Source organism: Klebsiella sp. M041 (assembly GCF_059759695.1).
Genome location: NZ_JCAXWU010000012.1, coordinates 1 through 56,021 on the forward strand (window position 1 = coordinate 1; position 56,021 = coordinate 56,021).

At 55.7% G+C, this 56,021-nt stretch carries 57 protein-coding genes, 1 tRNA gene and 2 pseudogenes; 19 read left to right on the forward strand and 41 right to left on the reverse strand.

Going from position 1 to position 56,021, the window contains the following annotated elements:
* Positions 1-114: 114 nt before the first annotated feature.
* Together AC6CWS_RS16525 and AC6CWS_RS16530 are read left to right on the forward strand one after the other, a co-directional pair.
* Positions 115-1,467 (forward strand): annotated as a pseudogene (locus AC6CWS_RS16525) (FUSC family protein); the annotation flags it as partial.
* Positions 1,464-2,912: an MdtP family multidrug efflux transporter outer membrane subunit gene (locus tag AC6CWS_RS16530; protein WP_065883794.1), complete on the forward strand. Its 1,449-nt coding sequence runs from the start codon at positions 1,464-1,466 to the stop codon at positions 2,910-2,912. The pseudogene AC6CWS_RS16525 and the gene AC6CWS_RS16530, both read left to right, overlap by 4 nt.
* 437 nt (positions 2,913-3,349) lie before the next feature.
* Here AC6CWS_RS16530 and AC6CWS_RS16535 read toward each other — a convergent pair whose 3' ends face one another.
* The 5 genes from AC6CWS_RS16535 to AC6CWS_RS16555 form a co-directional block, all read right to left on the reverse strand.
* Positions 3,350-3,649: a DUF1889 family protein gene (locus tag AC6CWS_RS16535; protein WP_004205347.1), complete on the reverse strand. Its 300-nt coding sequence runs from the start codon at positions 3,647-3,649 to the stop codon at positions 3,350-3,352.
* 184 nt (positions 3,650-3,833) lie between these two features.
* On the reverse strand, positions 3,834-5,387 hold the full coding sequence (locus tag AC6CWS_RS16540) for a peptide MFS transporter (protein WP_065883796.1): 1,554 nt from the start codon (positions 5,385-5,387) through the stop codon (positions 3,834-3,836).
* A gap of 473 nt (positions 5,388-5,860) precedes the next feature.
* The gene (gene arsC, locus AC6CWS_RS16545) at positions 5,861-6,283 is read right to left on the reverse strand and encodes a glutaredoxin-dependent arsenate reductase (protein WP_032454017.1); all 423 of its coding nucleotides are present in this window, start codon (positions 6,281-6,283) and stop codon (positions 5,861-5,863) included.
* Positions 6,284-6,292: 9 nt separating this feature from the next.
* Complete coding sequence (locus tag AC6CWS_RS16550; protein ID WP_065883798.1) at positions 6,293-7,585, reverse strand: arsenic transporter; 1,293 nt, start codon at positions 7,583-7,585, stop codon at positions 6,293-6,295.
* 51 nt (positions 7,586-7,636) lie between these two features.
* Positions 7,637-7,966: a metalloregulator ArsR/SmtB family transcription factor gene (locus AC6CWS_RS16555; protein WP_065883800.1), complete on the reverse strand. Its 330-nt coding sequence runs from the start codon at positions 7,964-7,966 to the stop codon at positions 7,637-7,639.
* A gap of 216 nt (positions 7,967-8,182) precedes the next feature.
* Here AC6CWS_RS16555 and AC6CWS_RS16560 point away from each other — a divergent pair, with 216 nt between their 5' ends.
* Both AC6CWS_RS16560 and AC6CWS_RS16565 read left to right on the forward strand, forming a co-directional pair.
* The gene (locus tag AC6CWS_RS16560) at positions 8,183-8,476 is read left to right on the forward strand and encodes a YciI family protein (protein WP_065883802.1); all 294 of its coding nucleotides are present in this window, start codon (positions 8,183-8,185) and stop codon (positions 8,474-8,476) included.
* Positions 8,477-8,494: 18 nt separating this feature from the next.
* On the forward strand, positions 8,495-9,067 hold the full coding sequence (locus AC6CWS_RS16565; protein WP_065883804.1) for a DUF1349 domain-containing protein: 573 nt from the start codon (positions 8,495-8,497) through the stop codon (positions 9,065-9,067).
* Positions 9,068-9,070: 3 nt separating this feature from the next.
* On the opposite strand, the gene AC6CWS_RS16570 is transcribed toward AC6CWS_RS16565, so the two are convergent.
* The gene (locus AC6CWS_RS16570; RefSeq protein WP_023290955.1) at positions 9,071-9,334 is read right to left on the reverse strand and encodes a hypothetical protein; all 264 of its coding nucleotides are present in this window, start codon (positions 9,332-9,334) and stop codon (positions 9,071-9,073) included.
* 203 nt (positions 9,335-9,537) lie between these two features.
* On the opposite strand from AC6CWS_RS16570, the pseudogene AC6CWS_RS16575 reads away from it, so the two are divergent.
* A pseudogene (locus tag AC6CWS_RS16575) lies at positions 9,538-10,239 on the forward strand (carboxymuconolactone decarboxylase family protein); the annotation flags it as partial.
* Between the two features lie 360 nt (positions 10,240-10,599).
* Here AC6CWS_RS16575 and AC6CWS_RS16580 read toward each other — a convergent pair.
* Positions 10,600-11,529, reverse strand: a complete 930-nt coding sequence (locus tag AC6CWS_RS16580; RefSeq protein ID WP_065883808.1) for a LysR family transcriptional regulator — start codon at positions 11,527-11,529, stop codon at positions 10,600-10,602.
* A 129-nt stretch (positions 11,530-11,658) separates the two neighbouring features.
* Here AC6CWS_RS16580 and AC6CWS_RS16585 point away from each other — a divergent pair, with 129 nt between their 5' ends.
* Both AC6CWS_RS16585 and AC6CWS_RS16590 read left to right on the forward strand, forming a co-directional pair.
* On the forward strand, positions 11,659-13,047 hold the full coding sequence (locus AC6CWS_RS16585; RefSeq protein ID WP_023290962.1) for an MFS transporter: 1,389 nt from the start codon (positions 11,659-11,661) through the stop codon (positions 13,045-13,047).
* 262 nt (positions 13,048-13,309) lie between these two features.
* Complete coding sequence (locus AC6CWS_RS16590; RefSeq protein ID WP_038991525.1) at positions 13,310-14,506, forward strand: tyrosine-type recombinase/integrase; 1,197 nt, start codon at positions 13,310-13,312, stop codon at positions 14,504-14,506.
* Positions 14,507-14,518: 12 nt separating this feature from the next.
* On the opposite strand, the gene AC6CWS_RS16595 is transcribed toward AC6CWS_RS16590, so the two are convergent.
* The 13 genes from AC6CWS_RS16595 to AC6CWS_RS16655 form a co-directional block, all read right to left on the reverse strand.
* Complete coding sequence (locus AC6CWS_RS16595; RefSeq protein ID WP_498256421.1) at positions 14,519-16,372, reverse strand: hypothetical protein; 1,854 nt, start codon at positions 16,370-16,372, stop codon at positions 14,519-14,521.
* Positions 16,372-16,560, reverse strand: a complete 189-nt coding sequence (locus tag AC6CWS_RS16600) for a hypothetical protein (RefSeq protein WP_498256422.1) — start codon at positions 16,558-16,560, stop codon at positions 16,372-16,374. Before AC6CWS_RS16600 ends, AC6CWS_RS16595 begins: the two co-directional genes overlap by 1 nt.
* A gap of 103 nt (positions 16,561-16,663) precedes the next feature.
* On the reverse strand, positions 16,664-17,701 hold the full coding sequence (locus tag AC6CWS_RS16605; RefSeq protein WP_237186465.1) for a major capsid protein: 1,038 nt from the start codon (positions 17,699-17,701) through the stop codon (positions 16,664-16,666).
* 16 nt (positions 17,702-17,717) lie between these two features.
* Entirely contained in the window at positions 17,718-18,095 is a 378-nt protein-coding gene (locus AC6CWS_RS16610; RefSeq protein WP_023342169.1) for a hypothetical protein, read from the reverse strand.
* A 3-nt stretch (positions 18,096-18,098) separates the two neighbouring features.
* Positions 18,099-18,311 (reverse strand): hypothetical protein, encoded by a 213-nt coding sequence (locus AC6CWS_RS16615; RefSeq protein ID WP_498256429.1) that lies wholly within the window; start codon positions 18,309-18,311, stop codon positions 18,099-18,101.
* A 296-nt stretch (positions 18,312-18,607) separates the two neighbouring features.
* Positions 18,608-19,755, reverse strand: a protein-coding gene (locus AC6CWS_RS16620; protein ID WP_098141133.1) for an IS3 family transposase whose coding sequence is annotated in 2 segments (ribosomal slippage) — positions 18,608-19,506 and positions 19,506-19,755 — 1,149 coding nt in all. Because the reading frame shifts where the segments join, the coding sequence is not laid out codon by codon here.
* A 300-nt stretch (positions 19,756-20,055) separates the two neighbouring features.
* Entirely contained in the window at positions 20,056-20,394 is a 339-nt protein-coding gene (locus AC6CWS_RS16625; protein WP_498256423.1) for a hypothetical protein, read from the reverse strand.
* Positions 20,394-20,618: a hypothetical protein gene (locus AC6CWS_RS16630; RefSeq protein ID WP_498256424.1), complete on the reverse strand. Its 225-nt coding sequence runs from the start codon at positions 20,616-20,618 to the stop codon at positions 20,394-20,396. The genes AC6CWS_RS16625 and AC6CWS_RS16630 overlap by 1 nt, the downstream gene beginning before the upstream one ends.
* On the reverse strand, positions 20,619-21,029 hold the full coding sequence (locus AC6CWS_RS16635) for a hypothetical protein (RefSeq protein ID WP_498256425.1): 411 nt from the start codon (positions 21,027-21,029) through the stop codon (positions 20,619-20,621).
* Between the two features lie 407 nt (positions 21,030-21,436).
* Complete coding sequence (locus AC6CWS_RS16640; RefSeq protein WP_498256426.1) at positions 21,437-22,264, reverse strand: ArsR family transcriptional regulator; 828 nt, start codon at positions 22,262-22,264, stop codon at positions 21,437-21,439.
* A gap of 57 nt (positions 22,265-22,321) precedes the next feature.
* Complete coding sequence (locus AC6CWS_RS16645) at positions 22,322-22,483, reverse strand: hypothetical protein (RefSeq protein WP_165451294.1); 162 nt, start codon at positions 22,481-22,483, stop codon at positions 22,322-22,324.
* Positions 22,484-22,502: 19 nt separating this feature from the next.
* Positions 22,503-22,685, reverse strand: coding sequence for a hypothetical protein (locus tag AC6CWS_RS16650; protein WP_072145365.1), 183 nt, complete (start codon positions 22,683-22,685; stop codon positions 22,503-22,505).
* A gap of 1,077 nt (positions 22,686-23,762) precedes the next feature.
* A complete protein-coding gene (locus AC6CWS_RS16655) occupies positions 23,763-24,452 on the reverse strand; it encodes a DNA N-6-adenine-methyltransferase (protein ID WP_024623145.1) in 690 nt (229 codons plus the stop codon).
* Positions 24,453-25,157: 705 nt separating this feature from the next.
* On the opposite strand from AC6CWS_RS16655, the gene AC6CWS_RS16660 reads away from it, so the two are divergent.
* The 3 genes from AC6CWS_RS16660 (at position 25,158) to AC6CWS_RS16670 (ending at position 26,681) form a co-directional block, all read left to right on the forward strand.
* Positions 25,158-25,718: a tyrosine-type recombinase/integrase gene (locus AC6CWS_RS16660; protein ID WP_024623144.1), complete on the forward strand. Its 561-nt coding sequence runs from the start codon at positions 25,158-25,160 to the stop codon at positions 25,716-25,718.
* 4 nt (positions 25,719-25,722) lie between these two features.
* Positions 25,723-25,932 (forward strand): hypothetical protein, encoded by a 210-nt coding sequence (locus tag AC6CWS_RS16665; protein ID WP_072145364.1) that lies wholly within the window; start codon positions 25,723-25,725, stop codon positions 25,930-25,932.
* Between the two features lie 482 nt (positions 25,933-26,414).
* Positions 26,415-26,681, forward strand: coding sequence for a hypothetical protein (locus AC6CWS_RS16670; RefSeq protein ID WP_072145363.1), 267 nt, complete (start codon positions 26,415-26,417; stop codon positions 26,679-26,681).
* Between the two features lie 106 nt (positions 26,682-26,787).
* Here the strand turns inward: AC6CWS_RS16670 and AC6CWS_RS16675 are convergent, their stop codons facing one another.
* From AC6CWS_RS16675 to actS, 4 genes are all read right to left on the reverse strand, one after another.
* Positions 26,788-27,063, reverse strand: a complete 276-nt coding sequence (locus tag AC6CWS_RS16675; RefSeq protein ID WP_498256427.1) for a hypothetical protein — start codon at positions 27,061-27,063, stop codon at positions 26,788-26,790.
* Positions 27,064-27,072: 9 nt separating this feature from the next.
* Complete coding sequence (locus AC6CWS_RS16680) at positions 27,073-27,399, reverse strand: hypothetical protein (protein ID WP_024623141.1); 327 nt, start codon at positions 27,397-27,399, stop codon at positions 27,073-27,075.
* A 536-nt stretch (positions 27,400-27,935) separates the two neighbouring features.
* Positions 27,936-28,009 (reverse strand) — tRNA-Gly (locus tag AC6CWS_RS16685).
* A gap of 80 nt (positions 28,010-28,089) precedes the next feature.
* Positions 28,090-28,803, reverse strand: coding sequence for an amidase activator ActS (gene actS / locus AC6CWS_RS16690; protein WP_050533763.1), 714 nt, complete (start codon positions 28,801-28,803; stop codon positions 28,090-28,092).
* Between the two features lie 315 nt (positions 28,804-29,118).
* Between actS and idi the strand changes: the two genes are divergently transcribed.
* Positions 29,119-29,673 (forward strand): isopentenyl-diphosphate Delta-isomerase, encoded by a 555-nt coding sequence (gene idi / locus AC6CWS_RS16695; protein WP_065883823.1) that lies wholly within the window; start codon positions 29,119-29,121, stop codon positions 29,671-29,673.
* Between the two features lie 204 nt (positions 29,674-29,877).
* Here idi and lysS read toward each other — a convergent pair whose 3' ends face one another.
* The 5 genes from lysS to xerD all read right to left on the reverse strand — a co-directional run bounded on the left by lysS (position 29,878) and on the right by xerD (position 35,960).
* Positions 29,878-31,395 (reverse strand): lysine--tRNA ligase, encoded by a 1,518-nt coding sequence (lysS, locus tag AC6CWS_RS16700; protein ID WP_008806422.1) that lies wholly within the window; start codon positions 31,393-31,395, stop codon positions 29,878-29,880.
* A gap of 9 nt (positions 31,396-31,404) precedes the next feature.
* A protein-coding gene (gene prfB, locus AC6CWS_RS16705; RefSeq protein WP_101862173.1) for a peptide chain release factor 2 occupies positions 31,405-32,503 on the reverse strand; the annotation gives its coding sequence in 2 pieces (ribosomal slippage) (positions 31,405-32,427 and positions 32,429-32,503; 1,098 coding nt in all).
* Between the two features lie 85 nt (positions 32,504-32,588).
* Positions 32,589-34,322, reverse strand: a complete 1,734-nt coding sequence (gene recJ, locus AC6CWS_RS16710) for a single-stranded-DNA-specific exonuclease RecJ (protein WP_065883824.1) — start codon at positions 34,320-34,322, stop codon at positions 32,589-32,591.
* Positions 34,323-34,327: 5 nt separating this feature from the next.
* On the reverse strand, positions 34,328-35,041 hold the full coding sequence (dsbC, locus tag AC6CWS_RS16715; RefSeq protein ID WP_002916301.1) for a bifunctional protein-disulfide isomerase/oxidoreductase DsbC: 714 nt from the start codon (positions 35,039-35,041) through the stop codon (positions 34,328-34,330).
* Between the two features lie 22 nt (positions 35,042-35,063).
* Positions 35,064-35,960: a site-specific tyrosine recombinase XerD gene (gene xerD, locus AC6CWS_RS16720; protein WP_004144729.1), complete on the reverse strand. Its 897-nt coding sequence runs from the start codon at positions 35,958-35,960 to the stop codon at positions 35,064-35,066.
* Between the two features lie 100 nt (positions 35,961-36,060).
* On the opposite strand from xerD, the gene fldB reads away from it, so the two are divergent.
* Positions 36,061-36,582, forward strand: a complete 522-nt coding sequence (fldB, locus tag AC6CWS_RS16725) for a flavodoxin FldB (protein WP_004205324.1) — start codon at positions 36,061-36,063, stop codon at positions 36,580-36,582.
* A gap of 6 nt (positions 36,583-36,588) precedes the next feature.
* On the opposite strand, the gene AC6CWS_RS16730 is transcribed toward fldB, so the two are convergent.
* The gene (locus tag AC6CWS_RS16730) at positions 36,589-36,999 is read right to left on the reverse strand and encodes a protein YgfX (protein WP_023290968.1); all 411 of its coding nucleotides are present in this window, start codon (positions 36,997-36,999) and stop codon (positions 36,589-36,591) included.
* Positions 36,980-37,246 carry an FAD assembly factor SdhE gene (gene sdhE, locus AC6CWS_RS16735; RefSeq protein WP_002916312.1) on the reverse strand — a complete coding sequence of 89 codons (267 nt, stop codon included), beginning with the start codon at positions 37,244-37,246 and terminating at the stop codon, positions 36,980-36,982. Before sdhE ends, AC6CWS_RS16730 begins: the two co-directional genes overlap by 20 nt.
* 245 nt (positions 37,247-37,491) lie before the next feature.
* Here sdhE and ygfZ point away from each other — a divergent pair, with 245 nt between their 5' ends.
* The gene (gene ygfZ, locus AC6CWS_RS16740; protein WP_065883825.1) at positions 37,492-38,475 is read left to right on the forward strand and encodes a tRNA-modifying protein YgfZ; all 984 of its coding nucleotides are present in this window, start codon (positions 37,492-37,494) and stop codon (positions 38,473-38,475) included.
* Between the two features lie 134 nt (positions 38,476-38,609).
* Here ygfZ and trhA read toward each other — a convergent pair whose 3' ends face one another.
* Entirely contained in the window at positions 38,610-39,272 is a 663-nt protein-coding gene (gene trhA, locus AC6CWS_RS16745) for a PAQR family membrane homeostasis protein TrhA (protein ID WP_065883827.1), read from the reverse strand.
* Positions 39,273-39,435: 163 nt separating this feature from the next.
* Complete coding sequence (gene yqfB / locus AC6CWS_RS16750) at positions 39,436-39,747, reverse strand: N(4)-acetylcytidine aminohydrolase (RefSeq protein WP_065883829.1); 312 nt, start codon at positions 39,745-39,747, stop codon at positions 39,436-39,438.
* Between the two features lie 50 nt (positions 39,748-39,797).
* Here yqfB and AC6CWS_RS16755 point away from each other — a divergent pair, with 50 nt between their 5' ends.
* From AC6CWS_RS16755 to AC6CWS_RS16780, 6 genes are all read left to right on the forward strand, one after another.
* Positions 39,798-40,526, forward strand: coding sequence for a MurR/RpiR family transcriptional regulator (locus tag AC6CWS_RS16755; RefSeq protein ID WP_032454033.1), 729 nt, complete (start codon positions 39,798-39,800; stop codon positions 40,524-40,526).
* Between the two features lie 118 nt (positions 40,527-40,644).
* Entirely contained in the window at positions 40,645-42,078 is a 1,434-nt protein-coding gene (locus AC6CWS_RS16760; protein WP_065883832.1) for a 6-phospho-beta-glucosidase, read from the forward strand.
* Between the two features lie 124 nt (positions 42,079-42,202).
* Positions 42,203-42,562: a hypothetical protein gene (locus tag AC6CWS_RS16765; RefSeq protein WP_023290973.1), complete on the forward strand. Its 360-nt coding sequence runs from the start codon at positions 42,203-42,205 to the stop codon at positions 42,560-42,562.
* Between the two features lie 49 nt (positions 42,563-42,611).
* The gene (locus AC6CWS_RS16770; RefSeq protein WP_065883835.1) at positions 42,612-44,621 is read left to right on the forward strand and encodes a protein-disulfide reductase DsbD family protein; all 2,010 of its coding nucleotides are present in this window, start codon (positions 42,612-42,614) and stop codon (positions 44,619-44,621) included.
* 1 nt (position 44,622) lies between these two features.
* The gene (locus tag AC6CWS_RS16775; RefSeq protein ID WP_023290975.1) at positions 44,623-45,234 is read left to right on the forward strand and encodes a DsbA family protein; all 612 of its coding nucleotides are present in this window, start codon (positions 44,623-44,625) and stop codon (positions 45,232-45,234) included.
* Positions 45,224-45,727 carry a protein disulfide oxidoreductase gene (locus AC6CWS_RS16780; RefSeq protein WP_065883836.1) on the forward strand — a complete coding sequence of 168 codons (504 nt, stop codon included), beginning with the start codon at positions 45,224-45,226 and terminating at the stop codon, positions 45,725-45,727. The genes AC6CWS_RS16775 and AC6CWS_RS16780 overlap by 11 nt, the downstream gene beginning before the upstream one ends.
* Positions 45,728-45,843: 116 nt before the next feature.
* Here AC6CWS_RS16780 and AC6CWS_RS16785 read toward each other — a convergent pair whose 3' ends face one another.
* From AC6CWS_RS16785 to AC6CWS_RS16820, 8 genes are all read right to left on the reverse strand, one after another.
* Entirely contained in the window at positions 45,844-46,587 is a 744-nt protein-coding gene (locus AC6CWS_RS16785) for an SDR family oxidoreductase (protein WP_023290977.1), read from the reverse strand.
* A 61-nt stretch (positions 46,588-46,648) separates the two neighbouring features.
* A complete protein-coding gene (gcvP, locus tag AC6CWS_RS16790; RefSeq protein WP_023290978.1) occupies positions 46,649-49,522 on the reverse strand; it encodes an aminomethyl-transferring glycine dehydrogenase in 2,874 nt (957 codons plus the stop codon).
* Between the two features lie 145 nt (positions 49,523-49,667).
* The gene (gcvH, locus tag AC6CWS_RS16795) at positions 49,668-50,057 is read right to left on the reverse strand and encodes a glycine cleavage system protein GcvH (protein ID WP_023290979.1); all 390 of its coding nucleotides are present in this window, start codon (positions 50,055-50,057) and stop codon (positions 49,668-49,670) included.
* Positions 50,058-50,081: 24 nt separating this feature from the next.
* The gene (gene gcvT, locus AC6CWS_RS16800) at positions 50,082-51,176 is read right to left on the reverse strand and encodes a glycine cleavage system aminomethyltransferase GcvT (protein WP_065883837.1); all 1,095 of its coding nucleotides are present in this window, start codon (positions 51,174-51,176) and stop codon (positions 50,082-50,084) included.
* A 422-nt stretch (positions 51,177-51,598) separates the two neighbouring features.
* Positions 51,599-52,801 carry an FAD-dependent 2-octaprenylphenol hydroxylase gene (ubiI, locus tag AC6CWS_RS16805; protein WP_032454040.1) on the reverse strand — a complete coding sequence of 401 codons (1,203 nt, stop codon included), beginning with the start codon at positions 52,799-52,801 and terminating at the stop codon, positions 51,599-51,601.
* 10 nt (positions 52,802-52,811) lie between these two features.
* Complete coding sequence (gene ubiH / locus AC6CWS_RS16810) at positions 52,812-53,990, reverse strand: 2-octaprenyl-6-methoxyphenyl hydroxylase (RefSeq protein WP_065883838.1); 1,179 nt, start codon at positions 53,988-53,990, stop codon at positions 52,812-52,814.
* Positions 53,987-55,303, reverse strand: a complete 1,317-nt coding sequence (gene pepP / locus AC6CWS_RS16815) for a Xaa-Pro aminopeptidase (protein WP_004205299.1) — start codon at positions 55,301-55,303, stop codon at positions 53,987-53,989. The genes ubiH and pepP overlap by 4 nt, the downstream gene beginning before the upstream one ends.
* A 23-nt stretch (positions 55,304-55,326) precedes the next feature.
* Positions 55,327-55,905: a YecA/YgfB family protein gene (locus AC6CWS_RS16820; protein WP_002916486.1), complete on the reverse strand. Its 579-nt coding sequence runs from the start codon at positions 55,903-55,905 to the stop codon at positions 55,327-55,329.
* Positions 55,906-56,021 lie beyond the last annotated feature (116 nt).

Genomic DNA, 56,021 nt, shown 5'->3' on the forward strand with positions numbered 1-56,021 from the left:
CTGCACCCCCGGCGGGCCACCGCGTGTTGGCCGCACCGGTGACCCGCCAACGAGTATCGGGCGGGGCGGGCGTTTTTGCGGCGGCCGCCCCCCCCCCGGCGGCCGACCCCGGGCGGAGAAACGCCACCGACCTTCGGCGAGACCGCCGCGCAGTTCAACCAGCTGCAGTCGCTGTTCGCCCAGGCCTGCCGGGCGACGCCGGAGATCGCCGCCGATCCGCAGGCCTGGCGCTCGCGGCTGGCCGCCACCCTGCGCTGCTACCAGCTGGCGGCGCTGCTGCAAGCGGACGAGGACGATAGCGACGATCGCCTGCTACTGTCGCAGGCGGTACTGCAGCTGAAGAGCGCCCTTAGCGAGGGGCCGTTTGACGGCGCCATTTCCCCCCAGGCGCTCAGCGGCCGCGGCGCCAATCGCGCCGTTCTGCAGGAGATGGCTGCCCTTCTGCAGCAGCTGGCCCAGGGTGAGCCGGTGGCCCTGCCGCAGGGCGAGGTGGAAAAACCGCCTCTGCTGGCGCCGGACGCCTGGCGCAACCCGGCTTATCTCCATTTTGCGCTCAAGACCCTGCTGGCGACGCTAATCTGCTATGTCTTCTATACCGCTGCCGACTGGCAGGGGCTGCACACCATTATGCTGAGCTGCGTGATCGTTGCCCAGCCCGGGCTGGGCGCCACGATGCAGAAGACGTGGCTGCGCATCGGCGGCGCGCTGCTCGCCACTCTGCTGGCGCTGCTGTTAATCGTCTTTGTCCAGCCCTGGACCGACTCGCTGTCGGGGCTGCTGGCGATGTCCCTGCCGGTGCTGGCGCTGGCGGCCTGGATTGCCGCCGGCTCGGAGCGTATCGCCTACGCCGGGATCCAGATTGGTTTCACTTTTGCGCTGGCCTTCCTCAGCTGGTTTGGTCCGCTGACAAATCTCACCGAGCTGCGGGACCGGGTGCTGGGCATCCTGCTTGGGGTGCTGGTCTCCTCCATTGTCCATTTGTATCTCTGGCCGGACAGCGAAGCGCCGCAGCTGAAATCGCGCCTCGCCGGACTCTATCGCCGGCTGGCGGACTGCCTCGCCGCCCCGCACGATGCGGTGCCGCTGGCCCCTCTGTTTGTCGCCTTCACAGACAGCGAAGCGCTGATCCATCGGGTTCGCGCCGAACCGCTGGGTACGTATGCCCACCCCTGGCCCCAGGCGAAAGACTGGCCGATGCGCGCCACCCTCGCCCGGGCCGAGGAGATCGCCCGCCTCAGCGAAGGGTACCGGCTCAACGCCGCGCCGGGAGACCCGACCCTGACCCGCTGCGCCGAACAGCTGCGGCGCTACGCCGAACGTATCGAACAGGAGGCGACAGCACCTGCCGAGCAGCTGGCCGCCGACCTGACTAACCCCTTTGGCCCGGCGCTGGCCGCCGCGCTGGCCGCCCTGCCCGACTGGGGCCCGACACCGATAGCGACTGAGCAACAGGCTAAAACGTCATGATGATCCTTCCTTTCTCCGCGCGGCTGCGCGGCACTCTCCTTACCCTGACGCTGACGCTGCTCAGCGGCTGCACGCTGATCCAGGACGAGCCAGCCCAGGTCGCCATCGTCAATCCGCAGCAGGCCCAGCTGGCGCAGGTGATCCACCTGGCGAATAGCGACTGGCCGGCAGCCCGCTGGTGGGAGGCCTATGAGGATCCTCAGCTCAATATGCTGATCAACCGGGCGCTGCAGAACTCGCCGACCATGCAGGCCGCCCGTCTGCGCATCTCTCAGTCGCAGTCCACGGTGGAACTCGCCCAGTCGGCGATGGGCCTGCAGGCCACCGCCGTCGCGGCGCAAAACCGCCTGCGGATCACCGACAAATCCTTTAGCTGGCCCTACTCCTACTCCCTGCCGGTGGATAAGAACGGTCCCTGGTATACGCTGAACACCGTTGGCGTCGGGGCGCAGCTGAATATCGATCTCTGGGGAGCCGATCGCGCCCGGGTTGCCGCCGCCATTGGCGAGAAAAACGCCCGGCTGGCTGAGACCGCCGGCATTGAGCTCGACATCGCCAGCAGCGTGGCGCAGCTCTATTTCGCCATGCAGGCGACGTTCCAGAAAATCGCGCTGCTGCAGGACCTGGAAGGCATTGCCCAGTTCTCGGTGGCGGCCCACGAGCACCGGACCCAACGCGGCGTGGAAGACAGCGTGGATGTGGCCAACGCCCAGGCCGAGCAGCTCGCCGCCCGCCAGCAGATCATCAGCGCCGAGGGGACGCTGACCCAGTATCGTGAAACCCTGCGGGCGCTGATCGGCGCCGATGCGCAGAGCATGCCGGCCATCCATCCGGTGGCGCTGCCTGCGCTCCAGGAGACGCTGCCATCGTCGCTCTCTTTCGAGCTGCTGGCCCGCCGCCCGGACCTGCAGGCGCTGCGCGGGTATGTGACCGCCTCCCTGAGCCAGGTCGATGCGGCGAAAGCGGCGTTTTATCCCCATTTTGATATCAAAGCGTTCTGGGGTTATAACGCCCTGAGCGTCGGGGATCTGTTTAAGTCCTCTTTCCAGCAGATCAACTTGCTGCCTGGGCTCTATCTGCCGATCTTCGACGGCGGTCGTCTGAACGCCAATCTGCAGTCGGTGCGCACCGCCAGCAATATTCTGATCAAACAGTACAACCAGGCGGTGCTGGACGCGGTTCGCGATGTCGCCATCAGCTCCAGCCAGCTTAACGACCTGAATCAGCAGCGCGCGCTGCAGCAGCTGAAGGTCACCGCGGCGCAGACCACCACCGACAGCGCTCGCGCCCATTATCAGCGCGGCCTGCTCAGCCGCTACGCCGCCGAAGAGGCCCGGCGGGCGGTCCTTGCCCAGCAGCTGTTGCTGCTGGATATTGAGGCCCGGCGGTTGAGCACCGACATTACCCTGATCAAAGCCCTGGGCGGCGGCTACCGCGGCCAGTAACAAAAATGCCTTCCCCGGTGGGGAAGGCATTAAACCGTCTTCAGGGATTGCCCGGCGGCGCTGCGCTTGCGCGGGCCTACGGCCAACCGCATAGCGGTTTGATATTGTCCTCTTTCGTAGGCCGGGTAAGGCGAAAGCCGCCACCCGGCAGAAATACGGGCACAATAATAAACAGGTTTGTGATCAGCCAGAATGCCTTCCCCGGTGGGGAAGGCATTAAACCGTCTTCAGGGATTGCCCGGCGGCGCTGCGCTTGCGCGGGCCTACGGCCAACCGCATAGCGGGTTGATATTGCCGTCTTTCGTAGGCCGGGTAAGGCGAAGGCCGCCACCCGGCAGTAATGCGGGCACAATAATGAAACAGGTTTGTCATCAGCCAGAATGCCTTCCCCGGTGGGGAAGGCATTAAACAGAAGATGCGGGGTTAATGCGCGGCGATTACACCAGGGCGCGCAGTTCTTCCCGCATGTAGGTGGAAAAGAATTCCGGATGCTTAATCACCAGCCGTTCGCCGGCGGCGACCCGTTCAGCCCACTCCGCCACTTTGTCGGTAAACCCGGCGCTCCAGCCTTGCTGCTGACCGCGCTCAGCGACGTCTGCCGGGCTGGCTGGCACGCCCAGCTCTTTCAAATATTTGAGAATTCCCTTCGCGGTACTTTCATCCATAGACTGTGGTACTGGCTCAGACGTATTCATACCACCAATGAAATCCAATGCTTTATCAATGACTGCTGGCATAGGTGTGTCCTTATATTAACCACATAGTAAACCTGACTACACTATGGACCGGAAAGCGACGTGATTTCAAAGAACACGCTCACGTTATGGGACATCGCGCATTCAGAAAAGGGGATTTTGCACTGCCGGGGCGGGGGTTGGACAAAAAACAAGCCGGTCCCGCGGGACCGGCCTGGGGATCGCGTCAGGCGTTGCTGACGGATTTTTGCGCGCCGCTGGACTGACTGTTCTCCAGCATCCGGCGGACCGGGACAATCAGCACGGCCAGCACGGCGGCGCAGATCAGCAGCGCGATGGAGCAGCGGGCGAAGAGATCCGGCAGCAGCGACAGCTGATCGGCCTTCACGTGACCGCCAATCAGGCCCGCCGCCAGGTTACCCAGCGCGCTGGCGCAGAACCACAGCCCCATCATCTGGCCGCGCATTCTCTCCGGCGCCAGCAGGGTCATGGTCGCCAGGCCAATCGGGCTCAGGCACAGTTCGCCGAGCGTCAGCATCAGGATGCTGCCCACCAGCCACAGCGGCGACACACCGGCCCCGCCGTTGTTCAGGACGTTCTGCGCCGCCAGCATCATCAGGCCAAAGCCCGCCGCCGCGCACAGGATGCCAATGACGAATTTGGTCATGCTGCCCGGACGAACGTTTTTACGCGCCAGCGCTGGCCACGCCCAGCTGAATACCGGGGCGAGGAGAATGATAAATAAGGCGTTAATCGACTGGAACCAGACCGCGGGGATCTCAAAATCGCCGATCATCCGGTTGGTATAGTCGTTAGCAAACAGGTTGAATGAGGTCGGTTTCTGTTCAAATGCCGACCAGAAAAAGGCCGCCGAGACCAGCAAAATAAAGCACACCAGCAGGCGCGCCCGCTCTTTCCGTTTCAGGCCGGCGAAGACGAACAGCCAGATGAAATAGAGCGCTACGGAAGCGGCAATCACATAGACCAGCACGCTGGCCACCGCCACCGGGTTAATCACGATCGTGCCCAGGCTAATGAGCGTGACCAGCACAGCCACTCCCAGCGCCAGCGCCAGCAGCCACGCCCCAACGCCATTCTTTTTCGCCACCGGGCTGTTCCAGGTGGAATCGAGGCCGACCTCTGCGTCATAGCGCTTCATCGACGGCACGGCAAAGACACGGAAAATGATCAGCGCCACCAGCATCCCGATCCCCCCGATGCCGAAGCCCCAGTGCCAGCCATGGGATTTAATCAGCCAGCCGGAGATCAAAGGCGCGATAAACGAGCCGATGTTGATCCCCATGTAGAACAGCGAGAAACCGCCGTCGCGGCGCGCGTCGCCTTTTTTATACAGAGTGCCGACCATCACCGAGATACAGGTTTTAAACAACCCGGAACCGAGGACGATAAACATCAGGCCGATAAAGAACAGGTCGTTGCCCAGCCATGCCGACAGGGCGATCGACAGGTGCCCGAGGGCGATCAGAATCGAGCCGTACCAGACAGCGCGCTGCTGGCCAAGCCAGTTATCCGCCAGCCAGCCGCCCGGCAGCGCGGCCAGATACATACTGCCGGCAAAAATCCCGACGATCGCCGAGGCATTCTCCCGCGCCAGCCCCATTCCGCCGTCATAAACCGTCGCCGCCATAAACAGGATCAGTAAGGGGCGGATGCCGTAAAACGAGAAGCGCTCCCACATTTCGGTGAAGAACAGGGAGCCCAGCGGATAAGGATGGCCGAAAAAGGTACGGCTTTCGTTTTTATTAACAGAGGAATGCATAAATTCTCCAGATAAGGTGCACCGCAGCGCAAGTTAACCGTATAAAGCGGGCTGACGATTTATAATTTGTTTGTCTTAACATCAGGAACGAGCATTTTTAACCATTTGATAACCATACAGTGGTTTTGTCCAGCCCCTTACCTTCCCTTTTTAGATGAAAAGTCGACAAACATCTAGTTTTATAGATTTAATGTTCGCAAAAGCGCAAACGGCGTTGACATTATGCCATTGTAAAGAATACATAATTTTATTTATTAAAAACAGTAAGTTGATTGAGTAACCAAGGACAAAAACCGTCGGTGCAGGCAGGGCATATAACGACAGGAAAAGTAAGGGAAACGGGCCTGAGGAGGCAGAAATAGCGCTAAGGGAGAATATTGTTCAGCCATCCAGGTGCTTCACACCCGGAGAGCCTCCCGCGAGGCAGGATGCACATGGCTTGCCGGCTGCTACAGCCGGCGCCATTTTGCGCGCTATTTCACACGCTGCCCCGTCCGATCAATGACGCGCTCACCGTCTTCCTTCACGAAGGCGCCTTTTTGCGGCGCCGTCAGGATCTCCAGCACCACCTCTGACGGGCGGCAGAGCCGGGTGCCCCGCGGCGTCACCACGATCGGACGGTTGATCAGGATCGGATGCTGGAGCATAAAGTCGATTAACTGGTCATCTGTAAACCGGTCTTCCGCCAGGCCCAGCGCATCGTAGGGTTCGACGTTTTGCCGCAGCAGCGCCCGCACCGGGATCGCCATCGCGGCGATCAGCTGGCGCAGCTCATCGCGCGACGGCGGCGTCTCCAGATAATAAATAATGGTGGGCTCAGCGCCGCTGTTGCGGATCAGCGCCAGGGTATTACGCGAGGTGCCGCATTCAGGGTTATGGTAAATGGTGATGCTCATAGCACGTTCTCATGGCTGATTGAAGGAAAGACGCAGCGCCAGCGCGGCCAGCGTTACCAGCAGCACCGGCAGGGTCATGATGATGCCGCAGCGGAAATAATACCCCCAACCGATGGTAATGTGCTTCTGCGTCAGCACATGCAGCCAGAGCAGCGTGGCCAGGCTACCAATCGGCGTGATTTTGGGCCCCAGATCGCAGCCGATAACGTTGGCATATATCATGGCCTCTTTGATCGTCCCTGTTGCCGCGCTGCCATCAATCGACAAGGCGCCGACCAGCACGCTGGGCATATTATTCATGATCGAAGAGAGGAAGGCCGACAGGATACCGGTGCCCAGCGTTGCGGCCCAGAGCCCGCGCTCCGCCAGCATGTTCAGCACCGTGGTCAGATAATCCGTTAATCCGGCGTTTCGCAGGCCATACACCACCAGATACATCCCCAGCGAGAAGATCACAATCTGCCATGGGGCGCCGCGCAGCACCTTGCCAGTGTTTATCACCCGCCCGCGCTTCGCGACAGCAAACAGGATCCCCGCTCCCGGCGCCGCGATGGCGCTGACCGGGATCCCCAGCGGGTCAAGAACGAAAAAGCCGACCAGCAACAGCAGCAGCACGCCCCAGCCGGTGCGGAACGTCGCCGTATCTTTTATCGCCGTGGCCGGCGCTTTCAGTAACGCCATATCCCAGGCCGGCGGGATATCCTTGCGAAAGAACAGGTGCAGCATCGCCAGGGTGGAGAGGATCGCCGCGAGATCGACCGGCACCATCACCGAAGCGTACTCCCTGAAGCCAATGGCAAAGAAATCTGCCGAAACGATATTCACCAGATTCGACACCACCAGCGGCAGGCTGGCGGTATCGGCAATAAACCCGGCTGCCATGACAAAGGCCAGCATCGTTCCCTTACTGAAACCCAGCGCCCGCAGCATGGCAATTACGATGGGCGTGAGGATCAGCGCCGCGCCGTCGTTGGCAAACAGCGCCGCCACCGCCGCACCGAGCAGGATAATCCAGGTAAACAGCAGACGACCCCGCCCTCTTCCCCAGCGTGAAACGTGTAGCGCGGCCCATTCAAAAAAGCCGGACTCGTCGAGCAGCAGGCTGATAATGATCACGGCGATAAACGTGGCGGTGGCATTCCAGACGATATGCCACACCACCGGGATATCGGCTATCTGTACTCCACCGGTGACCAGCGCCAGCGCCGCGCCAAAGGCCGCGCTCCAGCCGATCCCTAACCCCCGCGGCTGCCAGATCACCAGCACCAGGGTCAGGACAAAAATCACACCTGCCAGCAACATCGTTCCCCCACCAATCACATTCGAAAAATCATATATGTTAAGATAAATTTTTTACCGACAACCCGGCTCGTCAGTCAGTCTGCTGACCATCAGCCGCACATCGTCCTGCTGACTTAGCCAGGCCTGCTCAATCACCTGAGCCGCCCAGGCCGGCATCTGCGGAGAGAGGCGATAATGGACCCACTTACCCTGTTTTCGATCCAGCAGCAGCCCGCTCTCCCGCAGCATTGCCAGATGGCGGGAGATCTTGGGCTGGGACTGGGCGAGCGCCGTACAGAGATCGCACACGCACAGCTCTCCCCGCGCCTTGAGCAACAGCACGATCCCCAGCCGGGTTTCATCGGCGAGGTTTTTGAACAGTTGCAGGGGCAATAAAGACATGGTTTCTCCTCAAGCGTGACGGACAGCATACGGGACCACGAACAAAGATCAATATGCATTCGAAAAAACATATGTGTTTTCACAACCGCAATAAATCTCCATACCGTTGCAACATGTGCCTCCTGCTCAATAGCACGCAAAAATGCCGCGTTTTCTTTTAACCATCATCGAAATATGTCAGGCTGAAGATCCCATCGGATTGACAGGGTTTTCAGGATGAGTACGATTTATGTGGTTGTTTTAACGTATATAAAACCGCTCGAAGAGATTGACAGCGCGATCCCCGCCCACGTCGAATGGCTCAAAAAAGGCTATGCTGACGGCCTCTTTCTCACCTCCGGCCGCCGTATTCCCCGCACCGGCGGGGTGATTCTGGCGACATGCGACAGCCGGGAAATTCTGGAAGCGCGTCTGAGCCAGGATCCCTTCCAGCAGCTGGGTCTCGCCCATACGGAGATTATCCCCTTTGAGGCCAGCATGGCGTCCCCCGCACTGCAGTCGCTGTTATAAGCCTGTCCCGGAGGAAACATGCAGCCATCCTTTCACTGGATCAATGAACCTGCCGAGTGGCGCCGCGATGCCGACGGCCTGACGGTGGTCACCGATAAGCATACCGATTTCTGGCGTCATACCTGGTATGGCTTCAAGCGCTTCTCCGGCCATCTTTATGCCGCTGAGGTGGAGGGCGATTTTACCCTGCAGGCAAAAATCTGTGCGGATTTCACCACGCTTTACGACCAGGCCGGGCTGATGATGATGGCGGACGAGCAGACCTGGCTGAAGGCGGGGATTGAGTTTAATGACGATGCCCCGGCCATCGGCAGCGTGCTGACGCTAACCCATTCCGACTGGGCCACCGGGCTTTTCCCCGGCGACCCGCGCACCTTCTGGCTGCGGCTGACCCGCAAGGGCGATGCGTTAAGGCTGCAGTATTCGACCGACGGCGAGCGCTGGCCGCTGCTGCGGCTCGGCTACTTTCCACCAGGCCCGGTGAAAGCCGGCGTCATGTGCTGCTCACCGGAGCGCGGCGGACTGGCGGTTGCCTTTTTGGATATTCAACTTTCCCCACCGCTGGACAAAGCGCTGCACGATCTGAGCTGAACGCTAGTGGGAAGACCCGACTTTCTCTGCATCCTGGGGGCCAGGATTGCAGGGTTCGCGGGTGCCGGGCAGGTAAAAATGGCCGTGCTTATCGGGATCGGTGCCGCCCGGGCACCCTGCCCGCCCCGAGGAATTATCGCTACTGCCGCCGTCCGAACCGTTGCCGCCGTCGGCGCCCGATATTACCGACTGGCCGTGATGACCATGCGCTGCAGTGGCTGAAAACGCCACCAGCGCGAACACACAGACCATTAAGCGTCTGCCCATTGCTGCCTCTCCCTTAGTGAAATTCCCCGCCCATCGCGTTGACGATGGGATAAGCCGTTGCACCGCGATAAAAAACCGCCTTATCCGCATGGAGTATAGGGTTAAGGCAGAGGGAAAGACAGGGCCGGCGCCTTCAGACATTTCGCACGCAAAATAGCCTTTATGCCGCGGTATGCGCTATCAGAAAATCAATCAGGGCTTTCACTCTTTCGGACGCTGACATTCACGCGGTCTCCCCGGCGCTGGCACGCTTTGGCCGTGAAGCGATTACCAACGACCTCTGGCAACGTGACGCCCTGTCTGCCCGCGACCGCAGCATCGTGACTGTGGCCATGCTGATTGCCCGCAACCAGCCAGGCGAGCTAAAGCACTATATTGAAGTCGCTCTCGATAGCGGCGTGACGCCAGCGGAAGTATCAGAGATCATTACCCATCTGGCGTTCTACTCAGGTTGGCCCAATGCGATGTCAGCCGTCAGGGTGACCAAAGCGATCTTTGCAGCCCGCGGCATCACGACAGAGGCCCTGCCCGCCGCCTCGCCAACGCTGCTGCCTCTCAATGAACAGGTAGAGAAACAGCGTGCAGAGACCGTGGAGAAAAATGTCGGTCCCATTTCGCCTGGCCTGGTTAAATTTACCGCCGACCCGCTGTTTCTCGACCTCTGGCAACGGCCCGTGCTTACGCCCCGCGACAGAAGTCTGGTGACGGTCAGCGCGTTAATCGCCGCCGGACAGAGCGCGCAGATTGGCTACCACCTAAACAGGGCCATGGATAATGGGCTTTCGGCTGAAGAGGCCGGAGAAGTGGTCGCCCAGGCAGCGTTCTACGCGGGATGGCCAAATGCGTTTACCGCCGCCCCGGTGGTCGGTGAAGTGTTGCGATCGCGCGAGAGCAAAGCTGAATAAAAAAGGATAAAGGACAGGAAAGCTGTCCTTTATTTATCGTTAATAGTTAGCTTAAAGGTAGCACGAGGGCTTTCGATTAAATCTCGCGGAAAGGACATAAACGGTCTATCGACGCGTGGAGACTTCGATCGTGAGTCTGTTCACATCGCTCATTGAGAAAATTTCCGTTCCGTATGCCGTCATGAGTCTCATCCTTTGAAAGCAGCGATCCCTGTGGTGAGACGGTAGCGCGGACATGTCTATTTGGTCAGAGATGGACATCTCAATTTAGCTTCTACACCGCTACTTCGCTTAATGTTTTATCTTAAATATCAATTAATTGTATTATTAATTTAACATAAGTTGATGTTATAGCAATCGCTATACAGGCTCCTTAGTCATGACTGACCTGGCCACACCGCATATGGCAAGAATTTGCGCTCTCAGCCAGCGGTGACCGGGATCGCGTTCCATTCTTGGGTGCCACATCTGCGATATCGTAATACGACGGCTTTTGAACGGCAGCTCGAAAACGTGTACCTGGCCCGTTACCTGCTGATTGAGTAAATAGAGTGCGGGTATCATGGCGATAAGATCCGATTCCAGCGCCACGGACAGTGCTGTCGGAAATCCCGGTACAACGCTCGCAATTTTACGTTTTGTCCCCAGTTCGGCCAGCGCATCGTCAACGGATCCGTGCAACGCGCCCTCGGGTGACGCTACCACATGACCCCAGGCGACATAATCACCCACGCCTATTTCTGCCTGCTTAGCCAGCGGGTGCCCTTTACGCACGACGCCAACAAACCGATCCTCAAACAGTCGTTGCAGCCGTATTTCTGGCCCCATATTACTCTGAACTCCAATCTCCAGATCAACCAGCCCTTCCCGAAGATAGCGCGACGTTTTTTCCGGCTTAGGCGCGAAGCGTATACAGACATCCGGCGCGGCGTCGGCAACCGCTGCGATGAGCGCAGGCCCAAACGCCACCACAAAACCATCGTTTGCCCTGATGGTAAAAAGACGCGCCAGACTTCGCGCGCAGAACGTTTCAGTTGAGGGCTGCAATACCGCCCTGGCATCGTGCACTGCACGCCTGGCGCGATCCCGGGTCGCTTCGGCCCACGGGGTCAGTACCATGTTACGCCCGGCGCGCACCAGGATCGGGTCTCCTGTGACATCGCGTAACCTGCTTAATGTCCGGCTCATGGCTGAGGTGCTGAGGTTCAGACGACGTGCCGCACCTGCGACACTCGCTTCACTCAGCAATATGTCGAGTGCTACCAGCAAATTAAAATCAGGATCAGACATTCCCCTTTCTCCCAGCACATTAAGATAAGGCGTTTGATGCAACAATAAAGTGAAAATAGTGCGCCTTCCGCCCGGTAAAAGCCATCTTTATAGTTTTGTCATCCATACACTCTTCTCAGAGGACAAATGATGACGCTCTTTTCCAGCCAACCCGGCGACGAAGGACTGCCTGGCCCGGCGCGCGCACGGGTGATGGCCGCAATAATGACCACCACCTTAATGGGCGTGTTTGATGGCACCATGATCAACATTGCCCTGCCCTCAATGGCTCAGGATTTGCAGGTACCTGCCGGTATTGCCGTCTGGTTCGCCAACGGGTATCTGCTGGCGGCTGCGATGACGCTGGCGATATTCGCGGCGCTTGCGGCCCGTCTGGGTTATCGCCCCGTATTTCTGGCGGGCCTGACGACCTTTACCCTGACATCACTGGGTTGCGCGCTGGCGAATAAGCCCGAAGTGCTTATCGGTATGCGCGTGCTTCAGGGGATCGGCGGCGCGGCGACGCTGAGTATTGCCCCCGCAATACTCAGGTCCGTATTTCCCGGACGCTTACTTGGCCGCATTCTGGGGTTCCATGCCCTGCTCATTGCCTCCAGCTCCGCTATCGGCCCGGTATTGGGCGGTACGATCCTTCACACCCTGAGCTGGCAATGGCTGTTTGCGATAAACGTTCTTCCCGGCACCCTCGCCTTACTGCTGGCGGTCAGAGCGCTGCCGCGGGATGCGATCCGTATGCAGGCGCCCTTCGACACCGTGGGCGCCATATTGTCGGCGCTGCTGTTGGGTTCGACGATCATGGCGGCGAACAGCCTACAGAACGCTACTTCTCAATTCGGCAGCCTTTGCTGGATGGCTCTCGCTGCGCTGAGCGGCATGGCTTTTATCTGGCAAATCCGCCGTACGGGTCATCCCTTACTGCCGCCGAGCATGTTTAAAAATGAACGTTTTACCCTCGCGGCTTTCACGTCAATGGTTGCTTTTGTCAGCCAGGGGATCACCTTTATTGCGCTACCCTTCCTGTTTCAGAGCGAATACGGCTACAGTCCGGTAGTGTCTGCCCTGCTGTTTACGCCGTGGCCGTTAGGGATCGTGCTGATTGCGCCGCATGCAGGCCGTTGGGCGGACACGATATCAGCCCCGGCGATATCCACCCTGGGGCTGGTGATATTTGTCGTCGGTTTGATCCTGCTGGCGACGTTACCCGCCAGCCCTCCAATGTGGGATATCTGCCTGCGAAGTCTGGTGTGCGGAATAGGGTTTGGCTGCTTTCAGAGTCCCAATAACCGGGAAATGCTCTCAAACGTTATTCGTGAGCACGCGAGTTATGCGTCCGGAGTTTTATCCATTATGCGCACTTTCGGGCAGTGCCTGGGAGCCGCCGCCGTAGGCGTTCTGCTGGCAGCAGATGAAAGGTCAATTCATGTTGCGCTGTGGAGCGCCGCCGCGGCCTCTGCGGTATCGGTCGTCGTCAGCGCGAGCCGGTTGCGTAAAATCACTCATCCTGCGGAAACAGGATAAGTGCGAAAATATCACTAAACGCTACTACTCCAGCGCCAGCAGCGCAAAACGCCGATCCCGCAATCAAAGAGGAGTCCTCCGTCGGAGTTCAATAGACTAACAGAATGTTATAACTTCTTATTTATCAAGGGAAAATTGAGTTGGGTAGACTTCAGAAGACTTGAGTTTGGAGCGGGCGAAGGGAATCGAAGAGAAACGCCTAAGAACCGCTAAAGATCTCAACATTGGTAGTTGATAACGGGGATATTAGAGGAAAATCCCTATGTCGATCAAGTCTCAATCGTATCTTTACCCCACACCAGAGGGGGTTTGGATGTTCCAGATTTTTGTTCCCAAATACATGCGCCACATCTTCGGCGGGAAACGTCTGTACCGGAAGTCGACGGGAACTAAAGACCTCGCCACCGCTAAACACTTCCGTAATCACATGCTCATCGAGTGGAAGGCCCTTAAAGAGCAGTATTGCCCCGATACAGAAGAGAGGCGCATAAACAACGCAATCCTTGAGCTACGTGCTCAAACAGTAATGAAATCTCCCCTCCAGGCTATCCCTACGTTGATTGAAATTCGTGATCGATATGCTGAACAGTACAAAGACCGGCGATCATTCTCAACTCTGGCAAAATCCGCGAGGAGCGTTGAGGTATTCCTAAAACATCTTGAGTGTGCAGATATCAAAATCACAAAGATCAGGCGATCACAGGTGGCTCTGTTTGCTATGCGGCATATCGAGAAGAAAGCCGATCAAACCGTTCAAAACTGGCTAACTTGTCTGGGAAGCCTTTATGAGTTTGCCAGGAGGGTGCATGACGATATTCCACCGGACAACCCTTTTCACGGTCATAACCTCGAAGCGAGAGCCAGTATTGTAAGCTATGAACCATTTGAGCCTGACCAGATGCAAAAGCTACTGGATGCAGCAGAGCCGGAGATCAGAAACATTATAATGATGGGACTGTTTTCAGGATGCCGCCTTGATGAACTGGCAAGCCTCAAGAAGTCAGAAATCAAAACGGTGGAAGGTGTACGCACGTTCTTCATTTCAAAGTCGAAGACTAAGGCTGGAATCCGACATGTGCCGATTCATTCCCGGTTATCTGCGATTGTCGATGAATACCTAAGCCACAATTACGGAGAATACCTGTTCCCACAGGCTAATAAGATTAACCGTGCTGACGGTAAAAAAGGCCCGTTTTACTCTCAAGCGTTCACGCGCTTACGCCGCCGAGTGTTGCCTACCGCTACAGATCGTCAATGCTTCCACAGCTTGCGGGGAATGTTTATCACCTGCTTAGACCGCGCCGGGGTTAGCGAGACCAGGATCGGCAGCATTACGGGCCACACAGAGCAGAAGGCGAAAACCGAAGCATTCCGTACCTACAGCCAGGGGGCGAGCATGAAGGAGTTAAAAGGGATTATCGAGTTGATACGCTATCCAGAAATAGAAAAAGGGGCGTAATGCCCCTTGCTTTTAGCCACCTGTAGATGATTGACCGCTATTTATTTGTAGCGTTAACGACCGTTCGAAACTGGCTGCTGACGCTCTGGCGTTGAAATCAATGTAATCGCTGAGTCTAGAAACATCACTTTGGATTGTCAGAGGCACTTCCGGCGCTACTGTTAGATTAAATACAGGATTCACCTGATAGCTCAGTGCCGGAGTTGATGGAAGAGCCATAGCGCCATCGCGGAGAGATTGCCCTGATAGGCTGTAGTTGTTTGCAGCCGTCCCTGTTGATGATGGTCCCATTCCTAAGAATGACATTACAGCCGGGCCAAAACTCTGCGTATCGACTCCTGTGTTTTCTTTAATCCATGCTGCCACAGTATCGGCTGAGCCGCCTACGGCCCCGTTATACAACTGCTGAGCCGCAGGTTGATTGTTATCACCACTAAACCATTCAGGGAACTTGGATTTTAGGTAATCGTTAATAGCCTGCACGCTCTGACTGATTTGCACTGTTGCACCTGTCACCTGTGTAGCCAGATTGCCTAATCCCTCTCCGAGGAGATGAGCGCTCTCGTTGAGATTCTTAGTGTTTTCAGTTAGTTGATCACCAGATTTTCCAAATCCATCCATAAACCCGGTAAACAGATTAATATCCAGGCCGTTTGTCAGAGCCGCCATTTTCGTGGTGAGGGTGCCGTATTCCATTATCTGCCTAATCTGCTCATCGTTGAGCGTCTGACCGCTCTCTTTAAGCTGGCGCAGCGTCTTGATAAACTCCGCACCGTTATTCATGAACATGTCAGTGTAGTGCATCAGGTCATCACCTAAACTCTCGATCAGCGTACCTATCTGAGCCTGGCTCATCCCTCTACGCTGCCCTTCATTTACTGTTGCCTGGATAAAATCGAGTGGGGAATCCTGGAATTTCCCGATCTGTTCCTTTGACCATCCAAATTTGTTCATGATGGCTGTAATACCACCATCTCCGCCCTTCCATTCGCCATTTTTCATCTGAGCATCGTTAACGGTCATAGCGAGACGTTCGCGGACATCTTTCATGTTATCGGTTGCCTTATCCACGTTAGCGGAATCAACGCCATGCTGTTGACCCCATGTCACCATTGTTTTTATCGCGTTAGGGTTGGTTTTTACACGTTCACTCATCCTGATCAGTTCGAGGTTTTCATCCCCTGTCTGTTTAATACGTGCAGCGAGGTTTCCTGCGGCAAACATGCTCCCAATTCCCGTTGCAGCACTCTGCAATCTGGCAATGCCGTATTCCTTACTATTAGGATCTTTGAACTTCTTCGCAGCCCCAACATAATTTGTTTTCTGTGCCTGAGCGGCTTTCTGTGCGGCTGCTGCTGCCCTGCGCTCCAGGGTGATGCGCTCACGAATTAGGGCATTCATTCGGGCGCTGGTAATTTGTCCCTGAGCAAAAGCCTCTGTTTGTTGACGGATGTAGCGGAGGGCTTCAAATTGAGCCTTAGGATCTAATCCATACTTACCTTTAATCCCGCCCAGCTGTAGCCCTGCATGACGGAGTTTTAGCTCTGCTGTCTCCTGGCGGCGCTGTAGCTGCTGCTGCGCTCTCAGATTGGCTTTTTCTTCCCTGGCTTTCTGTTTCTCAGCCGCACGCTGAGCTTTCATTTCGGCAGCATTACGAGGTTTATCGTTAAAACGAGCATCATCAGCCATCTGGCGTGCTTTCTGTCTACGCTGTTTCTGCTGCCGGAAGCGGATTTTAGGGTCTTGTATTTTCTGGAAATACTTATGCAGGTCATCAGCCGCTTTTTTTGCCTGTGCAATGCTGTTTTTATCGACCACAAATGTGACGGTATTTTTCAGAGTACTTACGTTCAGATCTAACGACATTATTCGCCTCCTTTAGCCAGGAGTTCTCTGATAGCTGTATCAACATCTTGTCCCCGGTGGATGCGCTGTCTTAGTGCGGGATACGAAATATCGAGCATCTCAGCCAGCGCTTTTATTCTAATCAGGTCTGTAGCGTTGTTGGCGTCAAGGAAAATGTGGAGGTCGTGTGATTTGAGTATTAATTTCATTTGGTTTTCTCCATAGAAAACAAAAAAGGCCCGAAAGGAACCCGTGGGATTTGCGCTCCCCTTTGTCGGAATCCCTCACAGGCCAATATTTTTATTTATTGTATTATTCAGTAACGCTGCCGAAAATAATCGCTTCGGGAATATTCACAATCGGGAGATAGCTACATTCCGTTGCTACGGCGGGGTATCCCCAACGCTGATCAACTGTAACGTATTGATGATACAGATTTGCATCTTTCCCTTGCGTTGCATGGCGAACGCCAATCCCGGCGTGCAGGACGTAGGCATTTGAGTTTTCAGACATAACAGGCAAGCTAACGAAGCCATCAACTCCGATTTTGTCAGTGATTAGGCTATAACCTGTCACATCGATCACGGTTACGCCGTTTAGCGTCCAGGTTTCAAAAGCTGGATTGGCGCCTTTAGTACGGGTGTAGAAGTTATCGCCTTGCTCAAGCGGCAGGGTATAGACCATGAAATCCTTCACGGATGGATGGTAACGTAGTGCTACGGCAGCCTTACCAGAGGCAAGGATCACTACGCCTTGTTTGGCCTGTGCCAGCCCTGAGCCTAGCTTCACATTCTGAATACGTCCGATTTCGCTCAGTTGCTGGAATACGTTAGCACTGGCGCTAATATCCATTGTATACGTGGTTTTGCTACCACCTGCGAGGAAATCTAAATCTCCCTGTCCTGCATATTGTGACTGCACACGGAGCCCTAATAGTGCCTCTACGAGGTCAACCTCTACAGTGTTACTCACCTGCGCGTATTGTGCATCGCTGAAATCATTGATAGCTAATGCAATCTGATCACCCTGATCCATAACACCACGCTGGCGATACTGCTCTAGGTCTCGACTACTCACCTCGTTCAGAGAATTTGTATATTTTTGCTGGTACAATACGGAGCTATATTCAGGACGTGAGGCAGAGTTCCAATCTGAATGTGCGTAGGGCATCTTTTCAGGTGCTACAAGATTTTTAATATCGGTAATCTTATCTAAAGCAATGCTGTTAACACTGTGATGTTCAATCTTGAACAATGATAGATTACTAACGATTTGGTTGATCTGGGTACTAAATGTGAATGGACTGGCAAAATCATACATATTGCCAGAAAAAATATCTGTGTATGCCATTATTATTATATTCCTATTAAGAGGTGCGTAGTGCTAAAGTGCCATAATCGGCAAATGTAAAACCCTTGTTTGCAAGAGCAATCAAAACCGCTGTTTCATCGAGATTACGGAGTTCAATCCCCGCTTTAGCGAGAATAACATGATGCGGGTCAGCGACTACGAAAGCTTTTTTACCTGCAAGCACTGGTTCTACCACTACGTATTCAATCACATCAACTGAGGTTGCAAGGTTGCCGTTACTATCGACCAAATCACCGACGATTAAGGAATCGGGGATTCCTGCATCTACGCGAATGAGTTTATCCTGAAGTACAGCATCTGAGGCATACGAAATTACTTTATATCGTGCATGGCTGTTATCACCATTCAGAGTTTGAAATGTTCCAAATTGCATTGGTTATTGTCCTTTTGCTAATTGTTTTAATAGTTCCTGAAGCCCTTTAGATGATTTATCATTCGTGGGCGTTTCAGCAGAAAACTTAGTGATTAACATATCCACCTCAGCTAGAGAAACATCTAACGATTTGGCAATAAATGTTTTCTGCTCTACGCTGAGATTTTTAAAATCGTCTTGCATTTTCTGGATTTTATGTTTTTGTGGTTCGTTCATTAGAAGCACGTAATGCCTCCTTTTTTATTTTTATAAAACACCTGTATTTACTTTCGTAAAAATAAATATAGCTATTTTAGATAGAAAAAAAGCCGGTCATTACCCCGGCTTTTACAGGAATCCCATTACGATAGCTCTTAGGAGGTGCATCTCGTAAAGGATGATTTTACATGCCAGCTATTAGCGAAATAAAATCACAGGGAAATAATAAATTTCCTTTTTCAAATACACTGAAAAGGAAGAGCAGCAGGGGGATCACCAATCCCTGCCGCTTTCCTTGAATCGCCACGGATAATCTAGACACTTCCGAGCCGTTGATAATACTGGTTTTCATATTCTGTCGGTGACATCTGATCGCTAGAACCATGCCGACGCTTACTGTTATAAAACATTTCGATGTAATCAAAAATATCACTGCGGGCTTCTTCCCGCGTTCCGTAGATCTTTTTCTTTATCCGTTCACGTTTCAACAACTGGAAAAAACTTTCTGCAACCGCATTATCATGGCAGTTACCGCGACGGCTCATGCTACCCTCCAGGCCGTGTGATTTCAGGAACGACTGCCACTCATGGCTTGTGTACTGACTGCCCTGATCCGAATGAACCAGCACCTGTTTTTCGGGATTACGCCGCCATACAGCCATCAGCAGTGCGTTCAGGATAATGTCCTTTGTCATCCGGGATTGCATGGACCAGCCGATAATTTTGCGTGAGAACAGATCAACAACAACGGCAAGATACAGCCAGCCTTCGTGGGTCCTGATGTAGGTTATGTCCGTTACCCAACGCTCATCAGGAGCATCCGGATTGAACTGTCGCTGGAGCCTGTTGGGTGACACGATACTGGCCTCGCCTTTACGTGCCCGCGGGCTTCGGTATCCGACCTGAGCCTTTATTCCGACACGTTTCATCAGTCTCCAGACTCTGTTTACTCCGCACTGTTGCCCGCTGTCACGCAGATCCAGATGGATTTTGCGATAACCATAGACGCATCCCGATTCCAGCCAGAACTGTTTAATCTGTCCTGTCAGTCTCAGGTCTGCCTGATGGCGTTGTGAATGCGGCTGCTGAAGCCAGGCGTAAAAACCACTGGGATGAACATCCAGCACCCGACAGAGCAGGCGAACAGGCCAGCAACAGGAGTTGTCACGGATAAAGGCGTACCTCAGTCGGACAGCTTTGCGAAGTACGCCGCAGCTTTTTTTAATATGTCCCGTTCGTCGGTAACCCGTTTCAGCTCTTTCTGGAGACGGCGGATCTCGGCCTGAGCATCTGACTGTTCTTTATTAGTGGAAGAATCCGGACCGTACTTCTTTATCCAGGCATAAAGGCTGTGGGTGGTGATATCGAGACGTGTTGCAACGCTGGCAACAGAATAACCGCGATCAACAACCTGTTTAACTGCTTCAGTTTTAAACTCTTCGGGATAACGCTTACCGCTCATGGGCACCTCTCTTTAAGCCATCTTAAATGACTCTGAGGTGTCTGTTAAACCCGTGGCGATTCACCTGGAGGAACACCCGAACAATAAATAACGGTGGAAATTACACCAGCAGTGCATTTCAAAAAGGATTTTTCAGGGGAGCTACATAAAATGTTACTTTTAAGTAACCCCATAACCTTATCTTACCATCAAAACCTTACTCTGTCAAGAGATTATTGACAAAATATTCAAAATCTGTTATTTGGGGGTAACGATTAGGAATATTCCTAACATAGGAACATTCCTGGCATAGGATTATTCCTAGTAGTTGGTGTTCGGTGCCAGTTCGAGCGCCATTTCGCACGTTTCTTCAATGCACGACAATAGCAGCAGCAGGGCATCAGAGATTTCCTCAGAAATACTATCTGCCTCATCCTGTGTTAGCGTGGAGTGTTCCTGGCTGGCTATACGGCTCGCTACGTCTCCAACATGCTCCAGCATTGCTTGCGCTAAATCTTGCGCTTTAATCGCCGCCATAACGCTTTCAGGCGTTCTGTCGCGTTGCATCAGGTTGACAAGACGCAGCATAGGGACAGCGTAGTTATCGTGGTATATCTGTAATACAGATTGTAGGGTGTTATAGGAGGTAGAAGTGGTCATTATTGATCCTTTAATTGTGTTATTGCTGTTTTGATTTTATTGCCTAGTACGATGAGAGGCGATTGCATAGTTAGCGATTTATCGAGAAGTTCCTCAAGCGCTGCTATTTTTTCTTCTTCACTCAGATAGGCGTCTTCTAAAATAAACTCGATTTCTCTCACCTGCCCCTGGCACCAGTTTAATAGGTTTTCGAATCGTCTAGTTTTTGTTGTTTCTTGGTGCATTTATTCACTTTCCTTATCGCCGTATACTGCGTCGAAGTCCTTCACCAGGTTATTGAGGCCATTAATCGATAAATACCCACAAAAGGACACATAGTCCTCAAAGGACATAACCTGCCACTTCTTCAAATCTGAACTATCGACGATGTATTCTTTTCGTTTACGAGGATTAAAATACACACCACCATCACAGGATGAGAGAATGTCATTTAATACTTCCTGCTCTTCCTCTGATAACGGAGGGCTATCATGTTCGATTATTTCTGTTTCCCAGTCCCCAGGGGTGGAGTTCCATAGCATAGAGAGGTGGGATAGTTCCCGAAACTCTTTTCTAGAGGCTAGGGATTTAGCGGGGGGTAATACTGTGGATTGTCGTTCAATACGTGCTAGTACGTTTCGTTCTCTTTTTCCCATTGTTATTTTTTTCCTTGTATGAGGAAAACATCCATGAATAGGGAACTGTTATGTAGATAAATAATGTCCAATAGAGCATAATGATCATAGATGTTTCCTGATTATTGTTATTTAGAAGATTTCTGATTAGAAGTTGGTGTAGATAAACTCTACAGAATCTGTTTCTATACGTTTTAGAGTGAATGAGAGATAATGAGATTCATCGTCTATCTCAATAACACCTAGATTTTGTAAGGCTCGCATCCAGAATAGACACCCCGAATGAGAAAGATTTGATTTTTCTTCGAGTTCTCCATAGCTAATCTCTGTTTTTCGTCCCTTCCAAAACCATAACAGGGAATAATACACTTGTTTCCCTGCATCATTTATCTGGATTTGGTTTGTGTTGTTCAGTTTTATGTATTGAATCATGTATTCCTCGCTAACTGTCGTTGTATTTGATCTGTTCTGATCTGGAGATAATCCAGAGCATAAGGATTAGTGAGTGCGCCCTGTGCCTTGAATAGTGCCAAATACGGGAGATCAAAATCTGTAAAGGTGGTAAACCGCTCTGCACCCTGATAATGTTTTAGATAAAACCAATCCTTCGTTTCATCACGTGGACTGCTAAACTCAAATGGAGAAACGGTTTGTTGTTTGGCGGGTGCTTTCTTTGGCGCTGGTTTCTTCGCGGGCTTTGGCTTCACTTTTTCCGGCGCTGGCGTTTCATCTTCCGGCAATTCATCAAGCTCGCACATAGGATCGATTTCCGGCACAGCTTGCTGCTTCTCTTCCTTCACCTCTGGCGCTACATCTTCTTTGACGTTACCAAATACGGGATGTTTTAAACAATCCACCCATTCTGGCGCTGCTCCTCTTTCCATCGCATTAATGTCACGTTCAAAGAGGAAGTTATCCGGCGTGAGCGGTAGTATTGTCCATTTATTAGACCGCCCTGACAGCGTGGCAACCACTAACCCGGCTTTCTTCAACTTTGCAACAATACGCGTTGCTGTTGATGAGCTAATACCAATACTGGCACCAAGCTGATCAATGTCGTCGTAGTAGGTTCCTCCTCGCTCATTTACAAAAAACTGGTGGCGGTGACGCATTCTTACGTAAAAGAGTTTATCAGCAGGGGATAGAGATTCTGTAATACCTGTCGTCAGATTGGTAATTCGCGTACACTCATTGAATGCGTCCTCAATCGGCACGTATTGGAACACATCAGTATTGATGTATTTTATTTTTGTCATAGAAATTTATTCCTTGTATGTAATCACGCTCGCGGCGCTACTAAGGTGATAATGGGATCACTTGCCCTTGTTAAGATTGGTTGCCTCTTTTTGCAGAACATTGAGGATGTATTCTGTAACTGTCACTCTCTGATTTCTCGCTTCCTTAAATAAGACTTGAAAGATTTCATCAGGTACGTGTAGGCAAGTGCGCGGTTGTTTCTTTTGGTTTTCGCTCATACTGTTTTCTCCTTGTTTATTACTCTGTGTCGTTTTCTGCTGCTTTTGCTGCATCGATAATACGTAGTGCTTCATCAAAAACTGCGGCTCTTTCTGGGTATCCACGGCGGCGGGCTGTATTTCGATTCATTCTAATCTGATAACGAGTGATTGCTCCTGTGTTAAACGCATTAACAACATCATCCGGCGTAAACCATTTCATAATTGATTTTCCTTATAAATAGAAAAACACCATTCAGCCAAAAGGCTAATAGTGCGTTGGATTGTTGATTTATTTGATAGATAGAGAAGAGGTTTTCTCTGTCCCTAATACTACTTTATCATGATTGAGTGCATTTGTCAACCCCCCTAGAGAAAATAAATTGATCATTTTCAATTAGTTATACTTTTGCTTTACCATTCGTGCTCTTTATAGAAAAAATTACTGATTGATGTCAATGTGAATTTGTGGTATGCACCTAAAGCCTCCTGTAACGCTCTGTAAGGCGCTCTGACGCCTTCAGGCTACCAGTGCACCACCTACCCTATTTAAAGCGCTCTACGGGCTTCCTGTGCGCCCTCTGGCACTTACTCCCGAAACAAATAGCACAACTACAGAGGGATAACGGTAGTTATCAAGATGGTAGTTAGCTGGTATTGGATTGAGGCTTAGTGAACCGTAGCACGGTGAGCTTTAGCCCTGCTGCTCTACCTTCGAGAATTAGCACAGGAAACTAACGACTAATAGGAGTTAGGTTAATGGGTTAATTGGAGTTAGGTAGAGTTAGCATGTAGACGATTACACGGTAGTGTAGTTGGGTACATGGTTACATACCGCGCACAGCGCAATAGCTATTGTGCCTCGTTTCACGAAGGCAAAAGCCTGGCACAAGTAAGAACGCTACGCTGTGTTATGCGCGGGTCGAACCGTAAGCCCCACGAGGGAGCGTAGGTGAGATTTCCCGGCGAGTAACACGAGTAATAATTTCTTTTTAAATACATAGATCTTCTAAAAGCTCTCTTTTAGAGATCGCTTTTAGAATCTCTTTGTATAGTACATCATTTTGATGTGCATTCTATGCGTTCATACATCATTTTGATGTATGTCATGGGTCTTTATACATCATTTTGATGTATGTTCCATTCATTACCTCATGCTGATGTACATCATTTTGATGTATGTTCTAGCTATAGAGTGCCAAATTGTCACCAATCACAGCCTAATAAGTGCCATTTTGTCACCAATTAAGGTTAGCCCGTGCTGGTAATTGGCAGGTAAAGATTGCCGTTGTTATAGGTGCTATCCCTTCACCCAGCGGTAGATGCTACGCCGGGACACCTTCCCCTCGTATTTCCTCACCAATTCCGCAACGGTGGCTCCTCGTTGGTATTCCTGTATTATTTTATTTCTGATGCTGTGCCCGTGTTCCAGGGGATGGCCTGGCCTCTGCCCCGCCACTACATGCAATGTATGCAGGCTGTCTGCACAGTTGACGGTGATTAATAAATCCCGCTTCCTGGGCTTATTACGATAAACCAACACCACAACAGGCATCGGACTACGTACAGATTCCACCCTATCTGGATGAATAAAACGTATACCACGATGGATTATCATCATTTCGTGCAGATAGGGCGAAGCCCAGACAAACTGGAGGAAGAACCCGGTTTGCGGTCTAAATGGAATCAAAAATACTGCCGTCTCCGGCTCGTGGGCTTTAGCCAGGAAACTTTCCACCCTAGAATAAGGCGGATTTATAAATAATGATTTCTCCTGAGTCCAATCCATTAATAAGGCATCATCTTCTTTAGTCCAATATCGAGCACAATGGCTATTCTGTTTTGTGGCTGCTGCATCACGAGTGAATTGGAAACGTTTATTCAACGCCTCAAATATAGCTCTCGGAGTTTGCCAGTCGTCTGACCCATTTTCTCCTACAATACTCCCATGTCGTAAATATCGCCTTAAATCCGTTCCCTGTTCTGCCATTTAATCTGTGTCACTATTCCCCGTAAATGTGGCACAAATAGACCATTAAACACACAATAAATCAACCATTAACACAGTATTAATAGCCCTGAATGTTCACGGGATAATGTAGCCAAACTGAACAAACAACTTTCATTGTAGAAATGGTTAACTATGTCGAAGCCAGATGCCATGCGGGTTACAGCACTGATTGTCGTAGCAAACTACTTTCATGACAGGTGCAATTTGTTCTATTTGTTGAACGAGATTTCAAAAGCGTAATTTTAAAAGCACAAAATGTTATAATATAACAATTAATTGATGCAAATAACAACCATTATCATTTACTATGCAAATCCCTATCTCACGGTATTGTAGTAATGTGAGGTAGGCAATCTAACCTATTGATTCAAATAACAAACAAATCTATCACCACCCTTTCACCATCTCCACTATGCAAGGTTTATTCAGTGTTTATGCATAAGCCGTTTTTCATTTGGCAAGAATAAACATGTGTTTATAAATGCCAACACATTGATTTATAAGCAGATATTTGAAACTGGCGAAAATTTGAAATGATGGGGCGTGCTTTTTTGCGTTAAGCACCCTAAGCAAGGGATCTCCCCGCCCCTATAAATCAGATAAAAAGTGAGATTTAATCATTGTAACTAACTGAAAATGATCATAATCTTATCTCACAGTTTCAATATTGACGGAGATAAGCAGATGGCGACCACGAAGATAATCACACAGGCAGAAGCATTTAAGCTGGTTAGTTGGCTTGAGAGTCATAACAAACAGCTATTCGCAGACGTAGCCATAGCTATGGCCTCTTTATGCCTACGTGTCGGGGATACGGTGAATTTGAAGTTCAGCCAGTTCAAGGAAGGAAACACGCTGGAAGTGTTGGAGAGTAAGACAGGTAAGAAGAAGGAAATCATTATTCCCCCCAAAGTCTGGGAGATTGTAGAACGCCGCCGCCAGGCATTCCCGAGAGACGAATACGTTTTCACGTCACACAGCAACCGTGCATCAGGAAAATCCCCTGTGAGTCGTGAGCAGGTAAACCGGGAGCTAAAACAAGCGGCTGAAAATGTAGGGATTAAAGGAACGGTAGGGTGCCATTCTTTTCGCAAGTTTGCCGCTACGCAGGTATTTGAACAGAGCAACGGCAACCTAGCTTTAGCTATGCGTACCCTCAACCATTCAGATCCTAAAGTGACCATGAACTATTTGAAGATCGACGTTAAGAGCGTGGGCGCTGCCCTTGCTAACATTTGGGAGTAATCACATGAAACCATTAATCGTGCTGACGCTGGCACTACTGCCAGCCTTGGCGAATGCCACGCAGATAACCTTAACCAATCCACAGGAGGAGCAAACGGAGAACGGTAAAACACTATGTGTGTATGAGAACACCAATTACCTGTTCACATACGTTACGAGCGCTCAGAGTTGCCCGTATGCAAAAACATTCAACACAGAGGATTCAGAAAATTGAAGAAGGAAGAAGAGCCGTGTAAAACAATTTTGGCTGAGGTGAGGAGTAGGAAATGAGTAGGAAATAATGTCAGAGTTACTGGTAACAAATTGCCGAGAATCATCACTCGATCAAATTTTCATTTTTTTTTCTGTTTTATTGACTTCTTCTCCAGGCCTTATGCGACGGGGACTTGCGGATTATTACCCTTCCGCAACCTCAATCTAACGTCAAAATCAACTCTTGTACTAAGAAGAATCCTTAATAGAATATTGCTCATGTAGTAGGTAGTCATGATCATGCCACTACATGTAGTACCCTTGCCTAAATTGCAGGCATAAAAAAACCGGGTCCATTTTCACAAACCCGGCTTGCATTGCATGACCAATAGGAGTCGCCAAACTCGTATGAATCTTTGCCTTGCCTTCATTTCTGACGGCTTGATTGTGCCAGGCAAAGAGGATCATGTAAACCCTAAAATAAGCGCTCATAAGGAGCATTGCATGACCATTTGTAAACAGTCACACCGTTACAACACGCTTTTCATCAGCTTACCTCACGATCAAGGTGGTGAGGGCCGCCACAAATGTTGTGGTTGTGCCTATGATCAGGGGTATCGCGCAGGTCTAGCTCGTACAGGTCAGGTTTGGGTAGACTTAGCCGCCTTACCTGATAGTCAGGCAGGAACTGTGCGTCATAAAAGCCCACAGGCTGCTTTTGCTGAAGGGTATCGTAACGGTGTGAATGATTCTTACCGCAATGTAGGTTAAGAATCGCAATTCAATAAGGGGGCATCCCGCCCCCTTAAAGCTATACATCCCACGGATTTGTTTTTTATTTTCCTCATGGGGTACCGCTGCCCGAGTGTGAAGACGTTTAGGTAGGAAAACGTACAGGTATGGCAAACGGTTCAGATGATTTAATCATTTTATATACGGTACCACACACAGTAAAAGTAAGTTTCTCAGTATCGATCACTCCCTCAACCTCTTTGTAGTCGAGTGGGAATTTCACCTTATTATCGTTAATTTTGTACAAGCCACCTGGGATGTTGGGGCCATGTTCGATTTGCAAATAATCGCCCTTGATTGTCCAGCGTCCTTCTACCTGGTATCCAATCGCGCTACCGTGCTCATTAAAGTAAATGCTCATGATGATTCCTTACTCTTTGAACTCAATTTCTTGATCATCAAACTCTCCATTACGAGAGAGTTTGATTGAAAAGCGCTTGAATGTATTGAAAAAGTCTTCCAAAGTTATTTGGACATTTTCTCTTCTTAACTCGCCAGTTTGTTCCATTATATATGCCTCTACATCAAAGAGATTCCCAGTTCTGAAGAAAGAAATGCCTTTAACTATTTCATCATCTTTCAGAATCCCTTTAGCTCTCAGGAAGTCACTAAAGCTGTCTTGATCGGCCCTGTCCGCTGCAACAGTGCCTTTGAAATCGTTATATTGAGTACTGGCTTTAAAGTGTTCGTTTTGCATGTTTTTATGTCCATTGCTGTGTGTAATCAAAGGTAGCGTAGCGCAGATTTTGGACAATACAAGCCATAAAGCCCCGTTGGTGATACAGCAACAAGCGGAGCGTAGCGACTTCATCAAGATTGTCAGAGCGATCCCACCTTATCAGGATAACCGTGTACCTTTCGGAGCGTGGCTGAAACGCTGATAGAGCTTGCATGTGGTGTGCAAGTACCAATATCACCATAAACCTGTTTATCCCTCAGTGAGGGGCATCGGGCTTAAATGCGTGTGATCAGTCTGTCGATGAAATGACAATGCCCGGTCAGGCTTTTCGTTCACGTTGGACTATCGCGGTGTGACTCTAGAACTGCCGCCGACGTTAAGTTAAACTTTCATCAACCGTTAACTTACCGTGACAACTAACAGTGTAATCCCCGTTGGTACTTAGTCGTTCAATGGTAGAACGATCACAAACAACTTACTTCACGGTAAGTTGTTGATAGCGAAACACATTTAAGCCAGTAGCTGGCTGGTGTTTTGCGACAAGGGGAGAGATCTGGAGCGGGCGAAGGGAATCGAACCCTCGTATAGAGCTTGGGAAGCTCTCGTTCTACCATTGAACTACGCCCGCGAAGAGGTGCGAGAAGCATTATAGCCCTTACGCACCCTGTGACAAGCCCGCCGGATGCTGACTGGCGATAAAATAACCTTTTAGCACTTAGGCTTACTGCCCTGCGGCGGCAGATAGCGCAGCGGATCGATGGCCGTCGCCCGGTAGCGGATCTGGAAATGCAGACGCACTGAGTCGGCATCCGTACTGCCCATGGTGGCGATTTGCTGGCCGGCCTTCACGCTCTGGCCGTTATTCACCATCAGCTTATCGTTGTGGGCATAGGCGGTGATGTAATCCTCGCTGTGCTTAATCATGATCAGGTTGCCGTAGCCGCGCAGCTGGTTGCCGACGTAGACCACCTTGCCCGCCCCGGCGGCGTAGACCGGCTGGCCGCGAGTTCCGGCGATATCAATGCCTTTATTGCCGCCATCGGCGGTGGAATAAGGCAGGACCACTTTGCCGCTGGTCGGCCAACGCCAGCAGCGCTGTCCCACCGGCGGCCAGGAGGACTGAGGTACCGCGGACGAAGGCGTGACCGCCGCCGTGCGCGTGGAGGCAGATTTTTTCTTCGTTGTCTTCGTTGAACTGCTGCCGTTAAGCTTCAGCTTCTGCCCCACCTCAATGGTGTAAGGCGGGGAGATGTTATTCAGGCGGGCCAGATCGCGAACGCTGGTGCCGGTGGTGCGGGAGATGCCATACAGGGTATCGCCGCGTTTGACGGTGTAGGTCGTACCGGAATCGGAGTTGCTGGAGCAACCGGCCAGCGCCAGGCTTACCACCAGCATCAGTGTCATAAAAACGCGTTTCATCATCAGGCATCCTGCACTTAACACAACCACTTACCTCGCAACCAGGGCGAATATCATACCAGTCCGCGGCGCAGGGCGTCATCCCTGATGGCGAAACCAATAGCCCCCCGCCATCGCATACGGCCCGCGACGGACAGCAATTGCTGCTGAAGCCGCACGTCGTGGTGGACTTACCCGCCATGACGCGTTGCCGCTCACAGAGCGGACTCCAGGGCTTGTTTTGGTAATGCCTTTCTCCCATTTATGGGCTACCCTAGAGGCCTGAGTACATGACCCGGCGGGTTTGTGCCGGGTCATTTTTTATTTTCAGGAGTCGTCATGGCCGGGGAACACGTCATTTTACTGGATGAGCAGGATCAACCTGCCGGTATGCTGGAGAAGTATGCCGCCCACACGCTTGATACCCCTTTACATCTCGCGTTTTCCTGCTGGTTGTTTAATCAGCAGGGGCAGTTGCTGGTCACCCGCCGTTCGCTGGGCAAAAAAGCCTGGCCCGGGGTGTGGACCAACTCCGTCTGCGGACACCCCCAGCAGGGCGAGACCTTCGAGCAGGCCGTCACGCGCCGCTGTCGCTTCGAACTCGGCGTGGAGATCGCCGACATCGTGCCGGTTCACCCGGCCTTCCGCTACCGGGCGGTCGCCCCGAACGGCATCGTTGAGAACGAAGTATGCCCGGTGTATGCCGCGCGCGTGGTGAGCGAAGTGCTGCCTAACGACGATGAAGTCATGGATTATCAGTGGGTTGACCTGGCAACGATGTTATGCGCGCTGGCCGCCACGCCGTGGGCGTTTAGCCCGTGGATGGTGCTGGAAGCGGAAAATCGGGACGCTCGCCAGGCGCTGACCGACTTTGTTGCGCGTGTGCGCGGGTAAGCTGACTATTCTCCAGGCCAGGCGCAGCCCTGTGCCTGTCATTAATGCCTGGCGGCGCTACGCTTGCACAGGCCTACGGTTCTGCGCTGTTGCGTAGCCCGGATAAGGCATTTACGCCGCCAGCCGAGCTACGCCAGACTTCAGGCCTCACGTCAGACATAAAAAAACCCGGCAAGCCGGGTTTTTGCATTTCACAAGACGCGATTATTTCTGCGGACGCATTGCCGGGAACAGGATCACGTCGCGGATGGTGTGGCTGTTGGTGAACAGCATCACCATGCGGTCGATACCGATACCCAGACCGGCGGTCGGCGGCAGGCCGTGCTCCAGCGCGGTGACGTAGTCTTCATCGTAGAACATCGCTTCGTCATCGCCCGCGGCTTTCGCATCAACCTGGTCCTGGAAGCGCTGCGCCTGATCTTCGGCGTCGTTCAGCTCGCTAAAGCCGTTACCGATCTCACGGCCGCCGATGAAGAATTCAAAGCGGTCGGTGATTTCCGGGTTGACGTCGTTACGGCGCGCCAGCGGAGAAACTTCCGCCGGGTATTCGGTGATGAAGGTCGGCTGGATCAGGTGCGCTTCCGCCACTTCTTCGAAGATCTCGGTCACGATACGGCCCAGACCCCAGCTCTTCTCCACTTTGATGCCGATAGACTCAGCGATCGCTTTCGCGGAATCGAAGTTATCCAGATCCGCCATCTCGGTTTCCGGACGGTATTTCTTGATCGCTTCGCGCATGGTCAGTTTTTCAAACGGCTTGCCGAAGTCGAACACCTGGTCGCCGTAAGGCACTTCGGTGTTGCCGAGAATGTCCTGCGCCAGGGTGCGGAACAGGGATTCGGTCAGCTCGATCAGATCTTTATAGTCCGCATAGGCCATGTAGAGTTCCATCATGGTGAACTCTGGGTTATGACGAACGGAGATCCCTTCGTTACGGAAGTTACGGTTGATCTCAAAGACGCGTTCGAAACCGCCCACGACCAGGCGCTTGAGGTACAGTTCCGGCGCGATGCGCAGGTACATGTCCAGATCCAGCGCGTTATGATGGGTGATGAACGGACGCGCGGAGGCGCCGCCCGGGATCACCTGCATCATCGGGGTTTCCACTTCCATAAAGCCGCGGCCAACCATGAACTGACGGATACCCGCCAGGATCTGCGAACGCACTTTAAAGGTGTTGCGCGATTCATCGTTGGAGATCAGGTCGAGGTAACGCTGACGATAGCGCGCTTCCTGATCCTGCAGGCCATGGAACTTGTCCGGTAACGGGCGCAGGGCTTTGGTCAGCAGACGCAGCTCGGTGCAGTGGATAGACAGCTCACCGGTTTTGGTCTTGAACAGCTTACCGCGGGCGGCGATGATGTCGCCGAGATCCCATTTTTTGAACTGGTCGTTGTAAACGCCTTCCGCCAGGTCATCGCGCGCTACGTACAGCTGGATGCGGCCGCCAACGTCCTGCAGAGTGACGAAGGACGCTTTACCCATGATACGGCGGGTCATCATGCGGCCAGCCACGGCCACTTCAACGTTCAGCGCTTCCAGCTCTTCGTTTTCTTTGGCATCGAAGTCAGCGTGCAGTTGGTCAGAGGTATGGTCACGACGGAAATCGTTCGGGAAAGCGACGCCCTGCTCACGCAGCGCAGCCAGCTTCTCGCGACGGGTTTTCAGTTCATTATTAAGGTCAATTGCCGCGTCAGCGCCCTGTGCTTGTTGTTCAGACATGTTGGTTCCTCATAACCCTGCTTTCAAACTTGCTTCGATAAATTGGTCCAGGCTGCCGTCGAGCACCGCCTGAGTGTTGCGGGTTTCCACCCCGGTACGCAGATCTTTAATACGCGAGTCATCCAGCACGTAAGAGCGGATCTGGCTGCCCCAGCCGATATCGGACTTGTTGTCTTCCATCGCCTGCTTCTCGGCATTTTTCTTCTGCATCTCCAGCTCATAAAGCTTCGCTTTCATCTGCTTCATGGCCTGGTCTTTGTTCTTGTGCTGCGAACGGTCGTTCTGGCACTGCGTCACCAACCCGGTCGGGATGTGGGTAATACGCACCGCGGATTCTGTACGGTTAACGTGCTGCCCACCGGCGCCGGAGGCGCGGTAAACGTCGATGCGCAGGTCGGCCGGGTTAATTTCGATATCGATATCGTCTTCAACTTCCGGGTAAACGAACGCAGAGCTAAAGGAGGTATGACGGCGGCCGCCGGAATCGAACGGGCTCTTACGCACCAGACGATGAACGCCGGTTTCGGTACGCAGCCAGCCGTAAGCGTAATCGCCGATGATCTTGATGGTCACGGATTTAATGCCCGCGACTTCACCTTCGGACTCTTCGATGATCTCGGTCTTAAAGCCGCGCGCTTCCGCCCAGCGCAGGTACATGCGCATCAGCATGCTGGCCCAGTCCTGGGCTTCGGTGCCGCCGGAGCCTGCCTGAATATCGAGGTAGCAATCGGCGTTGTCGTATTCGCCGGAGAACATGCGGCGGAACTCAAGCTGCGCCAGCTTCTCTTCCAGCGTATCCAGCTCGGCGACGGCTTCGTTGAAGGTCTCTTCGTCGTCCGCTTCCACGGCCAGATCCAGCAGGCCGGCAACGTCTTCCAGCCCCTGGGACATCTGATCCAGGGTATCTACGATGGCTTCCAGGGAAGAACGCTCTTTACCCAGCGCCTGAGCGCGTTCAGGTTCGTTCCAGACGTCCGGCTGTTCCAGCTCGGCGTTTACTTCTTCGAGACGCTCTTTCTTGGCATCGTAGTCAAAGATACCCCCTAAGAACGTCGGAGCGCTCCGTGAGGTCCTGAATGCGGTTTTTTACCGGATTTATTTCAAACATGGTCGGTTTCTTTTAATGGATTTGTCAAAATGCGGTGATAAGAGCGGAATTCTACCGGATTCGCGCCCTTATTCATACACTGTTGTCAATTTGGCCAGAGGTGATCGATGATCAGCTGCAGGCTGCGGTTGCCGCGGAACTCATTGATGTCGAGCTTGTAGGCTAACTGGACTTCACGCACGCCGTTGTCGGGCCAGATGGAAGTATCCACGTTGAAGGCGATACCGTCCAGCAGCGGGCCGCCGTCAACCGGCTCGACCATCACCTTCAGGTGACGCTCGCCCACCAGCCGCTGCTGCAGCAGGCGGAAACGGCCGTCAAACAGCGGTTCCGGGAACATCTGTCCCCACGGCCCGGCGTCGCGCAGCATCTGCGCCACTTCCATGCTCATCTCCGCCGCCGCCAGCGGCCCGTCGGAAACGACCTCGCCCTGTAACAGCGCGGGATCCAGCCACTCGGTCACCAGCTCGCCAAAGCGCTGCTGAAACTCCTCAAAGCGCGCCTCTTCCAGCGATAATCCTGCCGCCATCGCGTGGCCGCCGAACTTCAGGATCAGCCCCGGATAGAGCGTATCGAGACGCTCCAGCGCATCGCGCATATGCAGCCCCTGAATGGAGCGGCCGGAGCCTTTCAGCGTACCGTCGCCGGTGGGCGCAAAGGCGATCACCGGCCGGTGGAAACGTTCCTTAATTCGCGAGGCGAGGATGCCGACCACCCCCTGGTGCCACTGCGGATGGTACATCGCCAGCCCGCCGGGCAGGGTGTCGCTACTGCGTTCCAGCTGCTGACAGAGCGTTAGCGCTTCCGCCTGCATCCCCTGCTCGATCTCTTTGCGCGTCTGGTTGAGCGCGTCAAGCTCATTGGCTAACACGCGCGCTTCGCCAATGTTATCGCACAGCAGCAGCGCGACGCCCACCGACATGTCGTCCAGCCGCCCCGCCGCGTTCAGGCGCGGCCCGAGGGCAAAACCGAGGTCGCTGGCCGCCAGCTTTTGCGGATCGCGGTTGGCAATCTCCAGCAGCGCCTTAATGCCGGGCCGACATTTGCCAGCGCGAATGCGGCTTAACCCCTGCCAGGTGAGAATACGATTGTTAGCATCCAGCGGCACGACGTCGGCAACAGTGCCAAGCGCCACCAGATCCAGCAGCTCGGCAAGGTTCGGCGCGGCGATGCCGCGGGCATCGAACCAGCCGTTATCACGCAGAAAGGTGCGCAGCGCCAGCATCAGATAGAACGCCACCCCGACCCCGGCCAGCGATTTCGACGGAAAGTCGCAATCGCGCAGGTTAGGGTTAACGATGGCCTCCGCCGCCGGCAGCGTCTCCCCCGGCAGATGGTGATCGGTCACCAGCACCGGGATCCCCAGCGCATGGGCATGATCGACGCCGGCATGGGACGAGATCCCGTTGTCGACGGTCATGATCATCTGCGCGCCGCGGGCGTGGGCCTGATCGACCACTTCCGGGCTCAAGCCGTAGCCGTCTTCAAAACGGTTCGGCACCAGGTAGGAGACGTTGCCGTAGCCCAGCGCGCGCAGGGCCAGCACGCTGAGCGCGGTGCTGGTGGCGCCGTCGGCGTCAAAATCGCCGACTACGACAATGTGCAACCCTTTCTGGAAAGCGTCGTGCAGCATCCCGACCGCTTTTTCAACGCCGGTGAGCTGCGTCCACGGCAGCATGCCTTTGACGCTGCGCTCCAGCTCCTGGGCGCTGCGCACCCCGCGGCTGGCATACAGCCGCTGCAGCAGCGGCGGCAGTTCGGCGGGTAAATCGACGCCGTCAACCGCCTCGCGGCGGCGTAGTTGTATCTGTTGTTTCACGCGAATCAGTTACCGCTTGTCTGTTTTTTATGCTCGTCGAGGAACGCCTTCAGCTCTTTCGGCCCCTGATAGCCCGGCAGCACCATGCCGTTGCTGAGGACCATCGCCGGGGTACCGTTGACGCCCATCTGCACGCCAAGGGTGTAGTGTTTAGCGATATCCACGCTGCAGCTCGCCGGCTGCACGCCCTTGCCGTTCATAGCGTCATCCAGCGCTTTGTTGCGATCTTTCGCGCACCAGATGGCCTTCATGTCCTGCTCCGCCTGGCTCTGCAGTCCCTGGCGCGGGAAGGCGAGATAGCGCACGGTGATCCCCAGCGCGTTGTAGTCGCTCATCTGCTCATGCAGCTTATGGCAATAACCGCAGGTGATGTCGGTGAAGACGGTAATGACGTGCTGCTCCTTCGGCGCTTTGTAGACAATCATTTCGTTGCTCAGCGCGTTCAGTTTACCCAGCAGCAGCTGGTTAGTGACATTGACCGGCTGCGCGCCGCTCACGTCGTACATCGGCCCCTGGATGATGTGCTTGCCGTCGTCGGTGACATACAGTACGCCGCTGTCGGTCAGCACCGTGCTCATCCCGGAAACCGGCGACGGTTGAATATCGGTGCTCTGCACACCCAGCTTCGCCAGCGACTGTTTAATTGCCGCGCTATCGGCATGCGCCGCCCCGGAAAGGGAAGCCGCCAGCAGGGTGAACATCAATAAACCTTTTTTCATACTCAGTCCTTTTGTTCAGCACTCACGCCCGCGGGTGGTGCTGTTGATGAAGTTGTCGCAGACGCTCGGTCGCCACGTGGGTGTAGATCTGCGTGGTGGAGAGATCGCTGTGTCCTAACAGCATCTGCACCACGCGCAGGTCGGCGCCATGATTGAGCAAATGCGTGGCGAACGCATGGCGCAACACGTGCGGGGAGAGCTTTTCGCTGTCGATCCCCGCCAGCACGGCATAGTGTTTAATCCGGTGCCAGAAGGTCTGACGCGTCATCTGCTGGGCGCGCTGGCTGGGAAATAAGACATCCGACGCCACGCCGTTCAGCAGCCAGGGGCGACCATACTCGAGGTAATTTTCCACCCACAGTACCGCCTCTTCCCCCAGCGGCACCAGCCGCTCTTTGTTGCCTTTGCCCACCACCCGCAGCACGCCCTGGCGCAGGCTGATGTCGCTCATCGTCAGCCCCACCAGCTCCGAGACGCGCAGGCCGGTGGCATACAGCACCTCCAGCATCGCTTTGTCGCGCAACTCCAGCGGCTGCTCCACCAGCGGGGCCTGCAGCAGACGCTCAACCTGCGCCTCACTGAGATCCTTCGGCAGCCGCTGCGGCAGCTTCGGCGAGGCCAGCAGCGCGCTGGGGTCGTCCGGGCGAATTTTTTCCCGGTACAGATGCTGGAAGAAACGACGCACGGCGCTCAGCAGGCGCGCGGTGCTGGTGGCTTTATAGCCGCCGGACTGCCGCTCGGCCAGCAGCGCCTGCAGGTCGTCGCTGCCGACGCTTGCCAGCGACAGGCCGCGATGGTGCAGCCACTCCACGAGCATCGTCAAATCGCGACGGTAGGCGCTGAGCGTATTCTCCGCCAGATTGCGCTCCAGCCAAAGGGCATCGAGAAACTGTTCGATTAGTGCCAGATCCTGTTTCACATCGGCCTCTTTGTTCGTTAAACGCTCTCATTATGCCTTAAGAGGACGCCTTTCTGGTACACTGCCCGCCATTCACAGCAAGAATCGAGATGTTTACGCGATGAATATAGGTCTGTTTTACGGCTCCAGTACCTGCTACACCGAAATGGCCGCGGAGAAAATCCGCGATATCATCGGCCCTGAGCTGGTGACGTTGCACAATCTGAAAGATGACTCCCCCGCCCTGATGAGCCAGTACGATGTACTGATCCTCGGCATCCCGACCTGGGATTTCGGCGAAATTCAGGAAGACTGGGAAGCGGTTTGGGACCAGCTGGACACCCTGGACCTGGAGGGCAAAATCGTCGCGCTGTACGGCATGGGCGATCAGCTGGGCTATGGCGAATGGTTCCTTGACGCGCTGGGCATGCTGCATGACAAGCTGGCGACCAAAGGCGTGAAGTTTGTCGGCTACTGGCCAACCGAAGGCTATGAGTTCACCAGCCCGAAACCGGTGATCGCTGATGGCCAACTGTTCGTTGGCCTGGCGCTGGATGAAACCAACCAGTACGACCTGAGCGACGAGCGCATCCAGAGCTGGTGCGAGCAGATCCTCGGCGAAATGGCCGAACACTTCTCCTGACGCCGCTTACTCCTGCGCCGGTTTTTGCAGCACCAACCGGCGCAGATCCCGCCACTCTCCGGGATCCATGCTGTCCGCCGCCAGCCACAGATGCTGACCGCGTCGGGTATCGACATGGCGCAAACGCAGCAGCATACCGCTGTTGATGACCCACGGCGTCCCGAGGATCTCCCATTCGGCGTTTTGCCAGCGCAGCCGGGAATCGGTGAGCAGTTTTATCTCCCCGCGACGGGCATGGATCCGTCGCTGGCTACGCACACAGTCAAAGACTACCAGCGACAGCAGCAGCAGCCAGATCGGGGTGTAGCTTAACGGCCAGGGAACCAGCAACACCAGCGCCGCCACAACGCCGTGGAGCAGCAGGGAAAACCACTGCGCGCGCCAGGAGATACGGAGATCAGATTGCCACAGGACCACGTTCCCGATTCCGTGTTTGAATTAAGGTTACCATCCGCTGCAGCTCCGCATCGGCCGGTTTGCCGTGGTTCATCAGCCAGTTGAACAGATCCGGATCGTCATTTTCCAGCAGGCGAATGAACAGCTGTTTGTCAGCGTCGCTGAGGGTATCGTACTCATACTCAAAGAACGGCATGATGGAGATGTCGAGTTCGCGCATCCCGCGGCGGCATGCCCAGTGGATACGTGCTTTATTGTTAATGTCCATGTTGACCTTCCAGCAGCAAAATATAGGTTAGTTTAACCCGTTTTCTGCCGTAACTTTACAGGAATATCGCTGAATGCGAGCATCCTTCCATAAAAACCATAAAATAATGATGGGCTTATTGTTTTCCCGCGTCAGGCCGTCGCCAAACGTCAGCGCACAAATGGCCTGTTGAAAGCGCTTGCAATGCACTATAGCTCTTTTACCATTGGTCACACACACTGCGTTAAGCGATTCAGGATATGACTATGGCTTTTACACCTTTTCCTCCGCGTCAGCCTTCCTCTTCCGCTCGTCTGCCGTTAACGCTGATGACCCTGGATGACTGGGCGCTGGCGACAATTAGCGGACCGGACAGCGAAAAATATCTGCAGGGGCAGATTACCGCCGATGTGAGCAGTCTCACCGATGCCCAGCATCTGCTTGCCGCCCACTGTGACGCCAAAGGCAAGATGTGGAGCAACCTGCGCGTATTCCGCCGCGACGGCGGCTTCGCGTGGATTGAGCGCCGCAGCCTGCGCGACGCGCAGCTGACCGAGCTGAAAAAATATGCCGTCTTCTCCAAAGTCACCATCGCCGCCAACGACGATCTGGTTCTGCTGGGGGTGGCCGGCTTCCAGGCGCGCGCCGCGCTGGCGCCGCTGTTCACCGCCCTGCCCGACGCCGCGACGCCGGTGGTTAGCGAAGGCGCCACCAGCCTGCTGTGGTTTGAACACCCGGGCGAACGCTTCCTGCTGGTGACCGATGTCGACACCGCCAATCGCGTCACCGACGCGCTGCGCGGCGAAGCGCAGCTCAACAATAGCCAGCAGTGGCTGGCGCTGAATATTGAAGCCGGTCTGCCGGTTATCGACAGCGCCAACAGCGGGCAGTTCATTCCGCAGGCCACCAACCTGCAGGCGCTGGGCGGTATCAGCTTCAAAAAAGGCTGCTATACCGGCCAGGAAATGGTCGCCAGGGCGAAATTCCGCGGCGCCAATAAGCGCGCGCTGTGGACGCTGTCAGGTACCGCCAGCCGGGTGCCGGAGGCCGGAGAAGATCTGGAGCTGAAGATGGGCGAAAACTGGCGCCGCACCGGTACGGTGCTTGCGGCGGTTCAGCTGGATGATGGCCAGCTGCTGGTGCAGGTGGTGATGAATAACGATATGGAGCCGGACAGCGTGTTCCGCGTGCGCGACGATGCCGGCAGCCTGCGCATCGAACCGCTGCCCTATTCGCTGGAAGAAGCTTAACCTCATCCCTCGGCAGTTGCCGGCTGGCGGCGCAAGCGGCTGAGTCGGGCGACCAGGTCGCAGAATTTCGTCGCCACGATAAGCGTGGACGTGGTCAGGATATGCAGCAAGGAGCCCCTTACGGGGCTCTTTTTTTATCCGTGTTGACCGACGTAGAGATAGATCGCCAGGAAGTGACACACGCTGCCGCCGAGCACGAAGCCATGCCAGATAGCGTGGTTATAGGGAATGCGTTTGCAGACGTAGAAGATGACCCCGAGCGAGTACACCACCCCGCCGACCGCCAGCAGCGTCACGCCGCCCACCGCCAGCTTTACCGCCAGCTGATAGACCACGATAAGCGACAGCCAACCCATGGTCAGATAGGTGACCAGCGACAGGATTTTAAAGCGGTGCGCGATGGTCAGCTTAAACAGGATCCCCAGCAGCGCCAGGCTCCAGATGACGATCATCAGCCCCTTCGCCAGCGGCGAGTTCAACCCTACCAGCAAAAACGGCGTATAGGTCCCGGCGATTAACAAGTAGATGGCGCAGTGGTCGAACTTTTTCAGCCACTGTTTCGCCCGCTGATGCGGGATCGCGTGATAGAGCGTGGAGGCGAGAAACAGCATAATCATGCTGCCGCCGTACAGACTGTAGCTGGTGATCGCCGTCGCGCTGGCGTTAGTGTCCACCGCCTGCACCAGCAAGAGCACGAGGCCGACGATACCGAACACCAGCCCGATCCCGTGACTGATGCTGTTGGCAACTTCCTCTGCCAGAGAATATCCCTGAGTGATTAATGGTTTGCGCACCATATTTGACTCCGTGAAAACAAGAACGCTTTCATTGCCCACTTAGGGTAACTGAGAATGATTCCAGTGAACACCTGTTAGCTAAAATAAAACGATGTATATTTGTAAATACATTAAAATCATAAAGTTACAATTTTATTTCAACTCACAGCTGTTCCTGATTACCTTAAAGCGTTTTGAATTCAATGACATAAAACTGGTTCTCGCCAGGATAGATGTCGCTGATGACCTGACGCAGCTGCCCGAGGGTCATATTCTCCTGTTGAGCATGCTGTTCGGTCAGCGTGTCGAGAGTCACCGTCGAGGTCGCGGTCACGGCGATGGTGCAAAAATAGCCGTTGTCTTCATAGCGCCCGACGCGCAGCACATCGCCGGGCTTAAAGTGCGACTCCGCCGCATCGCGAATGGTGATCGTTTTGCGCCCGGCGAGGATGTCCTCCTGAAAGCGCTGAAAAAAGGTAATGTCATTGGCCTGCATGATATAATTCCGTCCTGGTCATTATGAATTGTGAGTTCGCCACTGTGAGTATGTTCTCCCACGCCGCTGTCGCCAGTCTCAATAATCTTGAGATGATGGTCTACCACTACGTCATTAAGAATCGTGACAAAGTGATGTACATGACCATCCGCGAACTGGCCGAAGCCGCCGGCGTCTCCACCACCACCGTGTTGCGCTTCTGCCGCAAACTGCAGTGCGAGGGCTACTCTGAATTTCGCGTGCGCTTTAAATTATATCTTGAGCAGAACGAGCCTCAACAGGCAAATATCGGCGCCAGCGAAATCATGAGCTTTTTTAAAAGCGTTAATAATGACGAGTTCGATGAATTACTCGAGCAGGCCGTCGATATTATTCTCGCCTCCGAACGTATTATTTTCGTCGGCGCAGGCACCTCGGGCGCGCTGGCGAAATATGGCGCCCGCTTCTTCTCCAACGTCGGGAAATTTAGTAATCATATTGATGACCCCTATTTTCCGGTGACTAACGATATGGCCCGTAACGCGCTGGCGATCGTGCTTTCCGTCTCCGGCGAGACGGAAGAGATCCTGCGCTTCGCCAGCCAGTTCAGCCTGCACCGCTGCAAGGTGATGTCCATTACCAGTCACGAACACTCGCGGCTGGCCAAACTGGCCGATTTCAATCTCTCCTGGCACGTGCCGCAGACGCGCATTGGCGGTGTCTACGATATTACGACGCAAATTCCAGTGATCTATATTCTCGAAACGCTCGGACGTAAATTAGCGCGCAAAATCAGCTAAAAATAACAGCCTGTTTTTTCGATGTAACATATTACGTATGGCGGAATTTGTTATATCGTGACATTCAATTTCACTTTGCTAGACTCGAGAGCAATAGTTATTAGAGAGATTAGCCAGGATGAAAAAATTAACCCTTCCGAAAGATTTTTTATGGGGCGGCGCGGTTGCCGCGCATCAGGTTGAAGGCGGCTGGGATCAGGGCGGCAAAGGCCCGAGCATCTGCGACGTACTGACCGGCGGGGCGCACGGCGTGCCGCGTGAAATCACCCACCAGGTTGAAGCCGGCAAATATTACCCCAACCACGAAGCGGTGGATTTCTACGACCGCTACAAAGAAGACATCAAACTGTTCGCCGAGATGGGCTTCAAATGCTTCCGTACCTCCATCGCCTGGACCCGCATCTTCCCGCAGGGCGACGAGACCCAGCCGAATGAAGAGGGGCTGAAGTTCTACGACGACATGTTCGACGAGCTGCTGAAGTACAACATCGAGCCGGTGATCACCCTCTCCCACTTCGAGATGCCCCTGTACCTGGTGCAGCAGTACGGCGGCTGGACCAACCGTAAAGTGGTCGATTTCTTTGTGCGCTTCGCCGAAGTGGTCTTCGAGCGCTATAAGCACAAAGTGAAATACTGGATGACCTTCAACGAGATCAATAACCAGCGTAACTGGCGCGCGCCGCTGTTCGGCTACTGCTGCTCCGGGGTGGTTTATACCGAGCATGACAACCCGGAAGAGACCATGTACCAGGTGCTGCACCATCAGTTCGTCGCCAGCGCGCTGGCGGTGAAAGCGGCGCGTGGTATTAACCCGGACATGCAGGTCGGCTGCATGCTGGCGATGGTCGCCCTCTACCCTTACTCCTGCAAACCGGAAGATGTGATGTTTGCTCAGGAGTCGATGCGCGAGCGCTACGTCTTTACCGACGTTCAGCTGCGCGGTTACTATCCGAGCTATGTGCTGAATGAGTGGGAGCGCCGCGGCTTCAACATCAAGATGGAAGATGGCGACGCGCAGATCCTGCGCGAAGGCACCTGCGCTTATCTTGGCTTCAGCTACTACATGACCAACGCGGTAAAAGCCGAAGGCGGCACCGGCGACGCCATTTCCGGCTTCGAAGGCAGCGTGCCGAATCCGCACGTCAAAGCCTCCGACTGGGGCTGGCAGATTGACCCGGTCGGTCTGCGCTATTCCCTGTGTGAATTGTATGAGCGCTACCAGAAGCCGCTGTTTATCGTCGAGAACGGCTTTGGCGCCTACGACAAAGTCGAAGCCGACGGCAGCATCAACGATGACTACCGCATTGACTACCTGCGCGCCCACGTCGAAGAGATGATGAAAGCCGTCACCTACGACGGCGTCAATTTGATGGGCTATACCCCGTGGGGCTGCATCGACTGCGTCTCCTTCACCACCGGCCAGTACAGCAAACGCTACGGCTTCATCTACGTCAACAAACACGACGACGGCACCGGCGATATGTCCCGCTCGCGCAAGAAGAGCTTCAACTGGTACAAAGAGGTCATCGCCAGCAACGGTGAGAATCTGTAATTGACTGCCCTCTCCCGGCCGGGAGAGGGCAAATCGCTTATCCGCCAGACACTTCTTTACAGCTTTACCATTGCCAAAACGCGTTCGCCCGATAAGATAGGCCTCGTGAATATTTGAGGCGCTCATGATTAAGCGACAACGCAAAGCCATTCTTTTTGTTCTCCTGGCCTGTCTGGTGGTGCTGGTCTGCACCGCCCAGCGAATGGCCGGGATGCACGCGCTGGTCATGAACCTCGCTGCCGACAGCCCGTCGCTACAGCAAACCCAGGATAAGGCCGACGCGCCGGTCACGCCGTGCGAGCTCAGCGCCAAGTCGCTGATGGCCGTCCCGCCGATGCTGTTCGAAGGGGCGCTGTTGGCTATCACCCTGCTGCTGGCGGTGCTGGCGGCGATCCCGCCGCGTATCGAACGCCAGTGGCCTCCCCGCGTTATCTCCCCGCCCCGATTGCGGGTGCATCTGCGATTATGCGTCTTCCGTGAGTGAGTGATTTTCCTGACAGTTCAGGTTAATTCATCATTTATGGAGCAAATTTATGTCTATGTTATTCAGGCGACTACTGGTCTGCCTGCTTTGGCTATGGCTGCCCGTCAGCCAGGCCGCCGACAGCGGCTGGCTACGCGCCGCTGATAATCAACACGCCAGCGTGCGCCTGCGGGCGCAAACCGAGAGCAATGGCGATACCCGCCTGCTTTTAGACGTGGCGCTGGAAAAGGGCTGGAAAACCTACTGGCGCTCGCCAGGGGAAGGCGGCATCGCGCCGGCTATCGCCTGGGGCACGCCGCTGGCGGTTGACTGGCGCTGGCCGACGCCGCAGCGTTTCGACGTTGCGGGCATTTCCACTCAGGGGTATCACGGCGACGTCAGCTTCCCGATGACCCTGCGCGGGAAGATACCGCCGACGCTCAGCGGCGTACTGACATTATCCACCTGCAGCAATGTCTGCATTCTCACTGACTATCCCTTTTCGCTGGATATGACGGTCCCGCCAGGGGAGGGTTTTGCCTACGATTACACCCGTGCGATGGGCACGCTGCCGCTGCGCGATGGCCTGACTTCGCAGCTGAGCGCCAGCTACGTCAGCGGCAAACTGACGGTGACCGCCCGCCGTGATGCCGGCTGGCAGCAGCCAGCGCTGTTTATCGACAGCATGGAGGATGTCGACTTCGGCAAGCCGAGCTTTACCACCCGCGGCGATACGCTGACCGCCAGCGTGCCGGTCACCGACAGCTGGGGCGAAGCGGCGCCGGATCTACGCGGTAAAACGTTGTCGCTGGTGCTGGCGGATAGCGGCCAGGCGCAGGAAAGCCAGCTCGCTATCCGCGCAGGCAGCGCCGCGCCGGGAGCGGCGTTAGGCTGGGTGCTGCTGATGGCGCTGGCCGGGGGGCTTATCCTCAATGTGATGCCCTGCGTCCTGCCGGTGCTGGCGATGAAGCTCGGCTCGCTGGTGCAAACCGAACATCGCGAACGCGGCGCGGTGCGCCGACAGTTCCTCGCCTCGGCGTGCGGGATCGTCGTCTCGTTCCTGGCGCTGGCACTGATGATGACCGCGCTACGCCTGGGTAATCAGGCGCTCGGCTGGGGGATCCAGTTTCAGAACCCGTGGTTTATCGGCGCCATGGCGCTGGTGATGGTCCTGTTCAGCGCCAGTCTGCTGGGGCTGTTCGAAATCCGCCTCTCCTCCACCGCCAGCACCTTCCTCGCCACCCGCGGCGGCAACGGCTTAATGGGCCATTTCTGGCAGGGCGCCTTCGCCACCCTGCTGGCGACGCCCTGCACCGCGCCGTTCCTCGGCACCGCCGTGTCGGTGGCGCTGGTGGCGCCGCTGCCGCTGCTGTGGGGGATTTTCTTCGCCATGGGGGTCGGCATGAGCCTGCCGTGGCTGCTGATCGTCGCCTGGCCGGGGCTGGCGCAACGCCTTCCGCGCCCAGGCCGCTGGATGAATCATCTGCGGGTGGCGCTGGGGGTGATGATGCTTGGCTCGGCGCTATGGCTGGTCAACCTGCTGACGATCCACATCGGCCGTACCCCGGTGCTTACCCTGCTGGTGATACTGACCGTAGCCCTGCTGCTGGCCACCGCCTGGCGCTACCGCTGGCGGACAGCGCTGCGCGCAGGGGCTCTGGCCATCGTGGTGGCCGGCGCCGTCGCCTTTGTCTCCCGGCCTGACGGCGAGGGCCCGCGCCGCGACCGGGTTAACTGGCAGCCGCTCAGCGAGCAGGCTATCGCCAGCGCCCTGGCGGAACATAAGCGGGTGTTTATTGATGTCACCGCCGACTGGTGCGTGACCTGTAAAGCCAATAAATACAACGTGCTGCTGCGCGATGACGTCCAGCAGGCGCTGTTAGCGCCGGACGTGGTCGCCCTGCGCGGCGACTGGAGCCGCCCCTCCGCCACGATTAGTCAGTTTTTAACCGACCGCGGCAGCGCCGCGGTGCCGTTTAACCAGATTTACGGACCGGGATTGCCGCAGGGAGAGATCCTGCCTGCGCTGTTAGATCGCGAACACCTCCTCGCCACCCTGTCCGCCGCCAAAGGAAACTAACATGAGAGCTATCACCGCCTTATTGCTGCTGTGCGTATCCGCCTTCAGCTTCGCCGCCCCGGCGGAAGAACCACCAGCAAACGGTAATGACCAGCTGGCGCAGCTGCTGTTTAACGATCCGAACAGCCCGCGCACCGGCGCGAAAGCGCCGAAGCTGACGATCGTCTCGTTTACCGATTACAACTGTCCTTACTGTAAACAGTTTGATCCGATGCTGGAAAAAATCGTCCACGATAACCCGGACATCCAGCTGATCGTGAAGCTGCTGCCGTTCAAGGGGCAAAGTTCGGTCAATGCCGCCAAAGCGGCGCTCTCTACCTGGCGCCAGCAGCCCGATAAGTTCTGGGCGCTGCATCAGCGGCTGATGGCGAAAAAAGGCTATCACGATGACGCCAGCATCGCCGCGGCGCAGAAGAAAACCGCCACCGACAGCGTCAGTCTCGATGACAAGACCATGGATTCGCTGAAGATGAACCTGATTTTGTCGCAGGTGCTGAATATTCAGGGCACGCCGGCGACCATCATCGGCGATCAGATGGTGGCCGGGGCGATCCCTGCTGACGAACTGGAGGGGCTGGTGAAAGAGCAGCTGGCGAAAGCCCGTGGCCAGTAAGCTCCGGCGCTGGCTGCGTGAGCTGGCGGTGTGGCTGCTGATTGGCGCGGCGGTGGGCCTGGCGGTGGATTATTTTCGCCAGCCCGCGCTGCCGCAAAACGTCAGCGCCACATCGCTGCGCACCCTCGACGGCAGGGCGGTGGATCTGAACGCCATGAGCCAGCAAAAGCCGCTGCTGCTGTACGTCTGGGCCACCTGGTGCGGGGTCTGTCGCTACACCACGCCGTCGGTGGAATCGCTTGCCGCCGATGGCGGCAATGTGCTGACCGTGGCCCTGCGATCCGGCGATAACGCCGCGCTGGAGACGTGGCTTGCCAAAAAGAAACTGGCGCTGCCGACGGTGAATGACCCGAGCGGCCAGCTGGCGCGGCAGTGGGACATTCGGGTGACGCCAACGCTGGTGGTGATTTATCGAGGCGAGGTGAAGTCGGTTACCACCGGCTGGACCAGCGGCTGGGGAATGCGTCTGCGGCTGTGGCTGGCCTCCTGGTAGGCCAGCCACTTTACCGGACTTTATGCCGGGTGGCGGCTACGCCTTACCCGGCCTACCGTTCGCCTTACCCCCATGCCCGGCAAACGCAGCGCCGCCGGGCAATTGACATCAGCGGGTTATTTACCGCCCGCCAGTTCGAGGAAACTGCCCGTCACATAGGACGCTTTGTCGCTCAGCAGCCAGGCAATGGCCTGAGCGACCTCTTCCGGCTGACCGCCGCGCCGCATCGGCAGCGAATGCTTCACCCGATCCACGCGCCCCGGTTCGCCGCCGGAGGCGTGCATCTCGGTATAAATCAGGCCAGGGCGCACGCCATTTACCCGGATCCCCTGCGCCGCCACCTCCAGCGCCAGCCCGGTGGTCAGGGTATCCACCGCCCCTTTCGACGCAGCGTAATCAACATATTCTCCCGGCGAGCCAAGGCGCGACGCCGCCGACGACACGTTAACTATCGCCCCGCCCTTGCCGCCATGCTGATGCGCCATGCGCTTGACCGCTTCGCGGCAGCAGAGGAAATAGCCGGTCACGTTGGTCGCCAGCACGCGGTTAATGCGCTCGGCGCTCAGGCTCTCCACCGTACACTGGGTAAAGAGGATCCCGGCGTTGTTGACCAGCGCCGTCAGCGGCTCGCCCATGCGGTCAATCGCCTCAAACATCGCCATCACCTGCGCTTCATCACTGATATCCGCCCGCAGCGCCGTGGCTTTGCCGCCGGCGGCAACAATGGTATTCACCACCTCGGTGGCAGCGTTAATATTGTGATGATAATTGACCGCGACAGTATACCCTTCCTGCGCCAGCAGCAGCGCCGTCGCCCGGCCTATTCCGCGGCTCGCGCCGCTAATCAGTGCTATCCCCATGCTTTTCTCCCAAAAAATAAAGGCGCCGCAGCGCCTTTAAAAGTATAGCTAATTCCGCACGTTACTGATATTCGCTCATCGGCACGCAGGAGCAGAACAGATTACGGTCGCCGTACACGTCGTCCAGGCGTTTCACCGTCGGCCAGTATTTGTTGTGCAGGCCCGCCGGGAATACCGCCAGCTCGCGGCTGTACGGATGGTTCCATTCCCCAACGATCTCACCCTGGGTATGCGGCGCGTTCACCAGCGGGTTGTCTTCCAGCGGCCATTCACCGGCTTTGACGCGGTCGATCTCCGCGCGGATCGCCAGCATCGCGTCGATAAAGCGGTCCAGCTCCACCTTGCTTTCCGATTCCGTCGGCTCAACCATCAGCGTACCCGCTACCGGGAAGGACATGGTCGGCGCATGGAAGCCAAAGTCGATCAGGCGCTTGGCGATATCCAGCTCGCTAATGCCGGTCTCTTCTTTCAGCGGACGAATATCGAGAATACATTCGTGCGCCACGCGACCATCGCGACCGGTGTAGAGCACCGGGTAGGCGTCTTTCAGACGGGTAGCGATATAGTTGGCGTTAAGGATCGCATTCTGGCTCGCCTGCTTCAGCCCTTCCGCGCCCATCATACGGATATACATCCAGCTGATCGGCAGGATGGACGCGCTGCCGAACGGCGCAGCGGAAACCGCGCCCTGACGGGTCAGCATCCCTTCAATCTGCACCACGCTGTGACCCGGCACGAACGGCGCCAGGTGCGCTTTCACGCCGATTGGGCCCATACCCGGGCCGCCGCCGCCGTGCGGAATGCAGAACGTTTTATGCAGGTTGAGGTGCGAAACGTCAGCGCCGATAAAGCCCGGAGAGGTGATCCCGACCTGGGCGTTCATGTTGGCGCCGTCAAGGTAAACCTGGCCGCCGAACTGGTGCACGATCTCGCACACTTCGCGAATGGTCTCTTCATATACGCCGTGGGTCGACGGATAGGTGACCATGATGCAGGAGAGATTCGCTCCCGCCTGCTCTGCTTTTTCACGCAGGTCGGCGAGATCGATGTTGCCGTTTTTGTCGCACGCCACCACCACCACCTGCATACCCGCCATCTGCGCGGAAGCCGGGTTGGTGCCGTGCGCGGAGCTTGGGATCAGGCAGATATCGCGATGGCCTTCGTTGCGGCTCTCATGGTAGTGGCGAATCGCCAGCAGGCCAGCATATTCGCCCTGCGCGCCGGAGTTCGGCTGCATGCAGACGGCGTCATAGCCGGTCAGTTTCACCAGCCAGTCGGAGAGCTGAGCGATCATCTGATGATACCCTTCCGCCTGCTCTACCGGGCAGAACGGGTGCAGCTCAGCGAACTCCGGCCAGGTGATGGGGATCATCTCCGCCGCGGCGTTCAGCTTCATGGTGCAGGAGCCCAGCGGGATCATCGCCTGGTTCAGCGCCAGATCTTTACGCTCCAGGGCGTGCATGTAGCGCATCATCTCGGTCTCGCTATGGTAGCGGTTGAACACCGGATGGGTGAGGATCGCATCGTCGCGCAGCATCGCCGCCGGGATGGAGCGGCTGTCCAGCGCCACGTCTTTATCCAGGGTATCGATGTCCAGACCATGATCGTCGCCGACGATGGCGCGGAACAGGTTGAGCACGTCTTCGCGGGTGGTCGCTTCATCGAGCGTAATGCCCACCGCGCCGTGAATATCGCTGCGCAGGTTAATCTGCAGGGCTTCGGCACGCGCCAGCACCGCGGCTTTATCCGCCACTTCCACGCACAGGGTGTCAAAGTAGTGGGCATGACGAAGCTTCAGCCCTTTCTTCTGCAGGCCATCGGCCAGAATGTCGGTCAGGCGATGAATGCGGCCTGCGATACGTTTCAGACCCGCCGGGCCGTGGAATACCGCGTACAGGCTGGCGATGTTGGCCAGCAGCACCTGCGAGGTACAAATGTTGGAGTTCGCTTTCTCGCGGCGGATGTGCTGTTCGCGAGTCTGCATCGCCATGCGCAGCGCGGTATTCCCCGCCGCATCTTTCGATACGCCGATAATCCGGCCCGGCATGGAGCGTTTGAATTCATCTTTCGCCGCGAAGAAGGCCGCGTGTGGGCCGCCATAGCCCATCGGCACGCCGAAGCGTTGGGCGGAGCCGAAGACGATATCCGCGCCCTGCTTGCCCGGCGCCGTCAGCAGCACCAGTGCCATAAAGTCGGCAGCGACGCTGACAATCACTTTGCGCGCTTTCAGCTCGGCGATCAGTTTGCTGTAATCGTGGATTTCGCCGGTGGTGCCCACCTGCTGCAGCAGCACGCCGAAGACATCCTGGTGATCGAGCACTTTGTCGGCGTCATCGACGATCACGTCGAAACCGAAGGTTTCCGCACGAGTGCGCACCACGTCCAGGGTTTGCGGATGGACGTCGGCGGCGACGAAGAAACGGTTGGCGTTTTTCAGTTTGCTGACGCGTTTGGCCATCGCCATCGCTTCGGCGGCGGCGGTCGCTTCATCGAGCAGCGAAGCGGAAGCAATATCCAGCCCGGTGAGATCCAGCGTAACCTGCTGGAAGTTGAGCAGCGATTCCAGACGGCCCTGGGAGACTTCCGGCTGGTAAGGGGTATAGGCGGTATACCAGCCCGGATTTTCCAGCATGTTGCGCTGAATAACCGGCGGCAGCTGCACGGCGGTGTAGCCCATGCCGATGTAAGACTTGAAGCGCTTGTTGCGACCGGCGATCGCCTTCAGCTCTGCCAGCGCGGCGAATTCGGTTGTCGCGTCGCCCACCTGCGGTGGGGTCGCCAGCTGGATATCCTGCGGCACAATCTGGCCGATCAGGGCGTTAAGCGAATCCGCGCCGACGGTCTTCAGCATCTCTTGCTGCTGCTGAGCGTCCGGGCCAATGTGACGTTCGATAAAGGCGTCGCGGTTTTCAAGCTGACTTAAAGTCTGAGTCATGAGCGATGGTTCCTGAAACGTGCGGTGAATCGTGATTGTCTGACTGGTTTGCCCGGCAAACGCTGATGCTTACCGGGCCGGAATACGCAAAATCATGCGCGCGGCAGGAAGCCAACGCCCCTGCAGCGTGAAGGATGAAACGTATTTATTCGTCTTCTAACAGAGCTTCATAGGCGGTCGCATCCAGCAGCGCGGCAACCTGCGCTTCATCGCTGGCTTTGATTTTGAAGATCCAGCCATCGGTGTACGGGTCGCTGTTGACCAGTTCCGGCGAGTCGTTCAGCTCTTCGTTAACGGCAACGATTTCACCGCTGATCGGGGCATAAATATCGGAAGCCGCCTTCACGGATTCGGCAACCGCGCAATCGGCGCCCGCTTCAACGGTGGCGCCCACTTCCGGCAGATCAACGAATACCATATCGCCCAGCAGCTCCTGCGCATGCTCGGTGATCCCGACGGTATAGGTGCCGTCCGCTTCTTTACGCAGCCACTCGTGTTCTTTGCTGTATTTCAGTTCTGCTGGTACGTTGCTCATCAATTCATCTCCAAAAAAGGGAAATCACACAATGGCTTTGCCATTGCGTACAAAACCAGGTTTAGTCACTTTTACCGGCATTTCACGGTTACGAATTTGCACCACCGCGGTGTCGCCAATCCCGGCCGGCACGCGAGCCAGCGCGATACTGTAGCCCAGGGTCGGCGAGAAGGTGCCGCTGGTGATAATGCCTTCTTTTTGATTACCGTCGCTATCGGTAAAACGTACCGGCAGGCCGCCGCGCAGGACGCCTTTCTCGGTCATCACCAGGCCAACCAGCTGTTCGGTGCCCTTTTCACGCTGCATCTCCAGCGCTTCGCGACCGATAAAGTTACGATCCGCCGGTTCCCAGGCAATAGTCCAGCCCATATTCGCCGCCAGCGGAGAGACGCCTTCGTCCATCTCCTGGCCATACAGGTTCATCCCGGCCTCCAGGCGCAGGGTATCGCGCGCGCCGAGACCGCACGGCTTAACGCCAGCGTCCAGCAGACCGCGCCAGAAATCCGCCGCCTGCTCGTTCGGCATGGCGATTTCATAACCCGCTTCGCCGGTATAGCCGGTGGTGGCGATAAACAGCTCGCCGGCCTGCACGCCGAAGAACGGCTTCATACCTTCCACGGCCTGACGCTGCGCATCGGTGAACAGCGTCGCCGCCTTCGCTTTCGCCTGTGGACCCTGGACCGCGATCAGCGACAGATCGTCGCGAACGATGATTTCAAGGCCGTAAGGTTCAGCTTGTTCGGAAATCCAGGCGAGGTCTTTTTCGCGGGTGGCGGAGTTAACAACGAGGCGGAAATAATCTTCAGAGAGGAAATAGACAATCAGGTCGTCGATGACGCCGGCGGAGGCGGTCAGCATGCCGGTGTAGAGCGCTTTGCCCGGGGTGGTGAGCTTCGCCACGTCGTTGGCCAGCAAATAGCGCAAGAACTCTCTGGTCCGGCTGCCGTGGAAATCAACGATGGTCATATGCGACACATCGAACATGCCTGCTTCGCCGCGCACCGCATGGTGCTCATCAATCTGGGATCCGTAATGCAGCGGCATCATCCAGCCATGGAAATCCACCATGCGCGCGCCGCACAGCGTGTGTTGTTCATACAACGGAGTCTGTTGAGCCATCTTTTCCTCATCGAATAAAACGGAACCAGCCACGAGATTGTCGGCGATTTTTCGCCACGAAATGGGGCGTCGGCATCGCTGACGGACACCGACGCAAACGTTCTCTTTTGCCTGAACTTACCACCGAACCCGGCGCTAAACCATAAGCTCATTCAGGGCATCACATTAGCTTATGACTAAAATCCGCCGAAAAGCCTACAGAGTTATTGACTGGAAAAAAGCGATTTACGCCACATAAAATTAACAATACCGCGGCTAGAATTAGGGAATGATGGTGTTTTATGCGATTTTATAGCCCTAATTTCTTTAACAAAAAAAAGGACACATTAATAAAACTAATGCGAAAAAAGAGGTGAAATTAGAATATTTCAAATGAGGGGGAAAACCCGGCGCGCAGGCCGGGTGAAAGAAGTGTGACGCGGTTAACGTAACCAGGCAGGCAGATCGTTGAGGCCCATCGCCTGGCGAATCAGCTGCGGTTTCACGCCCGGCAGCGTATCGGCCAGTTTCAGCCCCATGTCGCGGAGGAACTTCTTCGCCGGATGGCTACCGGAAAACATGTCGCGGAAGCCCTGCATACCCGCCAGCATCAGCGCGGCGCTGTGCTTGCGGCTGCGCTCGTAGCGGCGCAGATAAAGATGCTGGCCGATATCTTTGCCCTGGGCGTGCAGACGCTTCAGTTCGTCGATAAGCTCGGCCGCATCCATAAAGCCGAGGTTGACGCCCTGCCCGGCTAGCGGGTGGATGGTATGCGCGGCATCGCCGACCAGCGCCAGGCGGTGGGCGGCGAACTGGCGAGCATAGCGGCCGGTCAGCGGGAAGACTTCACGTGCGCTTTCCAGCTGGCAGAGGCCAAGGCCATTATCGAAGGCGATATTCAACGCCTGGTTAAAGGTGGCTTCATCAGCCTCCTGCATCCGCTGCGCCTCCGCCGGCGACAGCGACCAGACGATAGAGCACAGGTGCGGATCGCAGAGCGGCAGGAAGGCGAGGATCCCGTCGCCATGAAATACCTGGCGCGCCACCGCCTGATGCGGCTCAGCGGTACGGATAGTCGCCACCAGCGCGTGATGATGGTAATCCCAGAAGGTCAGCGGAATATCGGCTTTATTGCGCAGCCACGAATTCGCCCCATCGGCGCCGATCACCAGACGCGCGGTGAGCATGCTGCCGTCCTGCAGGCTGAGAAAGGCCTCATTTTCGCCCCACGCCACCTGCTGCAGTTGCGCAGGCGCCAGCAGGGTGACGTCGGCGCAGCGCTGCGCCTTCTGCCACAGCGCATAATGCACCACGGCGTTTTCAATAATATGGCCCAGATGGCTGAAGCCCATGCTCTGGTCATCAAAGCTAATGCGGCCGAAACTGTCTTTGTCCCACACTTCCATTCCGTGATAGCAGCTGGCGCGTCGGGCAACGATCTCGCGCCAGACGTCCAGCTTCGTCAGCAGCTTTTCGCTGGCGGCGTTTATTGCCGACACGCGCAGCGCCGGCGGCGCATCGGCAGCCAGCGGCTGTGGCTCCGCTTTCTCCAGCACCGCGACGCGCAGGCCGCTGCCCTGTAAACCGCAGGCTACCGCCAGCCCCACCATTCCACCGCCAACAATGGCAACATCAACACTTTGCACGTTCTACTCCTTAACGGGGAACCCAACCGAGGGTACGCTGCGCCAGCGCATCGCGCGCCGGGGTAAATAATTCCATGGCCATCAGACCGACATTGCGCCCCGCCACCAGCGGCGCCCAACGGTTGGCAAACAGATGCACCAGCCCATCGGTCACGCCGATGGTGGCGGCTTTATCCCCTGTTCTGCGCGCCTGATAGCGACACAGCAGCGGATAATGGCCGACATCTTCGCCGCTGAGATGGGCGTCAGCGAGCAGCTCCGCCAGACTCATCACATCGCGCAGGCCGAGATTAAAGCCCTGCCCGGCAATCGGGTGCAGCGTCTGCGCCGCGTTACCGACCAGCGCCAGGCGGTGCGACACCGCGCGGCTGGCGGTAGTGAGGGCCAGCGGATAGACGCTGCGCTTCCCGGCGTGGGTAATGCGCCCCAAACGCCAGCCGAACGCCAGCTGCAGCTCCTGACAAAAGCGTTCGTCAGACCAGCTCAGCACCTCGTCGCGGCGCGACTGCGGATGACACCACACCAGCGAGCAGCGTCCTTGCGACATCGGCAGCATCGCCAGCGGGCCATGCTCGGTAAAACGTTCGAAAGCGCGGCCTTCGTGGGGCAGCGCGGTGCTTACGTTGGCGATAATCGCCAGTTGCTCATAGGGCTGTTGTTGCCAGCTGATGCCGCAGCGGGCGCCCAGCGACGAACGCGAACCGTCCGCCGCCACCAGCAGCTTGCCGCTGATCGTTTCGCCCCCCTCAAGGGTAAGGCTGACGCTTTCCTGGCTGCGGCTGACCGCTGCCACCTTCGCCGGGCAATGCAGCGTCACGCCCGGCGCCTCGCGCAGCAGGCTAAACAGGCGCTGGCCGACATCGTGGAGTTCAACCACCTGACCCAGCGCCGGCAGGCGATAATCCGCCGCCGCCAGATTCACAAAACCGGCATGGCCGCGGTCGCTGACGTGTACCCGCTGGATAGCCGTCGCCCGCTCGGCGAGACGTTGCCAGACACCGATGCGCGCCAGCTGCTGGCAGGTGCCGGCGGCCAGGGCGATCGCCCGGTCGTCGAAGCCGGGATGGCGAGCCGACTGGGGATCCTGCGCCTCAATCAGATGGACCGGCAGCGCGCCGCCGGTCAAACGGGAGATGGCCAGGGCGAGCGTCGCCCCGGTCATCCCGCCGCCGACGATCAGCACGCTCATGACTGGCGCGCCGCCGCCATCAGCGCTTCGATCTCATCCGCCTTCTTCACCACGCCGGCGGTGAGATTTTCGTTGCCGTCTTCGGTAATGACGATGTCATCTTCAATACGGATGCCGATGCCGCGGTACTGCGCCGGCACGTCGGCGTCGGCGGCGATATACAGCCCCGGTTCGACGGTCAGCACCATCCCCGGCTCCAGGACGCGAGAACGGTCGGTGTCGTAGTGACCGACATCGTGTACATCCAGCCCCAGCCAGTGGCTCAGACCGTGCATAAAGTACGGGCGGTGGGCATTATTGGCGATCAGCTCGTCAACCTCGCCTTTGAGGATCCCCAGCCGCACCAGGCCGGTGATCATAATGCGCACCACTTCCTGGTTCACCTGGCAGATTGAGGTGCCCGGGCGATAGAGTTCCAGCGCGGTCTCCAGCGATTCCAGCACGATATCGTAGATTTCGCGCTGCGGCTGGCTGAATTTGCCGTTCACCGGGAAGGTGCGGGTAATGTCGCCGGCATAGCCGCGATACTCGCAGCCGGCGTCAATCAGCACTAAATCGCCGTCGCGCAGTTCAGATTCGTTTTCGGTGTAGTGCAGAATGCAGCCGTTTTCGCCGCCGCCAACGATGGTGTTATAGGAGGGGAAGCGCGCGCCGTGGCGATTGAATTCATGGAGAATTTCGCCCTCCAGCTGATACTCGAACATGCCAGGGCGGCATTTTTCCATCGCCCGGGTATGGGCCAGGGCGCTGATCTCCCCGGCGCGGCGCATCACGGCCAGCTCTTCCGCGGATTTGAACAGGCGCATCTCATGCACAATGGGCCGCCAGTCGATCACCGAGTTCGGCGCCTGCAGGTTCTGCCGCGAGCCTTTGCGGAGTTTTTCGAGGGCGTTGAACACAATCTCATCGGCATAGGCATATTCGCCCTGGGCAAAATAGATAGCGTCCAGACCGTTGAGCAGCTGATACAGCTGCTGGTTGATTTCGCTGAACGCCAGCGCCCGGTCAACGCCCAGCTTCGCCGGCGCGGCCTCCTGGCCCAGACGGCGACCGAACCAGATCTCAGCGGTCAGATCGCGAACCCGGTTGAACAGCACGCTATGGTTGTGGGTTTCATCGCTTTTAATCAACACCAGCAGCGCTTCCGGTTCGTTGAAGCCGGTGAAGTACCAGAAATCGCTGTTCTGCCGGTAGGGATATTCCGAATCTGCACTGCGCACCGCTTCCGGTGCGGCGAAAATCAGCGCCGCGCTGCCTGGCTGCATCTGCGCCAACAGCGCCTGGCGACGCGAGAGAAATTCCTGCTGAGTCATGACGCCCCCTGAACGAATTTTAGTTAGTGTAATGTCGGTTTGCGGACTTCCGGTGCGGTTGGCTGCTGACGCGCAAAGGTGTCGTGGCACAGCAGTGCGGCAACGCGGACATACTCGATAATCTCCTCCAGAGACATCTCCAGCTCTTCCTGATCTTCGTCTTCATCGTAGCCCAGTTGGGCAATATTACGCAGATCGTCAATCGCTTCCCCGGTTTCGTCTTTCACTTTATCCAGCTTCGGCTGGCTAACGCCAAGGCCGAGAAGGAAGTGGTTGACCCAGCCGGCGAGGGCGTCGGCGCGGTCAAAGACGCTCACCGCATCGCCTTCCGGCAGATACAGTTGAAAGAGGAAGCCGTCGTCATCCAGTGAGTCGCTGATGGCGGAATGCATGTTACGCAGCGCCTGGGCCAGCTCATGGCCGAAGGCGAGACCTTCGTTGGTCAGGTCGTGCACCAGCGGCTGCCAGCTGCTGTCCGTGTTGCCGCCGCACAGTAATCCGCTGATCAAACCGTGCATCTCGGCCGGGGTAAGCCCTACCCCTTGTTGGTTCAGTAACTGGTCTACATCGTTGTAACCAGGCATTTCGTTCTGTATAGACATGCGCATTCGTCATCGTTGGGAGGAATATTCATGGTATGCTACCACTTTGGACCCTGGTGAACCAGAATAGGGCTTGTATCTTCGCACCAGGGTAGCTATAGTGTCGCCCCTTCGCA

Coding starts and splice junctions, on each gene's coding strand:
- AC6CWS_RS16530 (WP_065883794.1), top strand. CDS start 1,464: ATGATGATCCTTCCTTTCTCCGCGCGGCTGCGCGGCACTCTCCTTACC.
- AC6CWS_RS16535 (WP_004205347.1), bottom strand. CDS start 3,649: ATGCCAGCAGTCATTGATAAAGCATTGGATTTCATTGGTGGTATGAAT.
- AC6CWS_RS16540 (WP_065883796.1), bottom strand. CDS start 5,387: ATGCATTCCTCTGTTAATAAAAACGAAAGCCGTACCTTTTTCGGCCAT.
- arsC (WP_032454017.1), bottom strand. CDS start 6,283: ATGAGCATCACCATTTACCATAACCCTGAATGCGGCACCTCGCGTAAT.
- AC6CWS_RS16550 (WP_065883798.1), bottom strand. CDS start 7,585: ATGTTGCTGGCAGGTGTGATTTTTGTCCTGACCCTGGTGCTGGTGATC.
- AC6CWS_RS16555 (WP_065883800.1), bottom strand. CDS start 7,966: ATGTCTTTATTGCCCCTGCAACTGTTCAAAAACCTCGCCGATGAAACC.
- AC6CWS_RS16560 (WP_065883802.1), top strand. CDS start 8,183: ATGAGTACGATTTATGTGGTTGTTTTAACGTATATAAAACCGCTCGAA.
- AC6CWS_RS16565 (WP_065883804.1), top strand. CDS start 8,495: ATGCAGCCATCCTTTCACTGGATCAATGAACCTGCCGAGTGGCGCCGC.
- AC6CWS_RS16570 (WP_023290955.1), bottom strand. CDS start 9,334: ATGGGCAGACGCTTAATGGTCTGTGTGTTCGCGCTGGTGGCGTTTTCA.
- AC6CWS_RS16580 (WP_065883808.1), bottom strand. CDS start 11,529: ATGTCTGATCCTGATTTTAATTTGCTGGTAGCACTCGACATATTGCTG.
- AC6CWS_RS16585 (WP_023290962.1), top strand. CDS start 11,659: ATGACGCTCTTTTCCAGCCAACCCGGCGACGAAGGACTGCCTGGCCCG.
- AC6CWS_RS16590 (WP_038991525.1), top strand. CDS start 13,310: ATGTCGATCAAGTCTCAATCGTATCTTTACCCCACACCAGAGGGGGTT.
- AC6CWS_RS16595 (WP_498256421.1), bottom strand. CDS start 16,372: ATGTCGTTAGATCTGAACGTAAGTACTCTGAAAAATACCGTCACATTT.
- AC6CWS_RS16600 (WP_498256422.1), bottom strand. CDS start 16,560: ATGAAATTAATACTCAAATCACACGACCTCCACATTTTCCTTGACGCC.
- AC6CWS_RS16605 (WP_237186465.1), bottom strand. CDS start 17,701: ATGGCATACACAGATATTTTTTCTGGCAATATGTATGATTTTGCCAGT.
- AC6CWS_RS16610 (WP_023342169.1), bottom strand. CDS start 18,095: ATGCAATTTGGAACATTTCAAACTCTGAATGGTGATAACAGCCATGCA.
- AC6CWS_RS16615 (WP_498256429.1), bottom strand. CDS start 18,311: ATGAACGAACCACAAAAACATAAAATCCAGAAAATGCAAGACGATTTT.
- AC6CWS_RS16625 (WP_498256423.1), bottom strand. CDS start 20,394: ATGACCACTTCTACCTCCTATAACACCCTACAATCTGTATTACAGATA.
- AC6CWS_RS16630 (WP_498256424.1), bottom strand. CDS start 20,618: ATGCACCAAGAAACAACAAAAACTAGACGATTCGAAAACCTATTAAAC.
- AC6CWS_RS16635 (WP_498256425.1), bottom strand. CDS start 21,029: ATGGGAAAAAGAGAACGAAACGTACTAGCACGTATTGAACGACAATCC.
- AC6CWS_RS16640 (WP_498256426.1), bottom strand. CDS start 22,264: ATGACAAAAATAAAATACATCAATACTGATGTGTTCCAATACGTGCCG.
- AC6CWS_RS16645 (WP_165451294.1), bottom strand. CDS start 22,483: ATGAGCGAAAACCAAAAGAAACAACCGCGCACTTGCCTACACGTACCT.
- AC6CWS_RS16650 (WP_072145365.1), bottom strand. CDS start 22,685: ATGAAATGGTTTACGCCGGATGATGTTGTTAATGCGTTTAACACAGGA.
- AC6CWS_RS16655 (WP_024623145.1), bottom strand. CDS start 24,452: ATGGCAGAACAGGGAACGGATTTAAGGCGATATTTACGACATGGGAGT.
- AC6CWS_RS16660 (WP_024623144.1), top strand. CDS start 25,158: ATGGCGACCACGAAGATAATCACACAGGCAGAAGCATTTAAGCTGGTT.
- AC6CWS_RS16665 (WP_072145364.1), top strand. CDS start 25,723: ATGAAACCATTAATCGTGCTGACGCTGGCACTACTGCCAGCCTTGGCG.
- AC6CWS_RS16670 (WP_072145363.1), top strand. CDS start 26,415: ATGACCATTTGTAAACAGTCACACCGTTACAACACGCTTTTCATCAGC.
- AC6CWS_RS16675 (WP_498256427.1), bottom strand. CDS start 27,063: ATGAGCATTTACTTTAATGAGCACGGTAGCGCGATTGGATACCAGGTA.
- AC6CWS_RS16680 (WP_024623141.1), bottom strand. CDS start 27,399: ATGCAAAACGAACACTTTAAAGCCAGTACTCAATATAACGATTTCAAA.
- actS (WP_050533763.1), bottom strand. CDS start 28,803: ATGATGAAACGCGTTTTTATGACACTGATGCTGGTGGTAAGCCTGGCG.
- idi (WP_065883823.1), top strand. CDS start 29,119: ATGGCCGGGGAACACGTCATTTTACTGGATGAGCAGGATCAACCTGCC.
- lysS (WP_008806422.1), bottom strand. CDS start 31,395: ATGTCTGAACAACAAGCACAGGGCGCTGACGCGGCAATTGACCTTAAT.
- dsbC (WP_002916301.1), bottom strand. CDS start 35,041: ATGAAAAAAGGTTTATTGATGTTCACCCTGCTGGCGGCTTCCCTTTCC.
- fldB (WP_004205324.1), top strand. CDS start 36,061: ATGAATATAGGTCTGTTTTACGGCTCCAGTACCTGCTACACCGAAATG.
- sdhE (WP_002916312.1), bottom strand. CDS start 37,246: ATGGACATTAACAATAAAGCACGTATCCACTGGGCATGCCGCCGCGGG.
- ygfZ (WP_065883825.1), top strand. CDS start 37,492: ATGGCTTTTACACCTTTTCCTCCGCGTCAGCCTTCCTCTTCCGCTCGT.
- trhA (WP_065883827.1), bottom strand. CDS start 39,272: ATGGTGCGCAAACCATTAATCACTCAGGGATATTCTCTGGCAGAGGAA.
- yqfB (WP_065883829.1), bottom strand. CDS start 39,747: ATGCAGGCCAATGACATTACCTTTTTTCAGCGCTTTCAGGAGGACATC.
- AC6CWS_RS16755 (WP_032454033.1), top strand. CDS start 39,798: ATGTTCTCCCACGCCGCTGTCGCCAGTCTCAATAATCTTGAGATGATG.
- AC6CWS_RS16760 (WP_065883832.1), top strand. CDS start 40,645: ATGAAAAAATTAACCCTTCCGAAAGATTTTTTATGGGGCGGCGCGGTT.
- AC6CWS_RS16765 (WP_023290973.1), top strand. CDS start 42,203: ATGATTAAGCGACAACGCAAAGCCATTCTTTTTGTTCTCCTGGCCTGT.
- AC6CWS_RS16770 (WP_065883835.1), top strand. CDS start 42,612: ATGTCTATGTTATTCAGGCGACTACTGGTCTGCCTGCTTTGGCTATGG.
- AC6CWS_RS16775 (WP_023290975.1), top strand. CDS start 44,623: ATGAGAGCTATCACCGCCTTATTGCTGCTGTGCGTATCCGCCTTCAGC.
- AC6CWS_RS16785 (WP_023290977.1), bottom strand. CDS start 46,587: ATGGGGATAGCACTGATTAGCGGCGCGAGCCGCGGAATAGGCCGGGCG.
- gcvP (WP_023290978.1), bottom strand. CDS start 49,522: ATGACTCAGACTTTAAGTCAGCTTGAAAACCGCGACGCCTTTATCGAA.
- gcvH (WP_023290979.1), bottom strand. CDS start 50,057: ATGAGCAACGTACCAGCAGAACTGAAATACAGCAAAGAACACGAGTGG.
- gcvT (WP_065883837.1), bottom strand. CDS start 51,176: ATGGCTCAACAGACTCCGTTGTATGAACAACACACGCTGTGCGGCGCG.
- ubiH (WP_065883838.1), bottom strand. CDS start 53,990: ATGAGCGTGCTGATCGTCGGCGGCGGGATGACCGGGGCGACGCTCGCC.
- pepP (WP_004205299.1), bottom strand. CDS start 55,303: ATGACTCAGCAGGAATTTCTCTCGCGTCGCCAGGCGCTGTTGGCGCAG.
- AC6CWS_RS16820 (WP_002916486.1), bottom strand. CDS start 55,905: ATGTCTATACAGAACGAAATGCCTGGTTACAACGATGTAGACCAGTTA.